Genomic DNA, 56,816 nt, shown 5'->3' with positions numbered 1-56,816 from the left:
CGCGCGCATCCGCGCCGAGCTCGGCACGCTGCTGGTGGGCCGGCCCGTCCGGGAGGGGCTGCAGCGCATCGCCGACCGCCTGGAGGCGCAGGCCCCGCAAGCCCCCGCCCACGAGCGCGCCACCGACGAGATCGTGCGTGCGGTCGCCGAGGAGCTCGAGGAGTTCCGCCAGGACAGGCTCGTGATGGCCGGCAGCGCCAATCTCGCGCGCAGCGAGTCGGACTTCCGCGGCAGCATCTATCCGCTCCTCGAGGCGATCGAGGAGCAGGTGACGCTGCTGCGGCTCATGGGCGAGATGGTGGCCGACGAGCAGGGGCTCGCCGCCAGCATCGGACGCGAGAACGAGCCGTTCGGCCTGGCCGAGGCATCCGTCGTCGCCAGCGATTACGATGCCACCGGCTCGCTCGCGCGTGTCGGCGTGCTCGGCCCCACCCGCATGGACTACCCCTCGAACCTCGCGGCGGTCCGTGCCGTCGCGCGCTACCTCACGCGCATGCTCGAGCAGGACGACAGCTCCCGCTGACGCGGACGCGTACCCACGATCCCGCGGCGCCGCCGCGGCAGGAAGGCGAAAGTGGCTGACCACTACGAGGTCCTCGGCGTTTCGCGCGAGGCCACCCCCGACGAGATCAAGAAGGCCTACCGCAAGCTCGCGCGCCAGCTCCACCCGGACGTGAACCCCGGCGAGGACGCGGCCGAGAGGTTCAAGCTCGTCACGCACGCCTACGACGTGCTCAGCGACCCCGAGCAGCGCGCCCGCTACGACATGGGCGGCGCCGATTCTCCGTTCGGCGGCGCCGGCGGGTTCGGCGGGTTCAACGACATCTTCGAGACCTTCTTCGGCGCGGCCGGGGGCACGCGCGGCGGCCGGCCGCGGTCGCGGCGCGAGCGCGGGCAGGACGCCCTCGTGCGCGTCACCCTGGAGCTCGGGGACGTGGTGTTCGGCGCCCACCGCGACATCGACGTCGACACCGCCGTGCTGTGCGAGACCTGCCAGGGGTCGTGCTGCCAGCCCGGCACCAGCCCCGTGACGTGCGACATCTGCCACGGCACGGGCAACGTCCAGCGTCAGGTGCGGAGCCTGCTGGGCAACGTCGTGACGTCGCAGCCGTGCAACGTGTGCCAGGGCTACGGCACCACGATCCCGTACCCCTGCGCGACGTGCCAGGGGCAGGGGCGTGTGCGCGCGCGCCGCACCGTGTCCCTCGACATCCCCGCCGGCGTCGAGACCGGCCTGCGCCTGCAGCTGCCCGGCTCGGGCGAGGTCGGCCCCGCCGGCGGCCCGAACGGCGACCTGTACATCGAGGTGACGGTGTCGCCCCACGAGGTGTTCAGCCGTGACGGCGACGACCTGCTGGCGACCCTCGAGGTGTCGATGCCCGACGCGATCCTCGGCACGACCACGACGATCCAGTCGCTGGACGGCCCGGTCGAGCTCGAGGTGCGCCCCGGCGTGCAGGCCGGCGACATCCTGACGATCAAGGGGCGCGGCATCACCCCGCTGCGCGGCTCGCAGCGGGGCGATCTCAAGGTCGGCGTGCACGTGGTGACCCCGACACGGCTGGACCACAAGGAGCGCGCCCTGATCGAGGAGTTCGCCAAGCGCACGAAGGCCCCAGGTCCCCGGCTCGCGGAGTTCCACCAGGGACTGTTCGCCAAGCTGCGCGACCGCTTCCGGAACGGCTGAGCCATGCCGCTGCACTTCCTCGTCGACGACGCCGCTGGGCTCTCGCCCGGGAGGACCGTGACCTTGACCGGCCCCGAGGCGCATCACGCCGCCACCGTGCGCCGTGTCCGCGTCGGCGAGGGTGTCACCGTCGGCGACGGGAGGGGTGCGTGGCTGACCGGCGAGGTCGAGGCCGTCGCGCCGCGCGAGGTCGTCGTCCGGGTCCGCGAGCGGACGGATGCCCCCGCACCGCGACCACGGGTCGTGCTCGTGCAGGCGCTGGCCAAGGGAGACCGCGACGAGCTCGCCGTGCAGGCGGCGACCGAGTTGGGCGTGGACGAGATCGTGCCGTGGCAGGCCGCCCGGAGTGTGTCGCGCTGGGACGCGGCGAAGGCGTCGAAGGGGCGGGCGCGATGGGCCACGATCGTCCGCGAGGCCGCGAAGCAGGCTCACCGCGCGTGGCTCCCGGACGTCGCGGAGCTGACGACCACCGCTCAGCTGGCACGCCGGGCGGAGGCATCCGTCGTCCTGATCCTGGAGCCGACGGCGACGGAGCCCCTGAGCGCCCTGCGGGTGGGCGAGGGGGAGGAGCGCGACATCGTCCTCGTCGTCGGCCCCGAGGGCGGCATCGCCCCCGAGGAGCTGGACGTCCTCACCGCCGCGGGCGCCCGGGCCGTGCGCCTGGGCGACACCGTCCTGCGCACCTCCACCGCGGGCCCGGCCGCCCTGGCCGTCGTCAGCGCGGCGCTGGGACGGTGGTGAAGGGTGGGCCGTGCGCCGGGCCGGCATGGCGCACCGGTCGATCGGCGCCCGAGCCGGTGGCAGGGCCCCGTCGCTAGACTTGCCGCATGAGCGAACCCTCGATCTTCACGCGCATCCACAACGGGGAGATCCCGTCCGAGATCATCGCAGAGACCGAGAACGCGTTCGCGATCCGCGACATCCACCCGCAGGCGCCCGTGCACCTGCTGGTGATCCCCAAGAGCGAGGACTACCGGAACGTCGTCGAGCTCGCCGCCGGCGACCCCGACCTGATGGCGGAACTCGTGGGCCTGGCCAACAAGCTCGCCGCCGAACACGCGGACGGCGACTTCCGGCTGGTCTTCAACACCGGCCCCAACGCGGGCCAGACCGTCTTCCACGTGCACGCCCACGTGCTCGCGGGAGGCCTCGAAGAGAAGAGCGTAGGTGCCTGACCAACCTGCTGATCACGACGCGCGCGAGCGCGCCACCACCGTCGAACGCGTCTGGGCCGATGGCGTGGCCATGGTCCAGCTGCTCGGCCCGCAGGACCGCCTGCTCCGCGTGGTCGAGCGGGAGCACCCCGATGTCGACGTGCACGTGCGCGGCAACGAGATCACCCTGACCGGCGAGGCCGGAGCGGTCGCCGCGGCGCGCTCCCTCGTCGACGAGCTGCTCACGATGACCAAGGCCGGCCACGCGCTGGGCGAGGAGGACGTCGCTTCGTCGAACCGCATCCTGCGCACCGAGGGCGGGCCGCGTCCGTCGGAGGTGCTCGGAGAGGCGATCCTGTCGTCGCGCGGCAAGATCATCCGGCCCAAGACGCTCGGCCAGAAGGCCTACGTCGACGCGATCGACGAGCACACGATCGTGTTCGGCATCGGCCCCGCCGGCACCGGCAAGACGTATCTCGCCATGGCGAAGGCCGTCCAGGCTCTGCAGCGCAAAGAGGTGAGCCGCATCATCCTCACGCGCCCGGCCGTCGAGGCGGGGGAGCGCCTGGGATTCCTCCCGGGAACGCTGACCGACAAGATCGACCCCTACCTGCGCCCGCTGTACGACGCGCTCAACGAGATGATGGACCCCGAGCTGGTGCCCAAGCTCATGGCGACGGGCACGATCGAGGTCGCGCCGCTGGCGTACATGCGCGGCCGCACGCTGAACGACTCCTTCGTCGTGCTCGACGAGGCGCAGAACACCACGCCCGAGCAGATGAAGATGTTCCTGACCCGCCTCGGGTTCGGAACGCGCATGGTCGTCACCGGCGACATCACGCAGATCGACCTGCCGCAGGGCGCCTCCGGCCTGCGGCTGGTGACGCGGGTGCTGAACGAGGTGGACGACATCCACTTCTCGTACCTCACCAGCCAGGACGTGGTGCGTCACACGCTCGTCGGCCGCATCGTCGACGCCTACAGCGAGTACGACGAGCGCCGGCTCGCCGCGCGGAGGGAGCGCGACGAGGCATCCGAGTTCGCCAATCGCGCGGAGCGCCGGGCCGCGACGGTCCGCCACGGCGGACCGCGCGACCACCTTCCGAAGCGAGGACGCGCATGACCATCGAGATCGGCAACGAGTCCGGCATCGCCGTCGACGAGACCGTGCTGCTGCGGCTCATGGAGCACCACCTCGCGGAGCTGCACGTCAGCCCCGACGCCGACATCGCGATCCTCCTCGTGGACGAGGGTGCGATGGAGGCCCTGCACGTGCAGTGGATGGACGAGCCCGGCCCGACCGACGTGCTGAGCTTCCCGATGGACGAGCTGCGCCCCGGCACCGAGGACGCGCCCACGCCGCCGGGGCTCCTCGGCGACATCGTGCTCTGCCCGCAGGTCGCCGAGACGCAGGCCGTCGCGGCGAAGCACTCGACCCTCGACGAGCTCATCCTCCTCACCACGCACGGCCTGCTCCACCTCCTCGGCTTCGACCACGCCGAGCCGGAGGAGGAGCGCGAGATGTTCGGACTGCAGCGCGAGCTGATCGCGGCGTTCCAGGCGTCCGAGCGTCGACGACCGCGCACATGACCGCCGCCCTCCTCCTCGCCGCCGCGGTCCTGCTCCTCGGGTTCGGCGCGCTGATGGTCGCGATCGACGCCGCGCTCGGCGTGACCTCGCGCGCCGACCTCGCGGAGCTGGGCGCCGAGGGTCGCAACGCGGACGCCCTGCGGCGCATCGCCGCCGATCCGGACGCGCACGCGAACGCCGTCGTGTTCATCCGCGTCCTCGCCGAGACCACGGCCGCAGTCCTCGTGACGGTCGCCTTCATCCTGCTGTTCGACGACACCTGGTGGGCGATGCTCGCCGCGGCGCTGCTGATGACGGGCGTGTCCTACGTCGTGGTCGGGGCGAGCCCCCGCACCGTGGGCCGCCTTCACGCGAAGGGCCTGCTGCGCGGTGCGGCGCCGATCATCCGCGGCGTCCGCGTCATCCTCGGCCCCCTCGCCCATGGGCTGGTCGCCCTCGGCACGCGCATCACCCCCGGCGCCTCGCGCGGCTCGTCGTTCGCGTCGGAGGAGCAGCTGCTCAGCATCATCGACGAGGCGGCCGAGAACGAGCTCATCGAGCAGGACGACCGCGAGCTGATCCACTCGGTGTTCGACTTCACCGACACGTTCGTGCGCGCGGTGATGGTGCCACGGACCGACATGGTCACGGTGGATGCCTCGACCTCGACCCGCGAGGCCATGACGGTCTTCCTCGAGAAGGGCGTCTCGCGTGTGCCGATCGTGGACGACGAGGCCGACGACGTGGTCGGTGTGCTGTACCTCAAGGACCTGGTGCAGTTCGCCTTCCGCGACGAGGTGGGCTGGCGCGACGCCCCCATCAGCCGCATCGCCCGCCCCGCCGTGTTCGTGCCGGAGTCGATGAAGGCCGAGACGCTGCTGCAGCAGATGAAGCGCGACGCCGTGCACGTGTGCCTCGTCGTCGACGAGTACGGCGGCGTCTCGGGACTCGTGACGCTCGAGGACCTCATCGAGGAGCTCGTCGGCGACATAGCCGATGAGTACGACCCGCGCGCCACGGAGGTCACCGAGCTCGAGCCCGGTCACTACCGCGTCAGCGCACGGCTCGGGCTCGACGAGGTCGGCGACCTGTTCGGCATGGAGCTCGAGGACGAGGACGTCGACTCCATCGGCGGACTTCTCGGGAAGGCGCTCGGCCGCGTCCCCCAGCCGGGCGCGACCGCGGAGTACGCCGGCCTCGTGCTCACCGGCGGCGCCTCGCGCGGCCGCGGCCGCGGCATCTCGACGGTCTTCGTCGAGCGCGGCGAGACGCCGCCCGACTCCTCGCGTCAGCCGCGGACCGGCGAGAACCGCACGGTCGGCACGCGCACCGGCGAGATCCGCACCGTGAGCCCCCGCAGCGGAGAGGTCCGCCTGCCGAGGAAGGAAGACACGCCATGACCGATTCCGACACCGGCCGGGACCCCGAGGCCGCTTCGGCCACCGAACCCACGGCTTCTCCCGCGCCCGTCGACGGGCGCTCGGGCTTCGTGACCTTCGTCGGCCGCCCGAACGTCGGCAAGTCCACGCTCACCAACGCCCTCGTGGGCGAGAAGGTCGCCATCACGAGCGACAAGCCGCAGACGACGCGGCGCGCGATCCGCGGCATCCTCAACCGGCCCGGCGGCCAGCTGGTCATCGTGGACACCCCCGGGCTCCACAAGCCGCGCACGCTGCTGGGCCAGCGGCTCAACGACCTCGTCGAGCAGGTGCTCGGCGATGTCGACGTCATCGGCTTCTGCGTCCCGGCCACCGAGAAGGTCGGCCCCGGCGACCGCCGCATCGCGGAGTCGCTGGGCGGCTACGGCAGGGCGAAGAAGGTCGCGATCGTCACGAAGACCGACGCGGCGACTCGGGACCAGATCACCGAGCGTCTGATCGAGGTCGACCAGCTGCGCGAAGACTGGGCCGCCGTCATCCCGCTCTCGGCGCTCACCCGAGACCAGCTGGACGTGCTGAGCGACGAGCTCCTCTCGCTGATGCCCGAGGGGCCGGCGCTGTACCCCGACGACGTCGTGACCGACGAGTCCACCGAGGACCGGGTCGCCGAGATCATCCGCGAGGCTGCGCTGGACGGCGTGCGCGACGAGCTGCCGCACTCGATCGCCGTCGTCGTGCAGGAGATCGCGGCCCGCGAGGACTCCGACATCACCGACGTCTTCGCCGACATCGTCGTCGAACGCGACAGCCAGAAGGGCATCATCATCGGGCACAAGGGCTCCCGGCTGCGCGATGTCGGCGCCCGCGCACGCGCGCAGATCGAGCCGCTGCTGGGCACCAAGGTGTTCCTCAAGCTGCACGTGCGCATCGCGAAGGAGTGGCAGCGCGACCCCAAGCAGCTCGGTCGTCTCGGCTTCTGAGCCGCCCCTGACTCCGGAAGGATGCCGCGCCCCGGCCGTGCACTCGCCGCCGGGTCAGCCGCCGCTCTCGCGCAGCGCGGATCGGATGAGCACGACGTCCTCGCCGAACTCGCGGTCGGCGGCGTCCTGCCAGGTGCCGTCGTCCCAGACGACGTCGACCCAGAGCCGCCCGTCCTGGGGGTATGAGCTCAGATACGACGAGCCGAGGCGATCGGGCAGCTCCTCCTGGATGCGCGCGAGCGTCTGCTCGTCGCCCGCACCGGGCTCACCGCCGGTGGGGTCCTCGGGGGCCATCGGGTCGTAGAGGGCCAGCATGACGGGCGGCTGCGTGACGGTGAACGACTCGCCGTCGAAGGTGCCCTGCAGCGCGTACGCGCCCCACGTCACGTCACCCGACGACTCGGCACCCTCGACGCCCTCCCACGTCCAGTCCTCGAGCGGGATGCCGGAGCACTGCGGGGGGTACGACTCGGCCACCGGCCCGAGGCAGAGCTCCGCGACGCCGCCGGTGTCCAGCACCGTCCCCACCGCCGTCACCTCGCCCTCGGGCGGCACGGGCGTGACGGCGCCGAGCGACGGGGGAGAGGGCGTTCCTGACGACGCCGCACCCGCGCAGCCGGCGAGGGCGAGCGCGGTGACGGCGACGATGGCGAGGCGCAGCGGACGACGAAGACCTGTCATGTCCTCTTGGTGTCGCCCGCGCGCCGATCGTCTCAGAAGCGGATGCCGCGGCATCCGGCGGTCGTCACGCGTTCGCCCTGTCTCGCGACGGGGTGTAGCCTGGTGCCATGCGCTTCCGCGGGCTTCTCCTTCTTAGCCGCCGCGACGAGACCTCGATCTAGGGCCTTCCTCGTCGCGGAGCTTTCGTTGGCCCGCATCATCAGGCATCGAGCCGGTCCGATCCGGTGACCGCTCGAGAACAGACGGAAGCGACGAATCATGGAGAACACCCAGAAGCCCTCGGGCATGCCGATCCACAAGTATCGGCCCTTCCACGAGCAGATCCGGGTGGATCTGCCCGACCGCACCTGGCCCGACCAGCGGATCACCGCCGCGCCGCGGTGGTGCGCCGTGGACCTGCGCGACGGCAACCAGGCGCTCATCGACCCGATGAGCCCCGAGCGCAAGCGCATCATGTTCGAGCTCCTGGTGCGGATGGGGTACAAGGAGATCGAGGTCGGCTTCCCGTCGGCGAGCCAGACCGACTTCGACTTCGTGCGCCAGCTCATCGAAGAGGACCTCATCCCCGACGACGTGACGATCCAGGTCCTGACGCAGGCCCGCGAGCATCTGATCGAGCGCACCTACGAGTCGATCGCCGGCGCCAAGCAGGCCATCGTGCACCTGTACAACTCCACGAGTGTGCTGCAGCGCGAGGTCGTGTTCCGCACCGACCGCCAGGGCATCGTCGACATCGCCCTCGAAGGCGCACGGCTGTGCCGCGAGTTCGAGAAGCGCATCCCCGAGACCCAGGTGTTCTACGAGTACTCGCCCGAGAGCTACACCGGCACCGAGCTCGAGTTCGCACTCGACGTCTGCAACCGGGTCATCGAGATCTTCGAGCCGTCCCCGGAGCGCAAGGTCATCATCAACCTCCCCGCCACGGTCGAGATGGCCACGCCGAACGTCTACGCCGACTCGATCGAGTGGATGAGCCGGCGCCTGGCGCATCGCGAGAACGTGATCCTGTCGCTGCACCCGCACAACGACCGCGGCACCGCGATCGCCGCCGCCGAGCTCGGCTACATGGCCGGCGCGGATCGCATCGAGGGATGCCTGTTCGGCAACGGGGAGCGCACGGGGAACGTCGACCTGGTGGCGCTCGGCATCAACCTGCTCACGCAGGGCATCGACCCGCAGATCGACTTCAGCGACGTCGACCAGGTCAAGCGGACCGTCGAGTACTGCAACCAGCTGCCCGTCCACGAGCGCAGCCCGTGGGCCGGCGACCTCGTGTTCACCGCGTTCAGCGGTTCGCACCAGGACGCCATCAAGAAGGGCTTCGAGGCGATGGAGGCCCGCGCCGCGGCGGCCGGGGTGACTGTCGACGACATCGACTGGGCAGTTCCGTACCTGCCGATCGACCCCAAGGACCTGGGACGCTCGTACGAGGCGGTCATCCGGGTCAACTCGCAGTCGGGCAAGGGCGGCGTGGCCTACCTGCTGAAGACCGACCACTCGCTCGATCTGCCCCGCCGGCTGCAGATCGACTTCTCGGGCGTCGTGCAGGCCAAGACCGACGCCGAGGGCGGCGAGGTCACGAGCGAGCAGATCTGGAAGATCTTCACCGACGAGTACCTGCCTTCCGACAACGCCGACGAGCGCTGGGGCCGGTTCGAGCTGCTGGCGACGAGCACGCGCAGCGACCTGTCGGGCGATGTCTCGCTCGACATCACGCTGCGCGACGGCGACGAGCGGTTCGAGGCATCCGGGCGCGGCAACGGTCCCGTCGCGGCGTTCCTCGAGATCATCCGCGCGCAGGGATTCGACGTGACGCTCTACGACTACGTCGAGCACGCCCTGAGCGCAGGCGGCGACGCGCAGGCCGCCGCGTACATCGAACTGCAGGTCGATGGCGAGCGCCTGTGGGGCGTCGGCATCGACTCCGATATCTCGACCGCGTCGCTGAAGGCGATCGTGTCGGGCGTGAACCGCGCCATCCGCACGCGGCAGCGCTCCGGGGCCCTCGCGGGCGTCTGAGCGCGAACCGTCGACGGGCGTGCGCGGGTGATCCCCGCGCGCGCCCGTCGGTGTGTGGTGGGCGTCGTCAGGGCTTGACGATGGGGATCGTCGACGTCTCCACGGCCACCTTGCGGCGGTAGAGGGCTCGCTGCTCGGGCAGCGAGATGTCGAAGATCACCGCGAGAAGGCGGATCACCGCCGTGACGAGGATGCCGATCGCCGACGCCGCGACCACGTTCAGCCCGAGCTGCTGCGAGATCGCCAGCACGAGGCATCCGGCACCGGCGGCGACCGCGTAGAGCGAGCCGACGTGCATGATGGCGACCGGAAGCCCCATGATCATGTCGCGCAGGATGCCGCCCCCCACGGCGGCGCAGACGCCGACGAACACGGCGGGCACCACGGGGAGACCGAGGGCCAGCGCCTTGCTGGTGCCGAAAGCGCCGAACATGCCGATGACCACGGCGTCGAGGCCGACGATGAGGGCGTTGAGGCGCTGGAAGACGCCGGCGAGGAGCATCCCGAACAGCGCCGCGCCGGTCGCGGTCAGCAGGTACCAGTTGCTCTGCAGCGTGGTCGGCGCGACGTTCAGGAGCAGGTCGCGGATGAGGCCGCCGCCCATGCCCACCACGACGCCGATGATGGCGACGCCGAGCAGGTCGAGTCGGCGCTGGCCCCGGAAGCCGGAGGCGAACAGGGCGCCCTGCACCCCTCCGAGGGCCACGGCGGTGAGATCCGCCCACAGCGGGATGATGAAGACCGGCTCGTTCACAGGACCATTGTCGCGTCCGCGCGGCCCGGGCTGCGCAGCGCGCCCGCAGGAGGGCTCACGGGATGTGGGTGCGCACCGCCTGCAGGAAGCCGTCGACGTCGTCGGCCCAGAGCCGCACGGCGTCGATCTCGACGTCTCGATCCGACACGCGTGCGAGGACCGGTCGCTCGAGCACGACCAGGATGTTGGTCTCGTTGGCCATGCGCAGGGACAGCGTGCGGCCGTGCTGCTCGTCGCGCAGCTTCGGCGCCTTCTCGACGACGTCGTGCGATCTCTCGACCGATGCGACGACCTCCCACGGCAGGTCGATGTCGACGTCCGCGCCGGCACGTGCGCGGATGCCGGCGGCTCCGACGGCGTGCGGACGGGTGAGGTAGCTGAGCGCGAGACCGATCATCCAGGTCAGGCCCCAGATGCCCGCGACGAGCAGCGGGATGCGCACCCACGGCCAGGGATGCACGATCAGGTCGATGATCGGGATCTCGACCGCCGACAGCACGATGAACACCATGAGGATCGTCATGACGGGTGCGTGGTAGGCGAAGGCCGTCGCCCCGGCCGGAACGCGCGGCCGCCGGAAGATCCAGCGGTAGAGGCTCTGCCACACGCCGATCTCGGCGCGCCAGGCGAGCCGTGCGAGCCGCAGCACGCGGCCGCGCGCACGGACCTCGGTGCCGCTGTCCGTGGAGAGATTCATGCCGAGTCCGCCCGACGCTTCTCGCGCGCCTCGTGCTCGGCGACGAGTGACTGCAGCCTGGCGAGGACGTGCTCCAGCACCCGGCCCGCCGCCGTCACGGACTCCTCGTCGAGGCCCTCGACGAGGTCGGCGCCGAGCGCCTCGTGCTCGGCATCCATCCGCCGCATGGCGGACCGTCCGCGGTCGGTCAGCGTCACGAGCACGGCGCGGCGATCGGCGGGATGCGGCTGCCGGTGCGCGAACCCGGTCGCTTCGAGCGCGTCGACGAGCGTCGTGACATGACGCGGCGTCACACCGAGCGCTTCCGCGAGCTGGGCCTGCGTCGCCGGACCTCGGTGGTGCAGCAGCCACAGCAGATGGGTGCGGGGCTGGGTGAGACCGCGTCGCTCGAGCTCGCGGCGCTGGTCGTCCTCCAGCACGAGGGAGATCGCGAGGAGGGTGTCCAATATGTGAGTCCCCGACATAGTGAACAATGTACACGGTTATTCCGATGCGCTGGCCGCCCGCCCGCCGCGCCGCCGCCCGATCCCGCACGCGCACGGGGATAATCGAGGGGTGCCCACCTACCGCGACGAAGTCGTGGTCCTGCGCACCCACAAGCTGGGTGAGGCCGACAGGATCCTGACGATGCTCAGCCGCCGTCACGGCAAGCTGCGCGCGGTCGCGAAAGGCGTGCGGCGCACGTCGTCGCGCTTCGGCGCGCGGCTCGAGCCGTTCATGGTCGCCGACGTGCAGCTCTACCAGGGCCGCTCGCTCGACATCGTGCAGCAGGCCGAGTCGCTCGGCTCCTACGGCGCCGACATCGCCGCGCACTACGACCGCTACACCTCCGCGCACGCGATGGTGGAGGCGGCCGATCGCCTGAACGAGGCCGAGGCCACGCCCCAGCAGTACCTGCTCCTGGTGGGCGGGCTGCGCGCGCTGTCGCGCGGGGAGCACGCCTCGCGCAGCGTGCTGGACTCCTACCTGCTGCGGGCCATGGCGCTGTCGGGCTGGGCGCCCGGGCTCGGGGAGTGCGCCCGCTGCGGACGCATCGGGCCCCACGACACCTTCGTCGCCCAGCAGGGCGGGATCGTGTGCCGCGACTGCGCGCCCACGGGCGCGGCGCGCGTCGACCCCGCCACCGTCTCGCTGCTGCAGTCGCTCATGGCCGGCGAGTGGGACGTGGTGGATGCCGCGTCCCCTGGCGCGACCGCGGCCGCCTCGGGCCTCATCGCGGCCTATGCGCAGTGGCACCTCGAGCGCGGCATCCGCTCGCTCTCCCACGTCTCGTCACCCTCGCAGGAAGGCCGCCGGTGACCCCCAAGCCCTACACCCACCGCGACGCGGTTCCGTACCGGCCGCTCGACTGGACCGGAGTGCACCCGCCGGAGTACCCGAAGGGAGCGGTGCCGAACCACATCGCCATCGTCATGGACGGAAACGGGCGCTGGGCGAATCGTCGCGGGCTCACTCGGATCGAGGGACACAAAGCGGGGGAGGCGGCGCTGCTCGACGTCGTCGCGGGCGCGATCCAGGCAGGCGTCAAGCACCTGTCGGTGTACGCGTTCTCGACGGAGAACTGGTCGCGCTCGCCCGAGGAGGTGCGGTTCCTCATGGGCTACAACCGCGACGTGCTGCACCGCCGGCGCGACCAGCTGAACGAGTGGGGCGTGCGCATCCAGTGGGCGGGACGCAGGCCGCGACTGTGGTCGAGCGTCATCAAGGAGCTGCAGTTCGCCGAGCGGCTGACGGCGGGCAACGACGTGCTGACCCTCACGATGTGCGTCAACTACGGTGGCCGCATCGAGCTCGTCGACGCGATGCGCTCGATCGCCGACGACGTGGCCGCGGGACGCCTCCGGCCCTCGGCCGTGTCGGAGAAGCTGATCCAGCGGCGGCTCTACCGCCCGGACATGCCCGACGTCGACCTCTTCCTCCGCTCCAGCGGCGAGCAGCGCACGTCGAACTTCCTGCTCTGGGAGTCCGCCTACGCCGAGTTCGTCTTCCTCGACACGCTGTGGCCGGACTTCAGTCGCGCGGACCTGTGGCACGGCATCGACGTCTACCTCGGGCGCGATCGCCGCTTCGGCGGCGCGGTGGACGCGCCGGACGCGTCGACCGGCTGACCGGCCGCGCATCGGCCGGGGTATCCACGGCGCCCGCGCGCGCTCATCATTGACGTGAGCCGCATGCGCGGCCGGTCGGAGGTGCATCGTGGCGCTGTCGAGACCGAGGGCGGGTGCCACCGCCCTGTGCGTCGTCCTGCTGCTCGGCCTCGCCGGGTGCGGAACGCCCGTGAGCCCCGGCGACGCCGGGGCGACGACGAGCGCGAGCCCGTCACCCGACCGCTCGGACCACGGGACCGACGCCGACGGTGAGGACGATGGCGGGACCGACTCCGACGGGGGCGGCTCCGACGGGGGCGAGGATCCCGCACAGGACCGCGTGCGGACCGGACCCGTCGCGCAGTACGGGGGACCGGCGTACGGCGACCAGGGCGTCGCCGAGGTCATCGCGGCCGGTGTCTGGTGCAAGACCATCGCCGTCTTCTGGGGCGGCGGCGAGCCGATCCCCGAACGAGTCCGCTTCACGTTCGACGGCGCGGTGACCGATCGGCCGGGACTGCAGGTGGAGGGCGAGGCCTGCGGCTCCCGCGGGGCCGACCGCTCCTGCCTCGGGCTGACTGTCGCCGCCAACGAGTCGGGGATCTTCTGCGGTCTCCTCCTGCGCCCGTCCGCCGACTTCCAGGACGGCACGCTGATCTCGTTCGTCGGCACGCTCGAATGCCCGAGCGCGGAGATCTGCGACGCGGTCGCGGCCCGCGCGGTCGACCCCGGCCCGCCGATCGTCGTCACCGACCCCGAGGCGGACGGCGGCGACGCGCCGATCGACGGCGAGGAGGAATCCGACGAGCAGGCGCCGGGCGAACAGCAGCCGTCCGAAGACCCCGACCAGCCACCGGCCGACGAGCACCCCGGGAAGGAGCCGTGAGCGCGTGGCGGGTACGCCCGGCGGCGCCCGCGCCCGGGGCAGCACCGGCCGAGCAGGCCGCGGTCGACGCCGAGCCCGTCCCGAAGGGCGCCGTTCAGGTGGAACCAGGCCTCGGCTTCGAGAAGTGGATGGGGTTCCTCTCGTCCTTCGTCGCGCCCCTCACCCTGGTCACGGCGCTGCTGTTCTACTTCGGATACGTCTCGACGCGGGAGTTCTTCCGCTACTTCGGCGTCGACGTCGACATCATCGGACTCAGCACCCAGGAGTTCGTCATGCGCAGCCCGGGGGCCCTGTTCATCCCGGTCATGGTGCTCCTGCTCCTGGCGGCCGCGGGGATCGTGGGGCACCGCGCGCTGCGACGCCGGCTCGGCGACCGGCCCGATGCGGTGCGGCGCCGCGTGGTGGGCGTGATCGCCTGGACAGGGATCGCGTTCCTCCTGGCCGGCCTGGCGTGCGCGTTCCTCGTGCCGTTCTTCCCCGCCTGGGCGTGGGGGCAGCTGCTCACGCCGCTGTCGCTGGCGATCGGCGCAGGACTGGCCGCCTATGCCGCCTCCACCGCACGCGCCTTCGGAGGCGCGACCGTGAGCCGCGCGGTGGTGGTCCTCCTCGTCCTCGTCATGGTCGCGGGCACCTTCTGGTCGACCGCCACGATCGCCCAGTGGTGGGGACGCGGGCAGGCGCGCTCGCTCGCCGCCGACCTCACGACCCTTCCCGCCGTGGTGCTCGACACGACCGAGCGACTGTACCCGGGCAACGACGACATCGCGTTCCAGCAGCTCGGTGCGCAGGCGCCGGCCGACGGTGAGGGGCTCACGCCGCCGGCCTTCGCCTATCGCTACTTCGGGCTCCGGCTGCTCGCCCAGGGCGGTGGCAGGCTCTACCTCGTCCCTGATGCCTGGTCGCCGGACGCGTCCACGATCGTGGTGCCGTACGACGACGTCCGCGTGAGATTCCGGTTCGTGCCCGACGCCGATCCGCCGACCTCCTGACGGACGCGTCGCGCAGACCCATGCGACGGAATAGATGAGCATCCGCGCGCGGTTGTCCCTCAGCATGACGGAAGCGATCAAGATCGACGTGTGGAGTGACATCGCCTGCCCCTGGTGCTACATCGGCAAGCGCAACCTGGAGAACGGGCTGGCCGCGGCATCCGCCGACGAGGACGCGCCCGCTGTGGAGGTCACGTTCCACTCGTTCGAGCTGTCGCCGGATACCCCCGTCGACTTCGAGGGCGGAGAGGCGGACTACCTCGCCACCCACAAGGGCATCTCGTCGGCGCAGGCGCAGCAGATGCTCGAGCGCGTCACCGGCGTCGCCAACGAGGCGGGTCTGGCGTACCGGTTCGATCTGCTCAAGCACACCAACACCGTCAAGGCGCACGAGCTGCTGCACTTCGCGAAGGAGCACGGTCGTCAGCCCGAGCTCGCCGAACGCCTCATGTCGGCCTACTTCACCGAGGGACGGCACCTGGGCCGCGAGGACGAGCTGGTCTCGCTGGCGGCAGATGCCGGACTCGACGCCGAGGCGGCCCGTGAGGCGCTCGTCAGCGGCCGGTACCTCAGCGCGGTGCGCGCCGACCAGGCGCAGGCCGCCGCGTACGGCATCAACGGAGTGCCGTTCTTCGTGATCGACGGCAAGTACGGCGTCTCGGGCGCGCAGCCGGCCGAGGCGTTCGCGCAGATCGTGCGCCAGGTGTGGGCGGAGCACCACGAGCCCGCCGACGTCGACGCCTGACCCGCACCCGCCCAGGGCCCGTCGCGATCCGCGGCGGGCCCGTCCCGTGGCCGCGCCGCGCCACGCGGATCCACAGCCGAGACGGGCGTTCAGCCAAGGAACGGATTCCTGTACGAGAATGGAACGCGTGACCACCGCCCTCGCCCCGACCCGCGCGCTGCGCCTCGGGCCCATCGAACTCGACGCGCCCGTGGTGCTCGCGCCGATGGCGGGCATCACCAACACCGCGTTCCGCCGGCTCTGCCGCGAGTACGGCGCGGGGCTGTACGTCAGCGAGATGATCACGACGCGCGCACTCGTCGAGCGCAACGCGACGACGATGCGGCTCATCACCCACCACGAGTCCGAGACCCCGCGCTCCATCCAGCTCTACGGCGTCGATCCCGCGACGACGGAGGCGGCGGTGCGGCTCCTCGTAGAGGAGGACCGGGCCGATCACATCGACCTGAACTTCGGATGCCCCGTCCCCAAGGTCACGCGCAAGGGCGGCGGAGCGGCGCTGCCGTGGAAGCTCGGCCTGTTCCGTGAGATCGTGACGCGCGCGGCGCGTGCCGCCGGCGACATCCCCCTCACGGTGAAGATGCGCAAGGGCATCGATGCCGACCACCTGACGTACCTCGACGCCGGGCGGATCGCGGAGGACGCGGGCGTGGCCGCGGTCGCGCTCCACGCGCGCACGGCGTCGGAGTTCTACTCCGGCCAGGCCGACTGGTCGGCGATCGCCCGGCTCAAGGAGGCCGTGACCAGCGTCCCGGTACTCGGCAACGGCGACATCTGGTCGGCCGACGACGCGGCGCGGATGATGGCTGAGACCGGTTGCGACGGCGTCGTCGTCGGACGCGGATGCCTCGGCCGGCCGTGGCTGTTCGGAGACCTGGCGCGCGCCCTCGGCGGCCCGGGGGCGGCGCCCGCGCAGCCGGTCGACGCGACCCTCGGGTTCGTCGCTCGCGCGTTCCGGCGGCACGCCGAGCTCCTGGTCGAGTTCTTCGAGGACGAGGGCCGCGGCTGCCGAGACATCCGCAAGCACGTCGCCTGGTACTTCAAGGGCTACCCCGTCGGCGGCGAACTGCGCGCGAGCCTGGCGACGGCGTCCAGCCTCACCGAGATCGACGATCTGCTGGCGACCCTCGACGCCGACGCGCCGTACCCCGGCGCCGCCGCCGAGGGGCAGCGGGGCCGCGCGGGGACCCCCAAGCGTCCGGCGCTGCCCGACGGCTGGCTGAACTCGCGCGAGCTGAGCGCCGAGGCATCCACCGCCATCGCCGACGCGGAACTCGACCACAGTGGCGGCTGACGACTCCGCGGGCGCCGCCGACCGGCCCGCCGGCTACGACGACGCCGACGCCGCCCGCTTCCACGCCGAGCAGCACCGCTCCCAGCGCGACGACTTCGCCCGCGACCGCGCGCGCGTGCTCCACTCCGCCGCGCTGCGGCGCCTCGCGGCCAAGACCCAGGTGCTCAGTCCCGCGAGCCCCGCCGACTTCGCACGCAACCGTCTGACGCACTCGCTCGAGGTCGCCCAGGTCGGTCGCGAGCTCGCCACCGCGCTCGACCTCGCCGCGGACGTGGTCGACACCGCCTGTCTCAGTCACGACCTGGGGCATCCGCCGTTCGGCCACAACGGGGAGCGCGCGCTCAACGAGTGGGCCGAGGACTTCGGCGGCTTCGAGGGCAACGCGCAGACGCTGCGCATCCTCACCCGGCTCGAGCCGAAGGTCATCGACGCCGACGGGCGCAGCTTCGGCCTCAACCTCACGCGCGCGAGCCTGGACGCATCGTGCAAGTATCCCTGGACCGCCGACCACCCGCTTCCCGATCCCGGCGGACGGCTGAAGTTCGGCGTCTACCCCGAGGACGAGGACGTCTTCCGCTGGCTGCGTGCGGACGCGCCCGGACGTGTGCGGTGCATCGAGGCCGAGGTCATGGACCTGTCCGACGACATCGCCTACTCGGTGCACGACTTCGAGGACGCGATCGTCAACGGCTACCTGGATCCCGCGCGCCTGGCCGATCCCCGCGAGCACGAGTGGCTGCTGACCGCGATCCAGTCGTGGGTCGGCTTCGACTTCGCCCGCGACGAGCTCGAGGACGCCCTGTTCCGGCTCACGCGCATGCCCGAGTGGATCGACGCGTTCGACGGATCCCGCGCCGCGCTCGCGCGCTTGAAGAACCTGACCTCCGATCTGATCGGCCGCTTCGCCCGCGCCGCCACGACGGCCACCCGCGAGTCGTACGCGACCTCCGTCCTCACGCGCTACCGCGGTCACCTCGTGGTGCCGCGCGTCGTCGAGGCCGAGATGGCGGTCCTCAAGGGCATCATCGGGGCGGCCGTCGTCTCGATCGAGGGACGCAAGGATCTCTACAAGGAGCAGCGGCGGGTCCTCAAGCGCCTGGCGAGCGCGCTGTGGGAACGGCCGGAGGCGCTGGACCGCCTGCACGCGCAGGACTTCGCGTCGGCGCGGACGGATGCCGCGCGCCGGCGGGTCGTCGTGGATCAGGTCGCGAGCCTCACCGATCAGCTGGCGATCGCGTGGCACGGGTCCCTCGTCGGACAGCTGGATCCGGCCTCCGTCGGCGTCTGGGCTCCCGGCGCCCGCCCGATGGACGCACCGGCGGGCCCCGCGCCCGAGCGATCCGAGGTGCGCTGATGGCGGGGCGCATCCGGCAGGCCGACGTCGACGAGGTGAAGGCCCGCACGAACATCGCCGACATCATCGGCGAGCGCGTGGCCCTCAAGTCCGCCGGCGTGGGCTCGCTCAAAGGGCTGTGCCCCTTCCACGACGAGCGGAGCCCCAGCTTCAACGTGCGCCCGCAGGCCGGGTTCTACCACTGCTTCGGCTGCGGCGAGTCCGGGGACGTCTACTCGTTCCTGCGCGCGATGGACCACGTGACGTTCACCGAGGCCGTCGAGCGCCTCGCCGGGCGGATCGGCTACGCCCTGCACTACGAGGACGGCGGCGCAGCCCCCGAGCACACCGGGCGCGCGCGGCTGTACGCCGCCAACGCCGCCGCCGCCGAGTTCTTCCGCGCGCAGCTCATGACCGCCGAGGCCGACACGGCGCGGAGGTTCCTCGGCCAGCGCGGCTTCGACGCCGGGGCGGCTGCCCATTTCGGGGTGGGCTACGCCCCGAAGGGCTGGTCGGGGATGCACTCCGTCCTGCGCGCGCAGGGCTACACCGACGAGGAGCTGTCGTCCGCGGGGCTGGTGTCGCAGGGGCAGCGCGGGGTGTACGACCGCTTCCGCGGCCGCGTCGTGTGGCCGATCCGCGACGTCACCGGGCAGGTCATCGGCTTCGGCGCACGCAGGCTCTACGACGACGACCAGGGACCCAAGTACCTCAACACCCCCGAGACGACCATCTACAAGAAGGCCCAGGTGCTCTACGGCCTCGACCTCGCCAAACGCGAGATCTCGCGGGAGCACCGCGTCGTGGTCGTCGAGGGCTACACCGACGTCATGGCCTGTCACCTCGCCGGCATCACCACGGCTATCGCGACGTGCGGTACCGCTTTCGGCTCCGACCACATCTCGGTGCTGCGACGCGTGATGGGCGACGACTCCACGGCGGGCGAGGTGGTCTTCACCTTCGACCCCGATGCGGCCGGCCAGAAGGCGGCGCTGCGCGCCTTCGCCGACGCCAAGCGCTTCAACGCGCAGACCTACGTCGCGACCGGGCCCGAGGGGCTGGATCCGTGCGACCTGCGCCTCACCCGCGGCGACAGCGCGGTCCGCGGGCTTCTGGAGACGAAGGTCCCGATGGTGGAGTTCGTCCTGGACCAGCGCATCTCGGGCTACGACCTCGCGAGCGTGGAGGGGCGAGTCGGGGCGCTCCGCACCGCCGCCCCCGTGGTGGCCGAGCTTCGCGACCCGCTGCTGCAGCCGGAGTACGTGAGGGTGCTCGCACGCCGGCTCGGCATGGACACCGAGGACGTCCGGCGGGAGGTGGAGCGCGCCGGGCGCGGCGGGAGACGGGATGCCCCGGCCGCTGCGGAGCCGCCCGCACCCTCCTCCTCGGAGGACGGCGCCCTGCATGTCACGCTCGCCACGCTGCCGCGCACGCCGGAGGTGGGACTCGAGCGCGACGCCCTGATGGGCGTCCTGCAGTTCGGCCACCGCATGGAGCCCGCCCTCGTCGCACGGGCGCTGGAGCAACCGTTCCGCCACCCGGCGCTCGACGCCGTCCGCGCCGCGGTGGTCTCGGCCGCCGACATGCAGCGGCCCGGCTGGTCGGCTGCGGTCGTCGGCACCGTGCGGGAGCCCTACCGGTCGCTGGCGGCCGAGCTGCTTGCGGGCGACTTCCCGGCGCTGAACGACGAGGCGGCCGTCGCCTCGGCCGGTGACCTGGCGCGGCGGCTCGTGATGCGCGCCATCGATCGCGAGAAGGCCGAGCTGCTGGGCGCGATCCAGCGGGTGCCCGCCGATTCCGAACAGGGTCGCAGCATCCGCCTGCGCCTGCGCGAGCTCGACGCACGACGTCAGGCGATCGCCGACGAGTCCTCCTGACGGACTGCTCCGACTGGCGCGAGGGTCCGCTGCCGGGCAGGATGAGGAGATGGCTCGACGACGAACCGCGGATGCCGCGATCGACTGCTCCGACCTGTCGATCGCCCGCGCGGGTCGTGGCGGCCCGAGTCAGCGCGTCGTCGACGGCGTCACATTCCGCCTGGCGCATGGACGCAACCTCGCCGTGATGGGACCGACCGGATCCGGCAAGTCCTCGCTCGCCGCGGTCCTGGCCGGGGCCGACGAGCCCGGCCTCGCGGTCGTGGGCGGGGACGGCACGGTCGAGGGCGTCTCCGTGCGCCGGCCAGGGCGTGACCATCGCTTCCTCACCTACTACGCCGGATACCTGCCCCAGTCGGCGGGGGCGCGCCTTCCCGCCCGGCTCACCGTCGCCGAGGTCATCAGCGCACCCATCACCAGCCGCGACCGGCGGGTGAGCTCGCGCGCTCTCGCGGTGCGCGTCGCGTCACTGCTGGACGAGATGATGCTTCCGCTGGGCGCCTCGGCCAAGTACCCCTACGAGCTGAGCGCGGGCATGCGCCAGCGCGTCGCTCTGGCGCGCGCGCTCGTGCTCCAGCCGCGTGTCCTCATCGCCGACGAGCCCTACGCGAACATGGACGTCGAGGTGCGCAAAGCCGCGCGCGAGGCGATCCTCCGGCGGCAGCGCGACCTCGGCATGGCCGCGCTGGTGGTGACGAATCAGGCCGACGTCGTCGACGAGCTCGACGCCGACGTGCTGGTGCTGCGCGCCGGCCATGCCGTCGCATTCGGCCACGGAACACAGGACCTGCTGTGGACGCCGAGCGGCGAAGCGGATCGGAGACTCGTCGGGTCCTGAGGCCTGCCGTGGTCATGACCATGGGTGGAGCTTTGCTAATATGGACTGGTTGCCCGCGCGAGAGTGCGGAACATTCCTCCATAGCTCAATTGGCAGAGCAATCGGCTGTTAACCGATAGGTTCTTGGTTCGAGTCCAAGTGGGGGAGCGGATCGGCCCCGAGCTCCACCTCGGGGCCTTTCTTCGTCTTCAGACGCCCTGAGGACGCCGCGCGGCGGGTCGCGTCACGCGTCGAGGTCGTCGACGCCGGGGGTCCATGAGCTTCCCGGCCGGCCCCAGCCGCGCTTGCGGGCGATCTTCTGCACGGTCTTCCAGTCGCCGTCGTCGAGGCGGTCCACGTACAGCACGCCGTCGAGGTGGTCGAACTCGTGCTGCATGATGCGGGCGCGCCAGCCGTCGACCTGAATGCGCACGGGCTCGCCCTCGAGGTCGGTCCCGGTGACGAGCACCTCGTCGGAGCGCCGCAGCGGGAACCGCTCGCCCGGGAACGACAGGCACCCCTCGGATTCCTCGTCGGGGTCGGGCGCGCCGGGCTCGAGCGGCCGCATCCACAGCTCCGGGTTGACGATCACGCCGCGCCAGGGAGCGCCCTCGTCATCGGTGTACGAGTAGGTGTAGATCCGCAGCGGGACGCCGACCTGCGGGGCTGCCAGGCCCACGCCGGGGGCGGCATCCATCGTCTCGAACATGTCGGCGACGAGCGTGCGGACCTCGTCCGTGATCGCCTCGACACGGGATGCGGGGGAGTGCAGGACGGGATCGCCCATGATGCGAATCGGGAGAACAGCCACGCCTTGAGCCTATCGAGCGACGCCTGCGGCTAATGTCGATGTGTGCTGTGGACCGCGGTGGAGCTCGAGGACGTGGGAGACCAGCTGGTCGGCGCGTTCCAGAACCCTGGCCTGCTGTACGGCATCCCGCTCGCCCTGCTGGGCGCGGTCTTCATGTCGTTCGGGGCCCAGTATCAGCACCGCGGCGTGACCAAGGTCGAACGGATGAGCCGTTCGCAGCCGACTCAGGGCGGCCTCGATGCGAGCCACCTGCTCAAGCTGCTCTCGCGCCCTTCGTGGGTCATCGGCACGGTCATGCTCGCACTGGCCATCGTGTGTCAGCTCTCCGCCCTCGCCGTGGCGCCGCTCATCGTGGTGCAGCCGCTGGGTGCGATCGCGCTCGTCATCACGACCCTTCTGAACGCGCAGATCAGCGGGCACAAGCCCACGCGACGCTCGCTGATCGCGATCGCGGCGTGCGTGGGGGGCATCTTCGTCTTCGTGACCATCGCGGCCCTCTTCGCGACCGAGAAGCCGGTCTCCAGCGGACAGCTGATCACGATCCTGGTGCTGCTCGCCGTGGTGACGCTGGTCTTCGCGGGGTTGTGGGTGTGGCTGCGCAAGCGGATGGGCGCCCTCTTCTACATCACCGCCGCGGGGGTCATCTACGGCTTCGTCGCGACGCTCGCCAAGGTCGTCATCGAGCGCATCAAGGACAACGACTTCGACGGGCTCACCTTCCTGTGCCTCGCCGCCCTCATCGTCGGGGCGATCGTCGGCGCGTACTTCGTGCAGAGCGCCTACGCCTCCGGCCCGCCGGACCTCGTGGTCGCCGGCCTCACCGTCATCGACCCGATCGTCGCCATCCTCATCGGCCTGATCGTCCTGCAGGAGGTCGCGGGGGCGCCGCTGTGGGTGTACATCGCCTTCGCCGTGGTGGGCGCGGTCGCGGTATGGGGCGTGTTCCAGCTCGCGCGCCATCACCCGCAGGTGCTCAGCGAGAGCCAGGAGCTCCCGATCCAGCGGGGGAGCACCGGAACGGCACCGGACGACGCGCACCCCTCCACCGCGTCGATCAAGGTCACCGAGGCGGTGGCGAAGGTGTGGCCGGAGCCGCCCGTGAAGGACCCGGCCGACAAGCCCGACACCCGCTGACGCCGCGGATCGCTCCGGCGGGCGGGTAGGCTTCTTCGCGCACCCGATGTGCGGGGGGCGGTGGCCAAGCTGGTCAAGGCAGCGGGCTCATAACCCGACGATCGTGGGTTCAAGTCCCACCCGCCCTACCGATGAGGACCGCCGCGGCATCCTGTCCGCGGCGGTCCTCTGCGCTCCCGGTCTGCGTGCGCGCCGCCGCCGCGCCCGATCGAGCCGGATTCGTTCACCATCCTTACTTTCGGAGGGAGTGGCACTGACGGCGATCGCCGATTGACGGTAGCGTCATCGTCACAACCCATTCCTGGCCCCCCCTGGAGGAGAACAATGAAGTTCCTGCAGAGGCTCGGCAGATCGATCATGCTTCCGGTGGCAGTGCTGCCGGTCGCTGCGATCCTGTCCGGCATCTCGTACTGGATCAGCTCGGCAGCCGGTCCCAACGTCGTCTCGACATTCCTCGGCGCCGCCGGCGGCTCGCTGCTGGACAACATGGCGCTGCTGTTCGCCGTCGGCATCGCGCTGGGCATGGCGGAGAAGTCGGACGGCACCTCGGCGCTGGCGGGCCTGGTGTCGTGGCTCGTGGTCACGACGCTGCTCAAGCCCGAGACCGTCCTCCTCTTCACCGGCGTCGACAACGTCAATGAGGTCGACCCGGCGTTCCTGCGTGTGCAGAACGTCTTCGTCGGCATCATCTGCGGCCTCATCGGCGCCTACTGCTACAACAAGTTCAAGGACACGCGCCTGCCCGACGCGCTGTCGTTCTTCTCGGGCAAGCGCTCGGTGGCGATCGTCACGGCCGGCTTCTCGCTGGTCGTCGCCGTCGTCCTGTTCTTCGTCTGGCCGTTCGTGTACGGCGGCCTGGTCGGATTCGGCGAGTGGATCGTGACGCTCGGCGCGTTCGGCACGGGCATCTACGGGTTCCTCAACCGCCTGCTCATCCCGGTGGGGCTCCACCACGCCCTGAACTCGGTGTTCTGGTTCGATGTCGCGGGCATCAACGACCTCAACAACTTCCTCGCCGGCGAGGGCACGTACGGCGTGACCGGGCAGTACATGACGGGCTTCTTCCCGATCATGATGTTCGGCCTCCCCGGCGCCGCCCTCGCGATGTACCTCACGGCGAGGACCACCAGGAAGAAGCTCGCCTACGGCATCCTGTTCTCTGGCGCCATCGCCTCCTTCTTCGTGGGTGTGACCGAGCCCCTCGAGTTCGCCTTCATGTTCCTCGCGCCGGTGCTCTACCTCACGCATGCCGTGTTCACGGGCATCTCGATGGCGATCAGCCAGATCCTTCCGGTGCGCATGGGATTCGGCTTCTCCGGCGGCTTCATCGACCTCGTCCTCAACTGGATGAACCCGATGGCGCAGAACCCGTGGCTCATCCCCGTGATGGGCGTCTTCTGGTTCTTCATCTACTTCGTGGTGTTCTACTTCTTTATCAAGCGGTTCAACCTCAAGACGCCGGGACGCGAGGACGACGACATCCTCGGCGAGGGCACCGAGTACGACACCCACACGGCCGACGACAAGTACCTCGTCACGGGAGGACGGTTCATCGACGCCCTCGGCGGCAAGGACAAAATCCTCGAGCTGGAGAACTGCGCCACCCGCCTGCGCATGGAGATCGACGACGTGAGCAAGGTCGACGACGCCGCGCTCAAGCGCGCCGGTGCGGCGGGAACCATGAAGCCCGGCGGCAAGTCCGTGCAGGTGGTCTACGGAACGAACGTGCAGTTCGTGAAGGACGCCATGGAGGCGATCCTCGCGGGCCGCGCATCGGCTCCCGCCGGCGCGACGGCCGAGCCGACACCCACGCCGGCCGCGGGTGGGACCGCCGTGCTGACCGATGCTCCCGCGACGACCACGATCCGGCTGCGCCAGCCGCTGGCGGGCCGCGTCGTGCCGCTCTCGGAGGTGCCCGATCCGACCTTCGCCGAGGGCGTCATGGGCCCGGGCGTCGCGATCGAGCCGACCGGCGACACGGTGGTCGCTCCCGCTGACGGCACCATCGGCGCCACGTTCGACAGCAGCCACGCCGTGGCCCTCGTGCTGGAGGACGGCACCGAGCTGCTCATCCACGTCGGCATCGACACGGTCGGCATGAAGGGCGACGGATTCGAGACCCTCGTCCAGAAGGGGCAGAAGGTGACGGCAGGCACTCCGCTGCTGCGCTTCGACCTGGCGAGGATCCGCGCCGCCGGCCACCCCGCGGTGACCCCGGTCATCGTCCTCAACAACGAGAACGCGGCCGTCTCGTTCGAGTGACGCCGGCAGGACCCCGATGACGGGTGGGACGGATGCCTCGGCGCGAGGCATCCGTCCCGCCCGTCACATCGCCTCGCCGATGTAGGAGTACTTGACGAAGACCTCGGGGGCCATGCCCGCCTCCTCGAGGACGCCCTGCACGGCGCTCAGCATGTAGCTGGAGTCCCACCCCATGTAGAGCGAGTGATGGTCGTCGAGTCGATCCCACTGACCGTTCCAGGACTGCGCGGTGTAGACCGGGCCGCCGCGGCGGGCGCTGTACGACACGACCGCCGCACGCGCATCAGCCCACAGCCGCTTGAAGACGCGGTTGAAGAGGTGCTTGACGTCGTAGACCTCCCAGTGCTCGCCGCAGTACTCGACGTACGACCACTCGCGGTGCCAGCCGGGGGGCCATCCCCGCCGGCGGACCGCGTCGAGGATCGGGGTGAGGCCGTCGTCGTCGATGGCGGGCCCACCGGGGCGCTTCCACACCTGCACGAAGCGCTCGGTCAGGTGCCGGGAGCGCTCGGCGATGGCGGCGGTGCCCCACGCCGGCACCTCGGCGAGCTCGGCGGTCGTCACGATCGCGCTCCGGGCGTAGAGGGCCTTCTTCTCGGGGAACGAGCGGTCGAAGGCTCGGAACGCGAGGTCCTCCTCGAGCACGGCCAGGTTGCCGATGGTCTGGGCGAGCGCGCGATGACTGTTCTGCTCGTCCTCGCTGTACGCGGCCCACTCCCGCACGCCGTCGCCCGACCAGGCATCGCCGGGGGCAAGGGGGAAGATGTGCTCGATGTCGACCTCGGCGGCGGGGTCGAGTCCGGCGATGCGCCCGAGCGCATATCGCGCGTGCGGCAGCTCGGAGTACTTGAGCGCCACGGCGATGCGCTCGTCGGACGGCGTGATGCGTGAGATCGCCGCGACGAGGGCCTCCCATCCCGCTTCTCGGGCGCGGCACAGGCGCGCGACGAGGCGCTGCGTGCCCGTCCCGACGACCGACCGGCGCATCAACAGCGCCTGGATCATCTCCAGGGTCTCGATGAACGCCTCGCGGGCGAGCGCACCGGTCTCGACGTCCCGGTATGCGCGCATGACGAGCGGGTACATCGCGGTGCCGAAGGTGTTGAGGTGACGGAGCTGCTGTGCGATCTCGGCATCCGGCGCCTCGTCCGGCCGCAGCAGCACCCGGTACACGCGTGACAGCGCGCGCCACTCCTCTGCCCGCGCGACGAGCTCGGGGAACGGGAGGCGGGGGAACTCGTGACGGAAGGCGTCGTAGACACCGCGTCCGCCGACCACGGTGACCTCGCGGCCGGTCCGCATCACGAGGTACTGCCGCCAGAAGTCGGCGATCGCGTCGCCCGTGTTCGCCTCGATCGGCCGCCAGAAGTCCGCCTCGACCTCGCGCTGCTCGGCGTGCGTGAGCCCCATCAGGACGTAGTTGTGGATCAGCTCGTGGTCGCGCAGCGGCTCGCCCGTCGAGTTGAGGCTCTCGAAGATCTGCTGGGCGTTCGCGCCCGCACCCAGCGTGATCGCGACGTGCTCGAGCTTCTGCAGCCCCCGCCAGATGTGCGGCGCCTCCTCCACGCTGATCTGGCTGCGGAAGAACGCGTAGTTGTCGTCGAAGCGGGAGTCGCGGTGCTCACCGGGCGGCAGCGGGAGGTCGAGCACGACGCGCTCGAACACGCCGGCCCACGCGCGGTGCGGTCGCAGCTTCGTGCGGGTGACGTCGTGGGAGTGGACCAGGACGCGCTGCAGCTCGTCGGCGAGGTCGGGCCGGGCCTCCCGCACCGTGTGGTGCAGGGCCGCGACGAGGAGCATCAGTGTGGTGGTGCGCTGCTGCCCGTCGATGAGCACGAGCTCCGCGCCCTCGCCCTCGCCGCTCGCGGAGGACAGGATCGAGCCGATGAAGTGCATGTGCCGGTCGTCGAGGTCCGCGACGGCGCGGATGTCGGCCAGCAGCTGCTCGCATCCGCCGATGTCCCACCGGTACTGCCGCTGGTAGACGGGGACGACGATGGTCCAGTCCGCGGCGGAGAGCCACCCGATCGTGTTGACAGCAGTCGCATCGACGTTCGTGGCAGTGACCATGGCTCCTTCAGTCTATTCGGGGCCCCCGGCGCGGAATCGGCGGGCCGCCGGGGCGCCGGTTATTCACGGCTCGGTCACGGGGGCGCCCGAGGGGTGCGAGGTAGGCTTGCCTAAGTTGAGCCTGTTAAAACGTGCTGGCTCACTGACCGAAAGGCATGATTCGTCATGGGTTACATCAAGTCCGCCGCTCTCGATGAGACCGGCTTCGTGGTGCTCGACTCCTACGGGGAGGAGATCGATCCCCAGGAGTGGCTCTCGATCGAGTACGTCGACTGGAAGTCTTCCGGCGACACCCGGTTCGCACCGCTCGCCTCCGCCAAGGGCGAGATCGAGTGCAACGGGTTCTGGAACCACACGCCGCCGCGCACCGACAAGGACGGCGTCTGGATCCCCGAGCAGACCGAGAAGGCGCCGACCCTGACGCGTCGCGCGCAGGAGCCGGGCTCCAACGTGGGGCGCTGCCGCATCATCGAACTGCAGCCGAACACGTACGCCGACGCGCTGTACAACCTGCACCAGGACGACAACAACCGCCTCAACCCCGACGGCACCGGCTGGGTGGTCCGCGGCTTCTTCAACCTGACGGACGACAAGAACAGCTACTTCGTCCTGCGCGAGAACCGCACCGACCCGAGCATCGAGTACCGCGTGGCGCTCCCTGCCGGCGCGCAGCTCATCGTCGACACGCAGCGACTGTGGCACGCGGTGCACCACGACGGCGACGCGCCGCGCTACTGCCTCATCACGTCGTGGGAGTCCGGCCCCGAGCTCGACGCCTACATCGAGAAGTACCACGGCAAGCCCACGACGGACCAGTTCGAGGTCCCCCAGGACGTCCTGGACGCCGGGCAGGCAGAGCAGGCGCGCCGCGACGCCGCCCGCGCGGCCTACTACGCGGCCAAGGGCAAGGCCGCGGTCCAGGCCATGAGCGAGGCCTGACCCGCATCTCATCAGGGGGCGGTGGAATCACACACTTGTGATTCCACCGCCCCCTCGGCGATAATGGCGACAGCACAACCGAACAGCACGCTGTGACACCGTCTCAGGTCGTAGGGGAAGACGCACCTGACGAACGGAGAGATCATGGCGACACACAAGGCGCGTGGGGTGATCTTCATCCACTCCGCGCCACGAGCGTTGTGCCCGCACCTCGAGTGGGCGGTCGGTCGGGCCCTCGGCCGCGCCGTCAGCTTCGACTGGGCGGAACAGCCGGTGCTGGCAGGAAGCCGCCGCGCCGAGTTCTACTGGGAGGGCGCGGCAGGCACCGGCTCGGCCCTCGCGACGGCGATCCGCGGCTGGGAGCACCTGAGGTTCGAGGTGACCGAGGACCCGACCCCGCGCAGCGACGGCGGCCGCTGGCTGCACACCCCGGGACTCGGCATCCACTACGCCCAGACCGATTCCGCGGGCAACGTCGTGATCGGCGAGGACCGCATCCGGTATGCGATGGAGATCGCCGGCGGCGACGCCTCGGAGCTGCACCGGGAGCTGCAGGTCGCCCTCGGTGCGGCGTGGGACGAAGAGCTCGAGCCGTTCCGGCACGCGAGCGACGAGGCGCCGGTCGTCTGGCTCCACAAGGTCGGCTGATCTCCGGCCGGGCGCGGCCCGGCCGCCGCCACGTCGGCGTGACACAACTTCACAGACCCGGGCGGTGCGAGGCGCCACTACCGAGGCTCGGAGGCCGATGATCCCGGGCAGCGGGACCGCGAACCACCGCCTGTCACCACAGACGCCCCGATCTCCCTCTCGCCGAGGGGATCGGGGCGTCTTCGACGTGCGTGCGACTCAGACCGATGCGAAGGCCGCTACCGCGTTGTGCCCGCCGAAGCCGAAGGAGTTGCTGATCGCGAACTGCGGCCCGTCGCCGAGCGGGGTCGGCGACCCGGAGATGCGGAAGGGCACCGCCGGATCCTGCGTCGTCAGGTTGATGGTCGGGGGCGCCACGCGGTCGCGCAGCGCCAGCACCGTGAAGATCGCCTCGAGCGCTCCGGTGCCGCCGAGCAGGTGACCGGTCGAGGCCTTCGTCGCCGACACCGGGATCTCGTCGATGCGCGGGCCGAAGACGGCCCGGAGCGCCTGGTACTCGTTCGGGTCGCCGACCGGGGTCGAGGTGGCGTGCGCGTTGATGTGCGTGACGTCGTCGGCCGAGGCATCCGCCATCTCCAGCGCGAGGTTCACCGCCCGGGCCGCTCCGAGTCCCTCGGGGTCGTTCGCCGTGATGTGGTACGAGTCCGCCGTCACGCCGCCGCCGGCGACGACGGCGTAGATCTTGGCGCCGCGCGCGCGGGCGTGCTCCTCCGTCTCGAGGATGAGAGCTCCGGCGCCCTCGCCCATGACGAAGCCGTCGCGGTCGATGCTGCACGGCCGCGAGGCGGTCGCCGGGTCGTCGTTGCGCCGGGACAGCGCCTGCATCGACGAGAACGCGGCGATCGTGACGGGGTGGATGACCGACTCGGTGCCTCCCGCGATCACGACGTCGGCGAGCCCCGAGCGGATGTGCTCGATGGCGTTGACGATCGACTCGGTGCTCGACGCGCAGGCGCTCGCGACGGTGCGCGCGTAGGCCCGGGCGTTGAAGTGCAGCGACAGGTTGCCCGCCGCGGCGTTGGGCATGAGCATGGGCACCGTCATCGGCAGGACCCGACGCGGGCCCTTTTCGCGCAGCGTGTCCCAGCCGTCGAGGAGGGTGTGCAGACCGCCGATACCGGTCGCGAAGTCCACGCCCAGGCGCTCCGGCTCCACCTCGGGGCTTCCGGCGTCCGCCCAGGCCTCCATGGCCGCGACGAGAGCGAACTGAGACGACGGGTCGAGACGCTTGGCTACGGGGCGCTCGAGCACGGTGTCGGGACGCACCTTCGCCTCCGCGGCGAAGGTCACCGGCAGCTGGTACTGCTCGACCCACTCGTGCTCGAGGGACCGCGTGCCGGACACGCCGTCCAGAAGGGCCGACCAGCTCTCGGGTGCCGTGCCGCCCAGGGGCGATGACGCGCCGATGCCGGTGACGACGATGCGGGAGTTGCTCATGACGGTGAAAGTCCTCGTGGGTGTGCCGGTGGGGGCCGCAGCCCCCACCGGAAGGGGTTACGCCTGGTTGGACGTGATGTAGCTGACGGCGTCGCCGACGGTCTTCAGGTTCTTGACCTCGTCGTCGGGGATGGTGACGCCGAACTTCTCCTCGGCGTTGACGACGATCGTCATCATCGAGATCGAGTCGATGTCGAGGTCGTCGGTGAACGACTTCTCGAGAGCGACCTCGTCGGACGAGATGCCCGTCTCGTCGGTGATGAGCTCGGCGAGTCCGGCGAGGACCTCGTCGCTGGTGAATGCCATGGGATTCTCCTGTTTCTTGGGGGTACGCGGACCCGGGGGCGGGCCGGGTCTCAGTCTATGGTCGGGGCTCGCGGCCTCAGGGAAGCACGACCACCTGTGCGCCGAAGACCAGCCCGGCGCCGAAGCCGATCTGCAGCGCCAGGCCGCCGGAGAGCTCGGGGTGCTCCTCGAGCAGCCGGTGCGTCGCGAGCGGGATCGAGGCCGCCGAGGTGTTGCCGGTCGTCTCGATGTCGCGGCCGATCAGCACCGTGTCGGGGAGGCCGAGCTGCTTGGCGAACTCGTCGATGATGCGCATGTTCGCCTGGTGGGGGACGAAGGCGGCGAGATCCGCTGCCTCCACACCGGCGGCCTCCAGGGCCTGGCGGGCGACCTTGACCATCTCCCACACGGCCCAGCGGAAGACGGTCGGCCCTTCCTGGCGCAGCGTGGGCCAGGGCGCCGCGCCCTCGCGGAACTCGATGAGGGTGTGGTTCATCCCGACCGCGTCGGCCTTCGAGCCGTCCGAGCCCCACACGGTGGGTCCGATGCCGGCGCTGTCGCTGGGGCCGATGACGGCCGCGCCCGCTCCGTCGCCGAGCAGGAACGAGATGCTGCGGTCGGTCGGGTCGACGATGTCGCTGAGCTTCTCGGTGCCGATGACGAGCGCGTAGTGCGCGGCGCCGGCGCGGATGAGGGCGTCCGCCTGCGCGACGCCGTACGCGAAGCCCGCGCACGCGGCGTTGAGGTCGTACGCGGCGGCGGGGTTCGCACCGACGCGGTCGGCGACGATGGCCGACACCGACGGGGTCTGCTTGGGGTTCGAGATCGTCGCGACGATGACGGCGTCGATCTGCGACGCCTCGACGCCCGAGCGCTCGATCGCCTCGCGCGCGGCATCCGTCGCCAGATCGATCGCATCGGTGCCGGCCGACGCGCGCATGCGGGTCACGATCCCGGTGCGCTGACGGATCCACTCGTCGCTGGAGTCGATGGGGCCGACGAGGTCGTCGTTCGGCACGGCGTTCTCGCCGCGTGCGGCGCCGTACGCGTAGATGCGCGTGTGCGCGGCGCCGGTGGGCTGGATGAGGCTGGCGGTCATTCGGGTACTCCGGTCAGGCATCGGCGGCCGGCAGTGCGCCGGCGGCCTCCAGGTCGGCGGGTGTCTTGACGGCGACGGCCGGGACCCCGCGCAGCGCGCGCTTGGCGAGCCCGACGAGCGTGCCCGCCGGCGACAGTTCGACGATGCCCGACACGCCGCTGTCGGCGAAAGAGGCCATGCACAGGTCCCAGCGCACCGGCGAGGCGACCTGCTCGACCAGAAGGTCGACGAAGGCGCGTCCGGAGGCGACAGCGGAACCATCGCGGTTGGTCCACAGCGTCACGCCCGGGTCTGACACCTCATGGTCGGCCGCGGCTGCCCGCAGCGTCTCGACCGCTGGGGACATGTACTGCGTGTGGAACGCGCCGGCGACCTGCAGCGGGATCACGCGCGTGCCCGCGACGGGCTCGGCGGCGAGGGCCTGGAGGGCGGGAAGCGCGCCTGCCACGACGAGCTGGCCGCCGCCGTTGTAGTTCGCGGGGGCGAGCCCCAGCTCGTCCAGGCGGGCGAGGACGGATGCCTCGTCTCCGCCGATCACGGCGCTCATCCCGGTCTCGGCCGCCGCTGCCGCCTCCGCCATGGCTCGGCCGCGGATGCCGACGAGCGTCAGCGCCGCCTCTTCGCTCAGGACGCCTGCGGCCGCCGCGGCGGCGAACTCGCCGACGGAGTGACCGGCGACGCCCCCGATGGCGGCTCGGTCGGGGAGGGCGTTCCACGACAGCAGGCTCGCCGCCACGATGAGCGGCTGGGCGACCTGGGTGTCGCGGATGCGGTCGGCATCCCACTGGGTCCCGGCGGCGACGAGGTCGACCCCCGACCACTCCGAGTAGCGGGCGAGCCGCTCCGCGGCGCCGTCCTCGTCGAGCCACGGAGCCAGGAAGCCGGGGGTCTGGGAGCCCTGCCCGGGGAAGACGGCGATTATCACCGTTCCATCCTGTCAAGGATCATCCGGCGGGTTCTGGCGATACGGTCAAAGAATGCCGGCATGCTTTGTGCGTGGTGCACACCGGGCGCCGTCGCGATCAGGCTGGTGCCCGTCGCTGGGAGGGCGCACGCCGGCGCGCGGCATCCGTCCCGATGGAGCCCAGGATCAGCGCCGTCTGGAGGATGAGCGCCTCCCGCGGGCCCGTCGCATCCCAGCCGATGACCTCCGATACGCGCTTGAGGCGGTAGCGGACGGTGTTCGGATGCACGAAGAGCTCGCGCGCGGTCGCCTCGAGCGACCGGCCGTTGTCGAGGTACGCCCACAGCGTCGACACCAGGTCGGCGCTGTGTGCCTGCAGTGGTCGGTAGATGCGCTCCACCAGCGTGACCTTGGCCAGCGGGTCTCCGGCGAGGGCGCGCTCGGGAAGCAGGTCGTCGGCCTCCACCGGACGCGGCGCGTGGCGCCACGCCCGTGCGACGGCGAAGCCCGCCAGCGCCGCGCGGGCGCTCTGACTCGCGTCCACGAGCGCCGGGACGGTGGGACCGAGCACGAGATACCCGGTGCCGAAGCCCGGCTCCAGCCGGCGCGCGATCTCCGCGAAGGGGAGATCGGTCGCGGCGTCGTCCGCGCGCGAGCCGGGGTCCGCGCGGCCGACCACGAGCACGAGGCGGGAGCCCTGCACGCCGATCAGCACGTCGACGCCCAGCTTGCGGGCGGTCCGGCGCAGCTGGTCGACGTCGAACTGCGGCGGAGTCGTGCCTACGAGCACCGCGACCTCGCCGTGGCCGTGCCACCCGAGGGCGGCGATGCGGCTGGGCAGCTCCTCGTCGGCCTCGCCCGTGAGGATCGAGTCCACGACGAGGGCCTCGAGGCGGGCGTCCCACAGTCCGCGGGCCTCGGCTGCCCGCGCGTAGACGTCCGCCGCCGCGAACGCGACCTCACGCGAGTACAGCAGGATCGCCTCGCGAAGGTGCTCGCCCTTGCCCGCGACGCGCTCCTCGGTCACCTCCACGGTGACCCGGATGAGCTGGAGGGTCTGCTGCAGGCTGACGCTGCGCAGCAGCTCGCGGGGGGCGACGGCGAAGATGTCCGCCGCGATCCACGGGGTGGAGGCGGGATCCTCGTACCAGGAGATGAACGAGGTGATGCCCGCTTGTGCCACCAGCCCGACGGCGGAGCGTCGGGCCGGCGGCATCTCGGCATACCAGGGCAGCGTCTCTTCGAGGCGCTTGATCGTGACGGTGGCGAGATCGCCCGAGATGCGTCGCAGCCAGGCGAGCGTCTCGGGCTTGTCCATCACCTCGGCGGACTTGCCCATTCGCGGATCAGCTCTCGCCGCCCGCGTTTCCGCTCGTTCCGGCCGTGACGTCGTGCAGGCGGTACTTCTGGATGGCCTGCGCGGCGAGGCTGCGGTCCACGGCGCCTTCGGCGGCGAGGGCCTGGAGCGTGCGGACCGCGACCGAGGGGCCGTCGATCTTGAAGAACCGGCGAGCCGCTGCGCGGGTGTCGGAGAAGCCGAATCCGTCGGCGCCCAGCGTGGCGAAGTTGTGCTGCACCCAGGGGCGGATCTGGTCCTGCACCGCGTGCATGAAGTCGCTGACCGCGACGACCGGCCCGGGCGCTCCCGCGAGCTTCTCGGTGATGTACGCCGTACGGGGCTCCTCGTCCGGGTGCAGGAAGTTGTGCTCGTCCGCCGCGAGACCGTCGCGGCGCAGCTCGCTCCACGACGTCACCGACCACACGTCGGCCTGCACGCCCCAGTCGTCGCGCAGCAGCTGCTGCGCCTCGAGCGCCCACGGCACGCCCACGCCCGAGGCGAGGATCTGCGCGCGGGGCCCTTCGCCTTCGAGCGACGAGATGCGGTGGATGCCGCGCACGATGCCGTCGACGTCCACGCCCTCGGGCTCGGCCGGCTGCACGAGCGGCTCGTTGTACACCGTGAGGTAGTACATGACGTTGGGGTCGGGGTGGTTGCCGCCGTACATCCGCTCGAGCCCCGAGCGGACGATGTGCGCGATCTCGTAGCCGTAGGCCGGGTCGTACGAGACGGTCGCCGGGTTCGTCGATGCCAGCAGCGGCGAGTGGCCGTCGGCGTGCTGCAGGCCTTCGCCGGTGAGCGTGGTGCGGCCGGCGGTGGCGCCGATGATGAAGCCGCGCGCCATCTGGTCGCCCGCCGCCCACTGGGCGTCGCCGGTGCGCTGGAAGCCGAACATCGAGTAGAAGACGTACACCGGGATCAGCGGCTCGCCGTGCGTCGAGTACGACGTGCCGGTCGCGGTGAAGGCCGCGACGGCACCGGCCTCGTTGATGCCGACGTGCATGATCTGGCCCTGCGGGCTCTCTTTGTACGCCAGGAGCAGCTCGCGGTCGACCGACGTGTAGTTCTGACCGTGCGGGTTGTAGATCTTCGCGGTCGGGAAGTACGCGTCCATGCCGAACGTGCGGGCCTCGTCCGGGATGATCGGCACGATCCGGTGGCCGAAGTCCTTCGCGCGCAGCAGATCCTTCAGCAGGCGGACGAACGCCATGGTCGTGGCGATCTCCTGCGTGCCGGAGCCCTTCTTGGGCAGCGCGTAGGCCTCGTCGCCCGGAAGCTGGAGGCCGACGTGGTGCGAGCGGCGCTCGGGGAGGAACCCGCCCAGGGCCTTGCGGCGCTCCAGCATGTACTGGATGGTCTCGTCCTGTGCGCCGGGGTTGAAGTACGGCGGCAGGTAGGGGTTCTCGTCCAGCTGCGCGTCCGAGATCGGGATGCGCATCGAGTCGCGGAAGTACTTCAGGTCCTGAAGGGTCATCTTCTTCATCTGGTGGGTCGCGTTGCGGCCCTCGAAGTGGTGACCCAGGCCGTAGCCCTTGATGGTCTTGGCCAGGATCACGGTGGGCTGGCCCTTGTGCTCGGTCGCGGCCTTGTAGGCGGCGTAGACCTTGCGGTAGTCCAGGCCGCCGCGACGCAGCTTGCCCCAGATGTCGTCGTCCGACCAGTCCTTCACCAGAGCGGCGGTGCGCTCGTCGCGCCCGAAGAAGTGCTCGCGGATGAAGGCGCCGTCCTCGGCGCGGTACGTCTGGAAGTCGCCGTCGGGCGTGGTGTTCATGAGGTGCACCAGCGCGCCGTCGACGTCCTTCGAGAGCAGCTCGTCCCAGCCCGACCCCCACACGACCTTGATGACGTTCCAGCCGGCGCCGCGGAAGAAGCTCTCCAGCTCCTGGATGATCTTGCCGTTTCCGCGGACAGGGCCGTCCAGGCGCTGCAGGTTGCAGTTGACGACGAACGTCAGGTTGTCCAGGCCCTCGTTGGCGGCGACCTGGAGCTGGCCGCGGCTCTCGACCTCGTCCATCTCGCCGTCGCCGAGGAAGGCCCACACGCGTGAGTTCGAGAGGTCCTTGATGCCCCGGTTCGTCAGGTACTTGTTCGTCATCGCCTGGTAGATGGCGTTGATCGGGCCGAGACCCATCGAGACGGTCGGGAACTGCCAGTACTCCGGCATGAGACGCGGGTGCGGATAGGACGGGATGCCGTCGGGGAACTTCGACTTCTCCTGGCGGAAGCCGTCGAGCTGCGCTTCGTCGAGGCGCCCCTCGAGGAAGGACCGCGCATAGATGCCGGGGGAGGCGTGACCCTGGATGAAGACCTGGTCGCCGCCGGAGGGGTCGTCGAGGCCGCGGAAGAAGTGGTTGAAGCCGACCTCGTAGAGGGACGCGGAGGAGGCATAGGTCGAGATGTGACCGCCCACGCCGATGCCGGGGCGCTGCGCGCGGTGCACCGTGATCGCGGCGTTCCAGCGGATCCACCGGCGGTAGCGGCGCTCGAGCTCCTCGTCACCGGGGAACTCGGGCTCGTTGTCGGGGGCGATCGTGTTGATGTAGTCCGTCGTGGGAACCTGCGGCACGTTCAGCTGCAGCTCGTGGGAGGTCTGCAGCAGGCTCAGCATGATCTCGCGGCCACGGCCGTGGCCCTTCGCCTGCACGAGCTGCTGGAGGGACTCCTGCCACTCGGAGGTCTCATCGGGATCGCTGTCGAGGGGTTCCTGCGAGTACGGATCCTGATCGTTGACAGTCACAGAAGACCTTTCGTCGTCTGGCAGATCGTGCCAGGGAATCTCTACCGGAGCGGCGCAGGCTTTGTCTGCCGTGCACAACGCACCAGCTGCCAGCCTAGCGAGTTCACGACGATCCGGACGCACCTCGTAGACTGACCGCGCGGGCCTTTAGCTCAGCTGGTAGAGCGCCACGTTTACACCGTGGATGTCGTCGGTTCGACCCCGGCAGGGCCCACTTCGCCGTTACGTTCAACGGCGCGGATCGCCGTCGCTGTCGTCGCGCGTGTGCGAGACGACATGCGGCAGGGCGAACTCCTCGTAGCCCGGCTGACCGACCTTCGAGTGCCGGTGCGAGTAGGCGAAGTAGATGACGAAGCCGATCGCGAGCCACACCAGGAATCGCAGCCACGTCTCGACGGTGAGGTTGAGCATCAGGTAGACGCAGACCGCCGCCGACAGTCCTGGCAGCCAGGGGCTGAAAGGCACGCGGAAGGTGCGCCTGAGATCGGGCCGCTTGCGGCGCAGCACGATGACCCCGACCGACACGAGCACGAAGGCCGACAGCGTACCGATGTTGACCATCTCCTCGAGGAGGCCGATCGGCGTGAGACCCGCCACGACCGCGACGATGACGGTCACGATGATCGAGATGAGCCACGGCGTGCGGTACCTCGGGTGCACCTTGGCCAGGCCCGCGGGAAGCAGCGCGTCGCGCGACATCGCGAAGATGATGCGGGTCGCGCCGATCAGCAGCGTCAGCACCACCGTCGTGAGGCCGGCGACCGCGCCGGCGGAGATCAGCGTCGCCATCCACGCCTGCCCGTGGTAGGCGAAGGCGTTCGCCAGCGCCGCGGCGGGGTCGAGCTCCTCGTACGAGACCATTCCCGTGACCACCAGGGCGACCGCGCAGTAGAGGACCGTGCAGATCGCCAGCGAGGCGATGATGCCGATCGGCATGTCCCGCTGCGGATTCCTGGTCTCCTCGGCCGTGGTGGCCACGACGTCGAACCCGATGTATGCGAAGAACACCAGCGCCGCACCGGCGAAGATGCCGCCGACGCCGAATGCCATCGGCTCGATGCCCGACAGGAACTGCAGCAGCGGCTGGCCGAGGCCGGTCGCGGTCTCGCGGGGCGCGGCCTCCGGCACGAAGGGCGACCAGTTGGCGGGGTTCACGAACAGGATGCCGGCGATGATGACGAACAGCACGATGAAGATCTTCACCGCCACCAGGACGAGGTTGACCCGGAGGGACTCCTTGATGCCGAAGGTCATCAGCCCGCCCAGCACCAGCACCAGCAGGATCGCCATGAGGTCGACCGTGCCGCCGTAGCCGATCTCCGCGGGGATCGGCGCACCGAGCTGCTCCATGAGGGTTCCGAGGTACGCGCTCCAGCCCTGTGCGACCACGCTGGCGCCGAGGAACATCTCGAGGATGAGATCCCACCCGATGATCCACGCGAAGAGCTCGCCCAGCGACGAGTACGAGAAGGTGTAGGCCGATCCGGACACCGGCACGGTGGAGGCGAACTCGGCGTAGCACAGCGCCGCGAGCGCGCAGGCGATCGCCGCGACGACGAAGCTGATCACGATCGCGGGGCCGGCGACCTCGTGCGCCGCCCGGCCGGTGAGGGTGAAGATGCCGGCGCCGATGACGACGCCGATGCCGAAGACGGTGAGGTCCAGCGCCGACAGCGACTTCTTGAGCCGGTACTCCGGTTCGTCGGTGTCGGCGATGGATCGCTCGACGGACTTGGTGCGGAGAACGCCCATTGTTCGCGCCTTTCGTCATCGGAGAGCCGATCGTCGAATGCTAGTCCCCGCCGCTCCTGGCGTCGACGGCTCGCGGGGTAGGTTGGTGACGTGAAAGCCACCGCCGCAGACCAGCGCCGCCTCGTCGAGGTGGCCCAGCTCGACGCCCGCATCCGCCAGGCGGACCACGCCCGCCGGAACCCGCCGCAGGCCGCGAGGGTGCAGGAGCTCCTCGGGCGCCGGCAGGAGCTCTCGGCGGAGCTGTCGAACCGCCTGGGCGCGCGCGACGATCTGCGCACCGAGCTGTCGCGCATCGAGTCCGACGTCGCGGTCGTGGACGCCCGGGCGGCGCGCGACGCGCAGCGGCTCGCCTCCTCGAGCAACGCCAAGGAGGCCCAGGGGCTCGAGAGCGAGCTGGCCGCGCTGGCGCGTCGCAAGAGCGACCTCGAGGACGCCGAGCTGTCCGTCATGGAGCGACTGGAGTTCGCCGATGCGGCCGTCGCCGAGCAGGAGGGCTTCATCGCGGCGACGAACGCCGAGGGCGCCGAGCTCAGCGCCGAAGGCAAGCGTGCCGTGGCCGAGGCAGGAGCCGCCTTCGATGCCGCCACCCGCGACCGCGCGGCGATCGCAGGCGGGCTCCCCGGCGAGCTGATGGCGCTGTACGAGCGCGTGGCCGCCCGCAGCGCCGGCGCGGCCCTGCTCCGGCGCCGCACGTGCGAAGGATGCCGCATGGTGCTCGCCGGCACCGACCTGCAGGTGCTGCGCCAGGCGCCCGAGGACGAGGTGGTGACGTGCCCGGAATGCGGCTGCATCCTGGTGCGCGACGACGAGTCCGGTCTGTGACCCGACGCCCGCTGTGCCGCGATGGCCGGCGTTGAAGCGGCCGCGTGGATCGTCCTCGGACGCACCGACGGCGGCGCGATCGGCGTCCCGCTCGGCTCGACGGGTGAGGAGCTCGGCCGTCACCGGATCCCTGACGCCGATCTGAGCTCGTGGGTCGCGGCGCAGGAGTCCTCCCTCGCGCCGCGCTGGGTCTGGAACGACGCGCCCCAGTGGTACCCGCGACTGCTCTCCGACGGCGTGCGCGTCGCGCGGTGTCACGACCTGCGACTGTGCCACGCCATCCTGCGCGACTCGGTGCTGGTGGACGGCTCCGCCGCCGTCCGGGGTGCTCACGAGTGGGATGCGGCCCCATACGACGACGACGCCGCGCCGCCGGCGCTGTTCGAGCTCGACGGCACCGCGCGCCCCTCCGGACCGCCGTCCGACGTGGACAGCGCGCTGTCGGAGTTCGCGCGACAGCGCGACGCGATGGCCGGCGGCCGCGAGCCGGGCCGCCTGCGCCTGCTCACGGCGGCGGAATCCGCGGGCGCGCTCATCGCCTGCGAGCTGCGGGCCGCCGGACTGCCGTGGGACGCCGCGGCGCACGACCGGATCCTGGTGAGGATGCTGGGGGAGCGGCCCGCGGGCGGAGGCCCGCCCGCGAAGCTCGCGGAGGCGGCCGCCCGCGTCCGCGCAGCCCTCGGTGATCCGACCGCGAGTCTCGACTCGCAGCCGAAGCTGCTGCGGTCGCTGCACCGCGCCGGAGTGCTCGTCCAGTCCACGAGCCGGTGGGAGCTCGCCGAGCAGCGGCATCCCGTGATCGAGCCGCTGCTGGAGTACAAGAAGCTCTCGCGTCTGCTCTCGGCGAATGGGTGGACGTGGCTGGCGGACTGGGTCGAGGACGGACGATTTCGGCCGGTGTACGTCCCCGGCGGCGTGGTGACCGGTCGCTGGGCGTCGTCGGGCGGCGGCGCGCTCCAGCTGCCGCGGCAGCTGCGAGAGGCGGTGCGGGCCGATCCCGGCTGGCGCCTCGTCGTCGCCGATGTGGCGCAGCTCGAGCCGCGGGTCCTCGCCGCGATGTCACGCGACACGGCGCTGGCCGCGGCGGCGCGGGGGCGCGACCTCTATGCCGGCATCGTCGACAGCGGGGCGGTGGCGACGCGGCAGGAGGCGAAGATCGCGCTGCTGGGCGCGATGTACGGCGCCACGACCGGCGAGTCGGGGCGCCTCGTCCCACGGCTGCGGCGGGCCTACCCCCGCGCGATGGGGCTCGTCGACGACGCGGCGCGCACCGGCGAGGACGGCGGGGTCGTCTCGACGTGGCTGGGCCGCACGTCCCCGCCGCCGTCGCCGTCGTGGGCGGCCGCGCAGTCGCGGGCGACCGAGGCCGAGGCATCCGGTATCGACGAGACGCGGGCGCGGCGATGGGCGCGCGATCGCGGCCGGTTCACCCGCAACTTCGTCGTCCAGGGCACCGCCGCCGAGTGGGCGCTGGCGTGGCTGGCCGACCTCCGCACGCGTCTGGCCGCGATTGCGCCGGTGGCGGTCGCCGACGCGGCGCCGCGCTCGGGTCCGGCGTTCGCGAGACAGCCGCACCTGGCTCTCTTCCTCCACGACGAGGTGATCGTCCACACGCCCGACGAGCACGCCGAGGAGGTCGCTCAGGCGGTGACGGATGCCGCGGCCGCCGCCGGCCGCCTGCTGTTCGGAGACTTCCCGCTCGACTTCCCGCTCGACGTGCGCGTGGGCGACACCGCGCTGAAGGACTGACGCCGAGGCGGGCCACGGACCGCGGCGGTAGACTGCCAGACGCGAATGGGTCGGCTGGACGGTCGCGTCGCGGGCGGATCTCCGTTCCGCGCCGAGGAACGTCCGGGCTCCACAGGGCAGGGCGGTGGGTAACACCCACCCGGAGCGATCCGCGAGACAGTGCCACAGAGAGCAGACCGCCCGGCTACGGCCGGGTAAGGGTGAAAGGGCGGTGTAAGAGACCACCGGGGTCGTGGTGACACGGCCCGCACGGCAAACCTCGCCCGGAGCAAGGCCAGACAGGGGATGACGACGCGGCCCGCCGAGTCCCCGGGTAGGCCGCTGGAGCGGCACGGCAACGTGTCGCCGAGAGAGATGACCGTCCACGGGGCTTCGGCCCCCGGACAGAACCCGGCGTACAGGCCGGCCCATTCGCCTCCGAAGAGCTCGTCCGTGGGATCCGCTCGACCGGACGACCCGACCGCACCGGGCGCGGGTGCGGCGAATCGGGTCAGCCGCGCGCGAGCGCGGCCGCTCCGATGATCCCGGCGTTGTTGCGGTGCACGGCGGGCACGATCGGGGTCTTCAGCTGCAGGAGGTGCAGGAACTTGGCGGCGTGCTTGCTCACGCCGCCGCCCACGACGAACAGGTCGGGGCTGAAGAGGAACTCGATGTAGCTGTAGTACCACTGCAGCCGCTCGGCCCACTGCTCCCACGACAGCTCGTCGCGCTCCATCGCGGAGTACGCGGCGTACGCCTCGGCGTCCTTGCCGTGCTCCGCCCGCTGGACGTGGCCGAGCTCGGAGTTCGGGATGAGCACGCCGTCGTACAGCAGTGCCGAGCCGATCCCCGTGCCGAGCGTGGTGAGGATCGTCAGACCCGGCTGATCCTTGGCCGCGCCGTAGCGCACCTCGGCGATCCCGGCGACATCCGCGTCGTTGGCGAAGTGGATGTCGCGACCGAGTCCGTCCTCGAAGAACTTCTCGGCCTCGAAGTCGATCCACCGCTCGGAGACGTTGGCCGCCGACAGGGTGCGCCCGTGCTTGACGATGGCGGGGAATGCCACGCCGAGTGCGACCGAGGGGTCGTCGGCGACGCCGAGCGTGGAGAGCACCTCGGTCACCGCGGCCAGGACATCCGGCGGATGCGCTCCCTCCGGGGTCGCGACCTTCACGCGGTCGCTGATCAGTTCGCCACGCTCGAGGTCGACGATCCCCGCCTTGATGCCGGTGCCGCCGATGTCCACGCCGACGGCGCGTGCCGCGTCAGATGCCATGCCGTCAGCCTACCGATCGTGATCCCGGACGATGACGCGCCCCGTCAGTAGGATCGACCTGACGGCGAACTGCCCGCGATCCAGAGGAGCGCACGATGACGAACGGCAGCGAGAAGTACTGGTACAACCTCCGCACCGGCGAGGTCGAGAAGGGCTTCGAGTCACCCTCGGTGGACCGGGCCGGTCCCTTCGACACTCCGGAGGAGGCCGCCGAGGCTCCCGAGGTCATGCGCCGGCGCTCGCGTGCGTGGGCGGAGGAGGAGGCCCGCGAGGATTCCTGGGGTGGCACGGGCGTGTCAGGAGAGCCCGCCGACGACCAGTAGTCTGGCTTCGACCGCGGTCTTGCCGACGGTTCGGGCACCGGAGAGGACGCGATGGACAAGCAGCGTGACTTCGTTCTGAGGACCATCGAGGAGCGGGGCGTCAAGTTCGTCCGGCTCTGGTTCACCGACGTGATCGGCACACTGAAGTCCGTCGCGATCGCCCCCGCCGAGGTGGAGGGCGCCTTCAGCGAGGGGCTCGGCTTCGACGGCTCCGCCATCGAGGGCCTGACGCGCTCCTACGAGTCCGACCTGCTCGCGCATCCCGACCCGACCACGTTCCAGACCCTGCCGTGGCGCGGCGAGATCGACCCCACTGCGCGCATGTTCTGCGACATCACCACCCCCGACGGGCAGCCGGCCGTGGCCGACCCGCGCCACGTGCTCAAGCGCACGCTCGCGAAGGCGGCCGATGCCGGATTCACCTTCTACACACACCCCGAGATCGAGTTCTACCTCCTGAAGTCGTCGGCGTTCGGCGCCGAGGGGCCCGAGCCGGTGGACTCCGCCGGCTACTTCGACAACGTGCCGGGCGGGACCGCCCACGACTTCCGGCGTCGCTCGGTGCGGATGCTCGAGGACCTCGGCATCTCGGTCGAGTTCAGCCACCACGAGGGCGGCCCGGGACAGAACGAGATCGACCTGCGCTACGCCGACGCTCTCACGACCGCCGACAACATCATGACCTTCCGCACGGTCATCAAGGAGGTCGCGATCGAGCAGGGCGTCTACGCGACGTTCATGCCCAAGCCGATGACCGGCAAGCCCGGCAGCGGCATGCACACGCACATGTCGCTCTTCGAGGGCGACGTCAACGCGTTCTACGAAGAGGGCGCGCAGTACCAGCTGTCGAAGGTCGGCCGCCAGTTCATCGCCGGGCTGCTGCGCCATGCGAACGAGATCTCGGCGGTCACCAACCAGTTCGTGAACTCCTACAAGAGGCTGTGGGGCGGCGACGAGGCCCCGAGCTTCATCTGCTGGGGCCACAACAACCGCTCGGCGCTGGTGCGCGTGCCGCTGTACAAGCCCAACAAGGGGCAGTCGTCGCGCGTGGAGTACCGCGCCCTCGACTCGGCCGCGAATCCGTACCTGTCCTTCGCGCTCATGCTCGCCGCGGGCCTCAAGGGCATCGAGGGCGAGTACGAGCTTCCCGCCGAGGCGGAGGACAACGTCTGGTCGCTGACGGATGCCGAGCGACGGGCGCTGGGCTATGCGCCGCTGCCGGCGAGCCTGGACCACGCGCTGGAGTACATGGAGGAGTCGGAGCTCGTCGCCGAGACGCTGGGCGAGCAGGTGTTCAACTACGTGCTGCTGAACAAGCGGCGCGAGTGGCAGGAGTACCGCTCCCAGGTGACCCCCTTCGAGCTCAAGAGCAACCTCGAGATGCTCTGAGGCCGGTCGAGGCATGTCCGCGAGCGAACGTCCGGCATCCCTCACCCCTCTCGCGCGATTGGGTTTCAGCCGGCTCACCGAGGCCGAGGCGCTGCTCGAGGAGCTGACCGAGCTCATCGGCGCGCCGCGCAGCGACGTCCTCGACGCCGCTTCGCACGCAGCCGACCCCGATGAGGCGCTGTTCGGGGTGACCCGCCTGGCACGCCGCGACTCCGACCCCGTCCGGCGCGCCCGCGAGCATCCGGCCGCCTGGCGCGCCCTGTGGGCGCTCCTGGGCGCATCGACGGGCTTCGGCGAGTTCTTCCTGCGTCATCCCGCGGAGGTCGACGAGCTCGCCGCCGCGGGCGAACGCCTTCCCACCGGCGCAGAGCTGCGCGAGACGCTGCTGGAGTCGGTGGGAGCGGTGGAGGGCTTCGCCGCAGAGGGCGGCGAAAGCGCCTGGGTGGCGCTGCGCGTGCGCTATCGGCGGATGCTGGCACGCATCGCGGCATACGACCTGCTCAGTCCTGCACCCGTCGACGAGATCGCCAACGTGTCGGCGCGGCTGGCGGATGCCGCAGGCGCCGCGCTGGAGGCATCCCTCGCCGTCGCCCGCACGCGGGTGTCCGGCGGCGCGGTGGGGGCGGGGCTCTTTCCGCGCGACCAGGTGGCGCGCACCGAGCTCGCGATCATCGGCATGGGCAAGACCGGTGCCCGCGAGCTGAACTACGTCAGCGACGTCGACGTGATCTTCGTCGCCGGCGGTGATGACGAGGCCGTCCAGGAACTGGGGGAGAGCAGGATCGTCGACATCGCCACGCGACTGGCCGTGCAGACGATGCGCGGCATCAGCGGGGTCGAGATCGAGCCGCCGCTGTGGGAGGTCGACGCCAACCTGCGCCCGGAGGGCAAGCAGGGAGCGCTGGTGCGGACGCTGGACTCCCATCTGGCGTACTACGACCGCTGGGCCAAGAGCTGGGAGTTCCAGGCGCTGCTCAAGGCGCGACCCATCGCCGGCGACGAGGCGCTCGGGCGCGCGTACACCGAGGCCGTCCAGCCCAAGGTGTGGACCAGCGCGGCGCGCGAGAACTTCGTCGACAGCGTGCAGCGGATGCGGGAACGCGTCACCGAGCACATCCCCGCCGCGGATGTGCCGTACCAGCTCAAGCTCGGTCCCGGCGGCATCCGCGACATCGAGTTCACCGTGCAGCTCCTGCAGCTCGTCCACGGGCTGACGGACGACCGCATCCGCCAGCGCGGCACCCTCGACGCCCTCGCCGCACTGGTGACCGAGGGCTACATCGGCCGGGCCGAGGCATCCGCGTTCTCCCGGGACTATCGTGTGCTGCGACTCCTCGAGCACCGTGTGCAGCTGCGGCAGCTGCGCCGCACGCACCTCATGCCGCAGCGCCCCGAGGACCTTCGCGTGCTCGCGCGGGCCAGCGGGCTCGCCGACAGCGGCAACGGCGTCTGGTCGCTGTGGGAGTCCGTCAAGCGCGAGGTGCGCGACATCCACGTCCGGCTGTTCTACCGTCCGCTGCTGTCCGCGGTGGCCGCGCTGCCCGCCGACGAGCGCGCGCTCTCCACGGAGCAGGCGCACGACCGGCTCGCGGCGATCGGCTTCACCGATCCCGCCGGCGCGCTGCGCCACATCGCCGCCCTGACCAGCGGCCTCAGCCGCAAGGCGACGATCCAGCGACACCTCATGCCCGTCATGATCCGATGGTTCGCCGACGGCGCGGATCCGGACTACGGACTGCTCGCATTCCGCCGGCTGAGTGAGCGGCTCGGCGACACCCACTGGTTCCTGCGGATGCTGCGGGACTCGTCGGGGGCCGCTGAGAGCCTCTCGCGCGTCCTCTCGGGGTCCCGTTACGTGGGCGAGCTGATCGAGTGGATCCCGGAATCCGCAGCCTGGCTCGACGATCCCGAGCTGCTGCGCCCTCGGTCGGGCGCGGTGCTGCAGCAGGAGGCGCGCGCGATCCAGACGCGCCACGCCACCACGCTCGACGCGATGCGCGCGGTGCGCGCGCTGCGGCGGCGGGAGCAGCTGCGCGTGGCGATGGGCGCCATTCTCGGAACGATGACGATCGAGGAGCTGGCCGAGGCGCTCACCACGATCACCGAGGTGACGATCCAGGCGACCCTGCGCGCGGTGCGCCGCGAGGTGGTGCCGCCGGAGGACGAGGCGCTCGACTTCTCCGTGATCGCCATGGGCCGCTTCGGCGGAGCCGAACTCGGCTTCGGCTCGGACGCGGACGTCATGTACGTCTACCGGGCGAACGGCGTCGACCCCCAGCGGGCGCACGAGCTCGCGCTGGAGCTCGTCGCGGCGCTGCGGACGCACTCGGAGGACCACCGTGTTCCGCTCGAGCTGGACGCCGACCTGCGTCCGGAGGGACGCAACGGACCGCTCGCGCGCTCGCTCGAGGCGTACGCCGAGTACTACCGGCGCTGGGCGCTGCCGTGGGAGGCGCAGGCGCTGTTGCGGGCGCGCGGCGTCGCGGGGAGCGTCAAGCTGATCGCCGACTTCACGAGTCTCATCGACCAGGTACGCTACCCCGAGCGCATCGACGCGGCCGCGGTCCGCGAGATCAAGCGGATCAAGGCGCGGGTCGAGAGCGAGCGCCTCCCGCAGGGCGTCGATCCGTCGCGGCATCTGAAGCTGGGCCGCGGTTCGCTCAGCGATGTCGAGTGGCTGGTGCAGCTGCTCCAGCTGCAGCACGCGCACGCCGTCCCCGAGATGCGCACGACGTCCACGCTGCGCGCGCTCCGTGCGGCCGAGGCGGCGGGTCTCATCCCGACGAGCGCGGCCGACCGGCTCACCGAGGCCTGGCGCCTGTCCAGCCGGCTCCGCTCGGCGAACACCCTGCTGTCCGGGCAGACCAGCGACGTCCTCCCGGTCGACCGGAAGAAGCTCGACGGGATCGGCCGCCTCCTCGAGTACCCGCCGCGGTCGGCCACGCGGGTCGAAGAGGACTATCTCGGCACCACTCGTCGCGCACGCCGCGTCTTCGAGAAGCTCTTCTACGGATAGGGGCCGGGCCGCAGTCTGCGCCGGCCGCGAGCTTCAGGAGCCAGGACAGAGCGGGATGCCGTCGATGCGGTCGCCGTCCAGCGGAGCGCCGCCCAGGGCCGCCACCACGCGGACGGCGCGGTCCCAGTACCGCGCGTAGTGGTACGGGTCCTTGTTGACCTGGGTGCGGTGGGCGACGAGCGTCGGCTCCAGCGCTGCCCTGTCGGGGACGCGCGCGGCCATCGCCCGATAGAAGACGCCTGCTGCGGTGTACGGGTCGAGTCGGGCCTCGCGGGTCCCCCAGGAGTCCTGCTGCTGGAACAGGCCGATGGACGTGGTGCGCGAGCCGTCGGGGTTGGTCACTCCGCTGGTCTCCCAGTCGCCGTAGTCGATGTTGCGCAGCGACGATTCGCCCATCGCGGTCATCACGGCGATCGTCTGGTCGCGTCCGTCGAACCCGAGGTCCCGGCCGGCGGCGAGGATGGTGCACGCGTTGGCCAGCTGCTCGAGCCCGTAGCCGGCGACAGCGGGTTCGGCGATCGCGGCCGGCGGCCCGGGGAGGGCCGGTGCGCGGCCGTCGGCGGCGAAGGCCCTGCCGAACGCCCCGGCCAGCACGCCGCCGCCGAGCAGCACGGCTGCCGCGAGCACCACCGCGACCGTCACCGCGATCGCGACCGCGGCACCGGCTCGCCGCACGGACCGGCCTCGGCGGCGGGCACGCGCCGTGCGCCGCCGCGCCGACGCCTTCGAGGTCTTCGCCTTCGGCCGGCGCGCGCGACGTCGTCGCGTCGGTGTGGGGCGGCCGGTCGGCATCGGAGATTCGCTTTCGTCACGAGGCGCGGGTGCGCCCGTTCAGCATAAGCACGCGCGCCGGGTCGCGGCATCCGTCAGCCACGCGAAAGAGCCCCGGTCTCCCGGGGCTCTCTCGCGTGCTGGAACGTCAGACGCCGAAGTACAGCTCGTACTCGAACGGGTGCGGACGCGCGTTGAGCGGCTGGATCTCGTTCTCGATCTTGTACTCGATCCACGTCTCGATGAGCTCGGGCGTGAACACGCCGCCCTTCAGCAGGAACTCGTGGTCGGCGCGCAGCGCCTCGAGCGAGTCGAGCAGCGAGTTCGGGACCTGCGGGATGTTCTTGGCCTCCTCGGGGGGAAGCTCGTACAGGTCCTTGTCGACGGGCTCGTGCGGCTCGATGCGGTTCTGGATGCCGTCCAGGCCCGCCATGAGCTGCGCCGCGAAGGCGAGGTAGGGGTTGCCCGACGCGTCCGGCGCGCGGAACTCGATCCGCTTGGCCTTCGGGTTCGAGCCGGTGATCGGGATGCGGATGGCCGCCGAGCGGTTTCCGGCCGAGTACACCAGGTTGACCGGTGCCTCGTAGCCCTTCACCAGACGCTTGTAGGAGTTCAGCGTCGGGTTGGTGAACGCCAGCAGCGCGGGCGCGTGGGCCAGGATGCCGCCGATGTACCAGCGGGCGGTGTCGGAGAGCTGTGCGTAGCCCTTCTCGTCGTAGAAGAGAGGCTTGCCCTCGAGCCACAGCGACTGGTGGGTGTGCATGCCCGAGCCGTTGTCGCCGAAGAGCGGCTTGGGCATGAAGGTCGCGACCTTGCCCCACTCGTTGGCCACGTTCTTGACGATGTACTTGAACTTCAGGATGTCGTCGGCCGCGTGCACCATGGTGTCGAAGCGGTAGTTGATCTCCTGCTGGCCACCGGTGCCGACCTCGTGGTGGGCACGCTCGAGGTGCAGGCCCGACTCGATGAGGCGGAGGCTGATGTCGTCGCGCAGGTCGGCGGTCTTGTCGACCGGCGAGACGGGGAAGTAGCCGCCCTTGTACGGGGTCTTGTTCGCGAGGTTGCCGCCGTCCTCGACGCGGCCGGTGTTCCAGGCGCCCTCCTCGGAGTCCACCGAGTAGAAGCTGGAGTTCTGCTTCACCTCGTAGCGGACGTCGTCGAAGATGTAGAACTCGGCCTCGGGGGCGAAGAACGCGGTGTCGGCGATCCCGGTCGACGCGAGGTACTTCTCGGCCTTCTTGGCGACCTGGCGCGGGTCCTTGGCGTAGATCTCGCCGTTGCGCGGGTTGTAGATGTCGAAGACCATGACGAGCGTCTTCGCCTCGCGGAACGGGTCGAGGTACGCCGTCGACACGTCGGGGATGAGCTGCATGTCAGATTCGTGGATGTTCGCGAATCCCCGGATGGAGGAGCCGTCGAACAGCTGGCCGACCGTGAAGAACTCTTCGTCGACGGTGGAGGCCGGGATGTTGAAGTGCTGCTGCACGCCAGGAAGGTCCGTGAAACGGATGTCGAGGAACTTGACGTCCTCATCCTTGATGTACTTCAGCACCTCGGATGAATCTTTGAACATGAAGACTCCAGAGGTAGGGCATTCGGAACCGCCCGTGCGGGTCGGGCTTGCAGGCAAGCTACCCAAAGGGGATTGCCCGGCAGTATCACTCGTGTTTCCGGCATGTTACGGGGACCTGGATACGCTTGTCCCGTGACGCAGAGCACGCAGGATTACCCCGGAGAACGGCTCGGACTGCCCCGCGAGGGCACGGGATCCATCGGCCGGCTCGGCCGACGGGTGGGTGCGCTGTTCATCGACTACGGCGCCGCGTACCTGATCTCGGGCTTCTTCGGCTGGGATCCGCTGGCGATCTTGGCGCTGTTCGCCGCGATCCAGCTCGTCTTCCTGCCGACCCTGCAGGGGAGCCCGGGTCACCGGCTCTTCGGCATGCGACTGGTGCGGCTGGACGGCGCGTGGGTGGGCCTGTGGCGGCCCGTCGTGCGCACGGCGCTGCTGATCGTCGTCATCCCGGCCGTCATCTGGGACGCCGACCAGCGAGGACTCCACGACAAGGCCGCCGGGACGGTCCTCGTCCGCGCCTGACCGCGGCCCCGCGCGGTCAGCGCGGGCGCGGCGCGCGCACCTTCGTCGGATCGATCCCCTTCGGGATGGGCAGCGACGACAGCGACTGCGAGACCGAGTCGATGCGCTTGATGACGGCGGCCATGGTGGCGCGGTCGATCTTCTTCGGCAGAGCCTTGATGGCGGGGGCGAGCTTCGCGATGGGGACCTCGCCGTCACCGTGGCCGACGTAGAAGACGGTCACCGGCACTCCGGCGGCCACGCGCTGGACCTTCGAGCGCTCGTCGTTGACGAGGCGGGTCAGCCGGCCGCGGGCCCCCTCGCCGACGATGACCACGCCACCGCGTCCGACCGCGCGGTACACGGCCTCCTGCGTCTTGGGGTTGATGCCCACCGGCATCTCGCTCGCCGACCACTTGCGGCCGAGCGAGCTGGACAGGACGTGGCCGGTGGCGCCCGGCATCCCGTCGATCTTCTTGTACATCGCCTGGGTCGACAGGCGCGTCATCGTCATCATGGACGCCAGCACGCCGAGCATCAGGCCGGTGAGACCCCAGAGGATCACGCTCCAGATCGCGACCGGCGGGATGAGGAACCCGATCGCCACACCCACCGCGATGCCGAGGAGCAGGATGCCGATCAGCAGGAACGGCAGCCAGCGGAACTCCTTCTGCGTGAAGGTGTACAGGGTGCGGACCTGGGAGAAGAATCCAGGGCGTTTCTCGGGGGCGGAACTGCGCGCGGCCATGCCCTCCAGCCTACCTTTTCGCGCGTGCCTTCTCGGCTCCTCCCCACACCCGCGCTGAAGGCGTTCGTCCACAGAGGCGTCCGCTCGCAGCGCGTCACTCCGCGCGCACGACCACGCTGGGATGGTGGACACCGATGACGCGCCGCTGGGCCGGGCCTACCGCGCCGTACGCGCCGTGCGCGCGCACGAGGACGGCCCATGGCCCGGAACCCTGGTCCGCACAGACGACGGCGCCTCCCGCATCCTGGTCGATGCCGCGGTCCTCGGAACCGACTGGGCCGGATGGGAGGCGGATCCGGAAGGTCACGTGCTCGCCGCGCTCGACGTCACCCGGCGCGCGGGCGGGCACGATGCGGTCCTCCCGGTGTGCCTCGAGCGACTGGACGACTTCGTCCGCCGCCGTCAGGAGCGGATGCCGCTCAGCCCCGGCGAGGCGGTGACGCTCGGTGTCAGCGTGCTGCGCGGCTGCGCTCAGCTGGCGGGCGTGGCCGAGACGGGCGGCCAGTGGTGGCTCGACGACGCCGGTCGCCCGGTGCTGGCCACGGATGCCTCCGACCCCCGTGCGCTCGACGCATCGGTGGCGGTCCTCGAACGGGTCACCCCACCCCCCGTCATGCAGCGGACGTGGGACACCGCGGTGCGCACCCTCGGGGCGGACCGGGTATCGGTCGCCGAGCTCGCCGCGGCCGAGGACGCCCTGTTCGCGCTCTCACCAGCGGAGCCCCTCGTCACGGTGAGCCTGAGCCCGCGCAGAGCGTCGGAGGGCATGGCGCGCAGCAGCGCCGCGGGTGAGCGCCCACGCGTCGTGCATGAGCCGCCGCCGCGCTCGATGTGGCAATCGCTGCTCCGCGGCGTCGACGAGGAGCTCGCCGACACCGTCTCGCGCGCGACCACGGCCGTATGGCGGCGGGTGAGGCCGGGGGATCGGCCGGCTCGGGCCACCTCCCGCCGGGCGCCGTGGCTGGTGGCCGGTGCCGTCGCGGCCGCCGTGCTGGCGGGTGGTGCCCTGTGGCCATCCGCCGACGTCGTGGCCACCGGCGGACCGGCCGCGTCGACGCCGGCTGCGACGGCGGGCGCCGGGACGCAGGTCGCCGCCCCCGCCGCCGGGCCGGATGCGGACTCGGTCGAGGACGTCGGCGCCTCGCCGGGCACCGACGCGGAGGCGCCGGCCGCGCCGGCCGCGGCGCCGGCCGACCTCGCCGCGATCGCGGGTGGACTGCTCGACGCCAGGCTGGCCTGCGGAGCCGATGCGGAGTGCCTGCGCAGGGTCGTCGTCGATGGCGCTGCGATCGCCGACGGCGCCATCGACCTGCCGGCGGACGAGCGCACGGTCACGATGCTCGACGACTTCGGAGACCTCGCGGTCGTGCGAGTGGACCCGGACGAGGGCGGCATCCCGTCGCAGCGCGTGGTGATCCTGCGCCACGAGGAGAAATGGCTGCTGCGCGACGTCCGTGACGTCGCGCAGCAGCCGTAGACCCTGGGGGCGCGGGATCAGATGCCGAGCTGGCCCTCGAACTGCGCGGCCTCCAGGCGAGACTTCACGGCGCCGAGGAAGCGCGCCGCGTCGGCGCCGTCGATCACGCGGTGGTCGTACGAGAGCGCCAGGTACACGTAGGAGCGCACCGAGATGGCGTCCTTGCCGTCGACCGTCACCACGCCGGGCCGCTTGACGACGACACCGGTGCCGAGGATGGCCGTCTGCGGAAGGAACACGACCGGCGTGTCGAAGAGCGCGCCGCGCGAACCGGTGTTCGTCAGCGTGAACGTGCCGCCGGCGAGCTCGTCGGGCTTGAGCTTGTTCTCACGCGTGCGAGCCGCGAGGTCGGCGATCTCGCGAGCGATCTGGGCGAGGTTCTTGGTCGCCGCGTCGCGCAGCACCGGCGTGAGCAGGCCCCGCTCGGTGTCGACGGCGATCGAGAGGTTCTCGGTCGCGGGGTAGACGATCTGGTCGCCGTCCACGGTCGAGTTGACGACCGGGTAGGCCTGGAGGGCCTCCGCGGCGGCCAGCGCGAAGAACGGCAGGAACGACAGCTTGTCGCCGGTCTTGGCCTGGAAGTCGCCCTTCACCTTGTCGCGGAACGTCGCGAGCTTGGTGACGTCGACCTCCACGACGGACGTGAGCTGAGCGGTCGACTGCATCGACTCGACGGCGCGCTGCGCGAGAACCTTGCGCAGACGCGACATGGGCTGCGTGGTGCCCCGCAGCGGCGACACCTCCAGCGGCGCGGGGGCAGCCGGCGCGGCGGGCGCCGCGGCAGCCGGAGCCGACGCGGCCTCCGCGGCCTTCAGGACGTCCTCCTTGCGGATGCGGCCGCCGACGCCCGTGCCCTTGACGGACGCCAGGTCGACGCCCTGCTGCTGTGCGAGGCGGCGCACCAACGGCGTGACGTAGGTGATGCTGTCCTCGTCGGCCGAGAGAGACGGAGCCGATGCCGCGGGCGCCGCAGCCGGAGCCGGCGCGGCAGCGGGAGCCGGCGCAGCGGCCGGAGCCGGGGCAGGCGCCTCGGCCGGGGCGGCCTGTGCCGGCGCGGGAGCCGGAGCGGCGGGCGCCTCGGCCTGTGCCGGTGCGGGAGCCTCGGCCTGTGCCGGCGCGGGAGCCTCGGCCTGTGCCGGCGCGGGAGCCTCGGCCTGTGCAAGCGCGGGAGCCTCGGCGGCCGGAGCCGGCGCGGCACCCGCCTCGCCGATGCGCGCCAGCGGCGATCCGACGGCGACCGTCTCGTCCTCCTGCACGAGGATCTCCTGCAGCGTGCCGGCGAACGGCGAAGGGATCTCGGTGTCGACCTTGTCGGTCGAGATCTCGAGGAGCGGCTCGTCGACCGCGACCTCGTCGCCGACCTGCTTGAGCCAGCGCGTGACGGTCCCTTCGGTGACGCTCTCACCGAGCTCGGGGAGGACGACGTCCTTGCCGCCGCCCGCGGGCGCCGGGGCAGCCTCGGCCGCAGGTGCGGGCGCCTCAGCGGCAGGTGCGGGAGCCTCAGCCGCGGGCGCCGGAGCGGGTGCGGGGGCCTCCGCCGGGGCGGGGGCGGAAGCCTGAGCCGGAGCGGCGTCTGCGGCAGCAGCCTCGGGAGCGGGTGCCGCCTCTGCGCTGCCGGAGCCGTCGCCGATCTTCGCCAGCACCGCGCCGACCTCGACGGTCTCGTCTTCCTGAACGAGGATCTCCTCGATGACGCCGCTGACCGGTGAGGGGATCTCGGTGTCCACCTTGTCCGTGGAGATCTCGAGCAGGCCCTCATCGGCCTGAACGGTGTCGCCGACGTTCTTGAGCCAGCGGGTGACCGTTCCCTCGGTCACGCTCTCGCCGAGAGCGGGGAGGACCACGGATGTGCTCATGAGGAAGTCTCCTTCTGAAGATATATCGGATCTAGCTTAGTGATGGGCGGCGGCGCGGAGGGTCACAGCGCGTGCAGCGGCTTGCCCGCCAGAGCGAGGAACGCCTCGCCGAGCGCCTCCGACTGCGTCGGGTGCGCGTGGACGAACGGGGCGATGTCCTCGGGGTGCGCTTCCCACCCGACGACGAGCTGGCCTTCGGTGATCAGCTCGCCGACGCGGTCGCCGATGAGGTGGACGCCGATGACCGGCCCATCCTTCGACCGCACCACCTTGACGACGCCCCCGGTGCCGAGGATCTCGCTCTTGCCGTTCCCGGCGAGGTTGTACTCGTACGTCACCACGGCGTCCGCGCCATGCGCGTCGATGGCCTGCGCCTCGGTCAGTCCGACGGAGGCGACCTCCGGGTGGCTGTAGGTGACGCGGGGGATCTGGGAGTCCGGGATGGCGACCGGCGAGAGTCCGGCGATCTCCTCCGCGACGAAGATGCCCTGCTGGAACCCGCGGTGCGCGAGCTGGAGCCCAGGGGTGATGTCGCCGACGGCCCACACGTGCGGCACGCCGGTGCGGAGGCGCTCGTCGACCGTGACGAAGCCCCGCTCGATGGATACGCCCGCCTCCTCGTAGCCGAGGCCCGCGGTCGCCGGCCCGCGGCCGACGGCGACCAGCAGGTGGTCGGCGGTGAGGCTCTTGCCGTCCTCGAGCGTCACGGTCACGGCATCCGGCGTCTGCGACGCGCTCTGGAACCGCACTCCGAGGGAGTACTGGATGCCGCGCCGGCGGAAGGCGCGCTCCAGGCCCTTGCTCAGCGCGACGTCCTCGTTGGGGACGAGGTGGTCGAGCGCCTCCACGATCGTGACCTCGGCGCCGAAGGAGCGCCACACACTCGCGAACTCCACGCCGATGACACCGCCGCCGAGGATGACGACGCTGCGGGGGATCTCGTCGAGCTCCAGCGCCTGCTCGCTGGTGAGGATCCGACCGGCGATCTCGAGTCCGGGCAGGGTCCGGCTGTAGGAGCCCGTCGCGAGCACGACGTCCGTGCCGCGGTAGAGGTCGTCGCCGACGCGCACCGCCGGCCCCGCCTCCAGCCGGCCCTCGCCGTTCACGACGGTGATGCCGCGCGCCTTCACCAGGCCCTCGAGCCCCTTGTACTTCTTGGCCACGATGCCTTCGCGGTACGCGCGCACGCCCGCCGGGTCGATGCCCTCGAGCGACGCGCGCACGCCCACCGACGCGGCATCCCGCGTCAGGTCCGCCACCTCGGCGGCGTGCAGCAGCGCCTTGGTGGGGATGCAGCCGCGGTGCAGGCAGGTGCCGCCGACCTTGTCCTTCTCGACGAGGGCGACGCTCCTGCCGAGCTCGGCGGCGCGCAGCGCGGCCGCATAGCCTCCGCTGCCACCCCCCAGTACGACGAGATCGAAGGTGTGGTCGGTCATCGTGCCTCCTCATCGAGGTCTGCCAGGACGAAGCGGACCAGACTGCGCACGGTGGCGGCCGTCGGCCCCTTGTCGGTGTAGCCGTACGGCGCGCCCTTGTGGGTCCCGCTGCCGGCGATGTCCAGATGCACCCAGGGGATCCGGGGAGCATCGGCGTCGTCGCCCGTGCGGCCGACGAAGTGACGCAGGAACAGCCCTGCGAAGAGCGATCCGCCCGCAGGGTCGCCGATCTTGGCGTTCTGCAGGTCGGCGATGGGGGAGTCGAGCTCCTCGACCATGTGGGCGGGGAGCGGCAGCTGCCACGCCGGCTCGCCCGTCTCCGCCGCGGCGGCGAGGTACGCCGCGACGGCGTCGTCATCGCCCATGACGCCTGTGTGCCGGGTGCCGAGGGCGATCAGGATCGCGCCGGTGAGCGTGGCGACGTCGACGATCACGTCGGGGCGCTCGCGGCTGGCGGCCGCGAGCCCGTCGGCGAGCACGAGGCGCCCCTCGGCGTCGGTGTTGAGCACCTCGACGGTCGTGCCGTCGAGCATCCTCAGCACGTCGCCGGGGCGGGTGGCGCGGCCCGAGGGCATGTTGTCGGCCAGGCACAGCCAGGCGGTCACCTTGACGGGGGCGGAGACGGATGCCACGGCCCGCAGCACGCCGAGCACCGTCGCGGCGCCCGCCATGTCGTACTTCATGCCCACCATCGAGGCGGCGGGCTTCAGCGACAGGCCGCCGGTGTCGAACGTGATGCCCTTGCCCACGAGCGCGATGTGGCGTCGCGCCCCGTCGGGGGAGTACTGCAGGCGGACGAGGCGCGGCGGGCGGTCCGACCCCTGCCCCACGCCCAGGATGCCGCCGAAGCCCTGATCGCGCAGCGCCTGCTCGTCGAGGACGTCGACCGTGACGGGAAGCTCCGCCACCGCCTGGGCCGCACGCTCGGCGACGTCGGCGGGCCCCAGCCACTCCGCGGGCATGTTCACGAGGTCCTTCACCAGCGCCACCGAGGTCGCGGTCTCGACCACGAGCCGCAGCGCGTCGTCGTCGGCATCCGCGGTGCCGTGCACGATGACCTTGGACGCCCGGGCCTTCGGCGCCTCCGACTTGTAGCCGTCGAACCGGTAGCCGCCCAGCGCGGCGCCTTCGGCCGCCGCGGTCCACAGCGCGGGATCCGCCAGCGGCGCGGCGACGGCGACCGTGGCGAAGCCGGTCAGCGAGCGGATCGCCGCGCCGACCGCGTCGCGCAGCGCCGCGGCATCCGGGTTCGCGCCGGTGCCCACGACGGCCAGCGGCATCGACGTGCTGTCGGGTGCGTACACCCGGACGAGCGCGCCGCACGACCCCGTGAAACCCACCGCGGACAGCGACTCTCGCAGACCCGGCCAGTCCGCGAGGTCGTTCGGGGCGTCGGCCTCGAGCGGGGGGAGTGCGAGGAGAAGAGCGTCGGCTTCGGACTCTCGGACGGGTGACGTGCGGTACTCGAGGTCGGGGAACGACATGCTGTCCATCCTAGGTTTCGATAGGTCCTCCTCCGTCGCACGACTCAA

49 protein-coding genes, 3 tRNA genes and 1 other RNA gene (1 of these 53 only partly in view) are annotated in these 56,816 nt (G+C 71.1%); 33 read left to right on the top strand and 20 right to left on the bottom strand.

Annotated features, from left to right (window positions below; all coding sequences use genetic code 11):
* The 8 genes from hrcA to era all read left to right on the top strand — a co-directional run.
* Positions 1-523 carry the 3' portion of a heat-inducible transcriptional repressor HrcA gene (hrcA, locus tag ACFRAL_RS06675; RefSeq protein WP_378881002.1) on the top strand. 518 nt of this gene lie to the left of the window's left edge, so the window shows 523 of its 1,041 coding nt (coding positions 519-1,041); its start codon lies off the left edge, out of view; its stop codon occupies positions 521-523.
* Positions 524-574: 51 nt separating this feature from the next.
* Positions 575-1,687 carry a molecular chaperone DnaJ gene (gene dnaJ, locus ACFRAL_RS06670; protein ID WP_336397078.1) on the top strand — a complete coding sequence of 371 codons (1,113 nt, stop codon included), beginning with the start codon at positions 575-577 and terminating at the stop codon, positions 1,685-1,687.
* 3 nt (positions 1,688-1,690) lie between these two features.
* Positions 1,691-2,428 carry a 16S rRNA (uracil(1498)-N(3))-methyltransferase gene (locus ACFRAL_RS06665; RefSeq protein WP_378880999.1) on the top strand — a complete coding sequence of 246 codons (738 nt, stop codon included), beginning with the start codon at positions 1,691-1,693 and terminating at the stop codon, positions 2,426-2,428.
* Positions 2,429-2,514: 86 nt separating this feature from the next.
* Entirely contained in the window at positions 2,515-2,862 is a 348-nt protein-coding gene (locus ACFRAL_RS06660; RefSeq protein ID WP_336397080.1) for an HIT domain-containing protein, read from the top strand.
* Positions 2,863-2,932: 70 nt separating this feature from the next.
* Positions 2,933-3,964 carry a PhoH family protein gene (locus ACFRAL_RS06655; protein WP_336397138.1) on the top strand — a complete coding sequence of 344 codons (1,032 nt, stop codon included), beginning with the start codon at positions 2,933-2,935 and terminating at the stop codon, positions 3,962-3,964.
* The gene (ybeY, locus tag ACFRAL_RS06650) at positions 3,961-4,431 is read left to right on the top strand and encodes an rRNA maturation RNase YbeY (protein WP_336397081.1); all 471 of its coding nucleotides are present in this window, start codon (positions 3,961-3,963) and stop codon (positions 4,429-4,431) included. The genes ACFRAL_RS06655 and ybeY overlap by 4 nt, the downstream gene beginning before the upstream one ends.
* A complete protein-coding gene (locus ACFRAL_RS06645; protein WP_336397082.1) occupies positions 4,428-5,810 on the top strand; it encodes a hemolysin family protein in 1,383 nt (460 codons plus the stop codon). Before ybeY ends, ACFRAL_RS06645 begins: the two co-directional genes overlap by 4 nt.
* Positions 5,807-6,769, top strand: a complete 963-nt coding sequence (gene era, locus ACFRAL_RS06640; RefSeq protein WP_378880993.1) for a GTPase Era — start codon at positions 5,807-5,809, stop codon at positions 6,767-6,769. Before ACFRAL_RS06645 ends, era begins: the two co-directional genes overlap by 4 nt.
* 54 nt (positions 6,770-6,823) lie before the next feature.
* On the opposite strand, the gene ACFRAL_RS06635 is transcribed toward era, so the two are convergent.
* A complete protein-coding gene (locus tag ACFRAL_RS06635) occupies positions 6,824-7,450 on the bottom strand; it encodes a hypothetical protein (RefSeq protein ID WP_378880990.1) in 627 nt (208 codons plus the stop codon).
* Positions 7,451-7,708: 258 nt separating this feature from the next.
* Here ACFRAL_RS06635 and leuA point away from each other — a divergent pair, with 258 nt between their 5' ends.
* Positions 7,709-9,469: a 2-isopropylmalate synthase gene (leuA, locus tag ACFRAL_RS06630; RefSeq protein ID WP_378880987.1), complete on the top strand. Its 1,761-nt coding sequence runs from the start codon at positions 7,709-7,711 to the stop codon at positions 9,467-9,469.
* Positions 9,470-9,536: 67 nt separating this feature from the next.
* Here the strand turns inward: leuA and ACFRAL_RS06625 are convergent, their stop codons facing one another.
* From ACFRAL_RS06625 to ACFRAL_RS06615, 3 genes are read right to left on the bottom strand one after another with little or no spacing between them, the layout of a single operon-like run.
* Entirely contained in the window at positions 9,537-10,223 is a 687-nt protein-coding gene (locus tag ACFRAL_RS06625) for a trimeric intracellular cation channel family protein (RefSeq protein ID WP_378880985.1), read from the bottom strand.
* 55 nt (positions 10,224-10,278) lie between these two features.
* On the bottom strand, positions 10,279-10,920 hold the full coding sequence (locus ACFRAL_RS06620; RefSeq protein WP_336397087.1) for a hypothetical protein: 642 nt from the start codon (positions 10,918-10,920) through the stop codon (positions 10,279-10,281).
* Positions 10,917-11,384, bottom strand: coding sequence for a MarR family winged helix-turn-helix transcriptional regulator (locus ACFRAL_RS06615; RefSeq protein WP_378880982.1), 468 nt, complete (start codon positions 11,382-11,384; stop codon positions 10,917-10,919). Before ACFRAL_RS06615 ends, ACFRAL_RS06620 begins: the two co-directional genes overlap by 4 nt.
* A gap of 91 nt (positions 11,385-11,475) precedes the next feature.
* Here ACFRAL_RS06615 and recO point away from each other — a divergent pair, with 91 nt between their 5' ends.
* The 10 genes from recO (at position 11,476) to ACFRAL_RS06565 (ending at position 21,116) form a co-directional block, all read left to right on the top strand.
* Positions 11,476-12,219 carry a DNA repair protein RecO gene (recO, locus tag ACFRAL_RS06610; protein WP_336397089.1) on the top strand — a complete coding sequence of 248 codons (744 nt, stop codon included), beginning with the start codon at positions 11,476-11,478 and terminating at the stop codon, positions 12,217-12,219.
* The gene (locus tag ACFRAL_RS06605) at positions 12,216-13,028 is read left to right on the top strand and encodes an isoprenyl transferase (protein ID WP_378880978.1); all 813 of its coding nucleotides are present in this window, start codon (positions 12,216-12,218) and stop codon (positions 13,026-13,028) included. Before recO ends, ACFRAL_RS06605 begins: the two co-directional genes overlap by 4 nt.
* Positions 13,029-13,116: 88 nt before the next feature.
* A complete protein-coding gene (locus ACFRAL_RS06600) occupies positions 13,117-13,893 on the top strand; it encodes a hypothetical protein (RefSeq protein WP_378880975.1) in 777 nt (258 codons plus the stop codon).
* A complete protein-coding gene (locus ACFRAL_RS06595; RefSeq protein ID WP_378880973.1) occupies positions 13,890-14,882 on the top strand; it encodes a hypothetical protein in 993 nt (330 codons plus the stop codon). The genes ACFRAL_RS06600 and ACFRAL_RS06595 overlap by 4 nt, the downstream gene beginning before the upstream one ends.
* A gap of 64 nt (positions 14,883-14,946) precedes the next feature.
* On the top strand, positions 14,947-15,627 hold the full coding sequence (locus tag ACFRAL_RS06590) for a DsbA family oxidoreductase (protein WP_336397093.1): 681 nt from the start codon (positions 14,947-14,949) through the stop codon (positions 15,625-15,627).
* A gap of 118 nt (positions 15,628-15,745) precedes the next feature.
* Positions 15,746-16,921 (top strand): tRNA dihydrouridine synthase DusB, encoded by a 1,176-nt coding sequence (dusB, locus tag ACFRAL_RS06585; protein WP_336397094.1) that lies wholly within the window; start codon positions 15,746-15,748, stop codon positions 16,919-16,921.
* Complete coding sequence (locus ACFRAL_RS06580) at positions 16,911-18,275, top strand: deoxyguanosinetriphosphate triphosphohydrolase (protein ID WP_378880969.1); 1,365 nt, start codon at positions 16,911-16,913, stop codon at positions 18,273-18,275. Before dusB ends, ACFRAL_RS06580 begins: the two co-directional genes overlap by 11 nt.
* Positions 18,275-20,131 carry a DNA primase gene (dnaG, locus tag ACFRAL_RS06575; RefSeq protein ID WP_378880966.1) on the top strand — a complete coding sequence of 619 codons (1,857 nt, stop codon included), beginning with the start codon at positions 18,275-18,277 and terminating at the stop codon, positions 20,129-20,131. Before ACFRAL_RS06580 ends, dnaG begins: the two co-directional genes overlap by 1 nt.
* Positions 20,132-20,180: 49 nt before the next feature.
* A complete protein-coding gene (locus ACFRAL_RS06570; RefSeq protein ID WP_336397097.1) occupies positions 20,181-20,969 on the top strand; it encodes an ATP-binding cassette domain-containing protein in 789 nt (262 codons plus the stop codon).
* 74 nt (positions 20,970-21,043) lie between these two features.
* Positions 21,044-21,116, top strand: a tRNA-Asn gene (locus tag ACFRAL_RS06565).
* Positions 21,117-21,192: 76 nt separating this feature from the next.
* On the opposite strand, the gene def is transcribed toward ACFRAL_RS06565, so the two are convergent.
* Positions 21,193-21,759, bottom strand: coding sequence for a peptide deformylase (gene def / locus ACFRAL_RS06560; protein WP_336397098.1), 567 nt, complete (start codon positions 21,757-21,759; stop codon positions 21,193-21,195).
* 42 nt (positions 21,760-21,801) lie between these two features.
* Here def and ACFRAL_RS06555 point away from each other — a divergent pair, with 42 nt between their 5' ends.
* The 3 genes from ACFRAL_RS06555 to nagE all read left to right on the top strand — a co-directional run bounded on the left by ACFRAL_RS06555 (position 21,802) and on the right by nagE (position 25,155).
* The gene (locus ACFRAL_RS06555) at positions 21,802-22,893 is read left to right on the top strand and encodes a DMT family transporter (protein WP_336397099.1); all 1,092 of its coding nucleotides are present in this window, start codon (positions 21,802-21,804) and stop codon (positions 22,891-22,893) included.
* 54 nt (positions 22,894-22,947) lie between these two features.
* Positions 22,948-23,021: transfer RNA gene (locus tag ACFRAL_RS06550), tRNA-Ile, on the top strand.
* A 196-nt stretch (positions 23,022-23,217) separates the two neighbouring features.
* Entirely contained in the window at positions 23,218-25,155 is a 1,938-nt protein-coding gene (nagE, locus tag ACFRAL_RS06545; protein ID WP_378880962.1) for an N-acetylglucosamine-specific PTS transporter subunit IIBC, read from the top strand.
* Positions 25,156-25,218: 63 nt separating this feature from the next.
* Here the strand turns inward: nagE and ACFRAL_RS06540 are convergent, their stop codons facing one another.
* Positions 25,219-27,225, bottom strand: a complete 2,007-nt coding sequence (locus tag ACFRAL_RS06540) for a DUF262 domain-containing protein (RefSeq protein WP_336397101.1) — start codon at positions 27,223-27,225, stop codon at positions 25,219-25,221.
* Between the two features lie 165 nt (positions 27,226-27,390).
* Here ACFRAL_RS06540 and ACFRAL_RS06535 point away from each other — a divergent pair, with 165 nt between their 5' ends.
* A complete protein-coding gene (locus ACFRAL_RS06535; protein ID WP_336397102.1) occupies positions 27,391-28,164 on the top strand; it encodes a hypothetical protein in 774 nt (257 codons plus the stop codon).
* Between the two features lie 144 nt (positions 28,165-28,308).
* Positions 28,309-28,812 carry a DUF3145 domain-containing protein gene (locus ACFRAL_RS06530; protein ID WP_336397103.1) on the top strand — a complete coding sequence of 168 codons (504 nt, stop codon included), beginning with the start codon at positions 28,309-28,311 and terminating at the stop codon, positions 28,810-28,812.
* A gap of 198 nt (positions 28,813-29,010) precedes the next feature.
* Here ACFRAL_RS06530 and ACFRAL_RS06525 read toward each other — a convergent pair whose 3' ends face one another.
* The 6 genes from ACFRAL_RS06525 to aceE form a co-directional block, all read right to left on the bottom strand.
* Positions 29,011-30,249, bottom strand: a complete 1,239-nt coding sequence (locus tag ACFRAL_RS06525; protein WP_336397104.1) for a beta-ketoacyl-[acyl-carrier-protein] synthase family protein — start codon at positions 30,247-30,249, stop codon at positions 29,011-29,013.
* A 57-nt stretch (positions 30,250-30,306) separates the two neighbouring features.
* Positions 30,307-30,555: an acyl carrier protein gene (locus ACFRAL_RS06520; protein WP_336397105.1), complete on the bottom strand. Its 249-nt coding sequence runs from the start codon at positions 30,553-30,555 to the stop codon at positions 30,307-30,309.
* Between the two features lie 76 nt (positions 30,556-30,631).
* Complete coding sequence (locus ACFRAL_RS06515; protein WP_336397106.1) at positions 30,632-31,633, bottom strand: beta-ketoacyl-ACP synthase III; 1,002 nt, start codon at positions 31,631-31,633, stop codon at positions 30,632-30,634.
* Positions 31,634-31,646: 13 nt separating this feature from the next.
* Positions 31,647-32,558 carry an ACP S-malonyltransferase gene (locus tag ACFRAL_RS06510; protein ID WP_336397107.1) on the bottom strand — a complete coding sequence of 304 codons (912 nt, stop codon included), beginning with the start codon at positions 32,556-32,558 and terminating at the stop codon, positions 31,647-31,649.
* Between the two features lie 97 nt (positions 32,559-32,655).
* Complete coding sequence (locus ACFRAL_RS06505) at positions 32,656-33,876, bottom strand: PucR family transcriptional regulator (protein WP_378880954.1); 1,221 nt, start codon at positions 33,874-33,876, stop codon at positions 32,656-32,658.
* Positions 33,877-33,883: 7 nt separating this feature from the next.
* Positions 33,884-36,613: a pyruvate dehydrogenase (acetyl-transferring), homodimeric type gene (aceE, locus tag ACFRAL_RS06500; RefSeq protein ID WP_336397108.1), complete on the bottom strand. Its 2,730-nt coding sequence runs from the start codon at positions 36,611-36,613 to the stop codon at positions 33,884-33,886.
* A 141-nt stretch (positions 36,614-36,754) separates the two neighbouring features.
* On the opposite strand from aceE, the gene ACFRAL_RS06495 reads away from it, so the two are divergent.
* Positions 36,755-36,827: transfer RNA gene (locus ACFRAL_RS06495), tRNA-Val, on the top strand.
* A 14-nt stretch (positions 36,828-36,841) separates the two neighbouring features.
* On the opposite strand, the gene ACFRAL_RS06490 is transcribed toward ACFRAL_RS06495, so the two are convergent.
* On the bottom strand, positions 36,842-38,365 hold the full coding sequence (locus tag ACFRAL_RS06490; RefSeq protein ID WP_378880951.1) for an amino acid permease: 1,524 nt from the start codon (positions 38,363-38,365) through the stop codon (positions 36,842-36,844).
* A gap of 90 nt (positions 38,366-38,455) precedes the next feature.
* On the opposite strand from ACFRAL_RS06490, the gene ACFRAL_RS06485 reads away from it, so the two are divergent.
* From ACFRAL_RS06485 to rnpB, 3 genes are all read left to right on the top strand, one after another.
* Positions 38,456-39,187 carry a zinc ribbon domain-containing protein gene (locus ACFRAL_RS06485; protein ID WP_378880948.1) on the top strand — a complete coding sequence of 244 codons (732 nt, stop codon included), beginning with the start codon at positions 38,456-38,458 and terminating at the stop codon, positions 39,185-39,187.
* 21 nt (positions 39,188-39,208) lie between these two features.
* Complete coding sequence (locus ACFRAL_RS06480) at positions 39,209-40,936, top strand: bifunctional 3'-5' exonuclease/DNA polymerase (protein WP_336397111.1); 1,728 nt, start codon at positions 39,209-39,211, stop codon at positions 40,934-40,936.
* A 46-nt stretch (positions 40,937-40,982) separates the two neighbouring features.
* Positions 40,983-41,350: RNase P RNA component class A (rnpB, locus tag ACFRAL_RS06475), an RNA gene on the top strand.
* 76 nt (positions 41,351-41,426) lie between these two features.
* Here rnpB and ppgK read toward each other — a convergent pair.
* On the bottom strand, positions 41,427-42,191 hold the full coding sequence (ppgK, locus tag ACFRAL_RS06470; protein WP_336397112.1) for a polyphosphate--glucose phosphotransferase: 765 nt from the start codon (positions 42,189-42,191) through the stop codon (positions 41,427-41,429).
* A 95-nt stretch (positions 42,192-42,286) separates the two neighbouring features.
* Here ppgK and ACFRAL_RS06465 point away from each other — a divergent pair, with 95 nt between their 5' ends.
* Genes ACFRAL_RS06465 through ACFRAL_RS06455 form a run of 3 tightly spaced genes read left to right on the top strand, consistent with a single transcriptional unit; the run spans position 42,287 to position 46,919 of the window.
* Entirely contained in the window at positions 42,287-42,514 is a 228-nt protein-coding gene (locus tag ACFRAL_RS06465) for an SPOR domain-containing protein (protein WP_336397113.1), read from the top strand.
* 51 nt (positions 42,515-42,565) lie between these two features.
* Positions 42,566-43,903 carry a type I glutamate--ammonia ligase gene (glnA, locus tag ACFRAL_RS06460; protein ID WP_378880943.1) on the top strand — a complete coding sequence of 446 codons (1,338 nt, stop codon included), beginning with the start codon at positions 42,566-42,568 and terminating at the stop codon, positions 43,901-43,903.
* A 13-nt stretch (positions 43,904-43,916) separates the two neighbouring features.
* Positions 43,917-46,919 (top strand): bifunctional [glutamine synthetase] adenylyltransferase/[glutamine synthetase]-adenylyl-L-tyrosine phosphorylase, encoded by a 3,003-nt coding sequence (locus ACFRAL_RS06455; RefSeq protein ID WP_378880940.1) that lies wholly within the window; start codon positions 43,917-43,919, stop codon positions 46,917-46,919.
* 33 nt (positions 46,920-46,952) lie between these two features.
* On the opposite strand, the gene ACFRAL_RS06450 is transcribed toward ACFRAL_RS06455, so the two are convergent.
* Together ACFRAL_RS06450 and glnA (ACFRAL_RS06445) are read right to left on the bottom strand one after the other, a co-directional pair.
* Entirely contained in the window at positions 46,953-47,594 is a 642-nt protein-coding gene (locus tag ACFRAL_RS06450; RefSeq protein WP_378880937.1) for a peptidase M23, read from the bottom strand.
* A 244-nt stretch (positions 47,595-47,838) separates the two neighbouring features.
* Positions 47,839-49,263 (bottom strand): type I glutamate--ammonia ligase, encoded by a 1,425-nt coding sequence (gene glnA, locus ACFRAL_RS06445; protein ID WP_336397117.1) that lies wholly within the window; start codon positions 49,261-49,263, stop codon positions 47,839-47,841.
* Between the two features lie 132 nt (positions 49,264-49,395).
* On the opposite strand from glnA (ACFRAL_RS06445), the gene ACFRAL_RS06440 reads away from it, so the two are divergent.
* A complete protein-coding gene (locus ACFRAL_RS06440) occupies positions 49,396-49,788 on the top strand; it encodes an RDD family protein (protein ID WP_378880934.1) in 393 nt (130 codons plus the stop codon).
* Positions 49,789-49,804: 16 nt separating this feature from the next.
* Here ACFRAL_RS06440 and ACFRAL_RS06435 read toward each other — a convergent pair whose 3' ends face one another.
* Entirely contained in the window at positions 49,805-50,515 is a 711-nt protein-coding gene (locus ACFRAL_RS06435) for a DUF4191 family protein (RefSeq protein ID WP_336397119.1), read from the bottom strand.
* A gap of 121 nt (positions 50,516-50,636) precedes the next feature.
* On the opposite strand from ACFRAL_RS06435, the gene ACFRAL_RS06430 reads away from it, so the two are divergent.
* Positions 50,637-51,992: a hypothetical protein gene (locus ACFRAL_RS06430; protein WP_378880930.1), complete on the top strand. Its 1,356-nt coding sequence runs from the start codon at positions 50,637-50,639 to the stop codon at positions 51,990-51,992.
* 17 nt (positions 51,993-52,009) lie between these two features.
* Here ACFRAL_RS06430 and sucB read toward each other — a convergent pair whose 3' ends face one another.
* The 3 genes from sucB to ACFRAL_RS06415 form a co-directional block, all read right to left on the bottom strand.
* Positions 52,010-53,848, bottom strand: coding sequence for a 2-oxoglutarate dehydrogenase, E2 component, dihydrolipoamide succinyltransferase (gene sucB, locus ACFRAL_RS06425; RefSeq protein ID WP_378880927.1), 1,839 nt, complete (start codon positions 53,846-53,848; stop codon positions 52,010-52,012).
* Positions 53,849-53,910: 62 nt separating this feature from the next.
* Complete coding sequence (gene lpdA, locus ACFRAL_RS06420) at positions 53,911-55,284, bottom strand: dihydrolipoyl dehydrogenase (protein WP_378880924.1); 1,374 nt, start codon at positions 55,282-55,284, stop codon at positions 53,911-53,913.
* The gene (locus ACFRAL_RS06415; RefSeq protein WP_378880921.1) at positions 55,281-56,768 is read right to left on the bottom strand and encodes a leucyl aminopeptidase; all 1,488 of its coding nucleotides are present in this window, start codon (positions 56,766-56,768) and stop codon (positions 55,281-55,283) included. The genes lpdA and ACFRAL_RS06415 overlap by 4 nt, the downstream gene beginning before the upstream one ends.
* Between the last annotated feature and the right edge of the window lie 48 nt (positions 56,769-56,816).

It is taken from the genome of Microbacterium sp. NPDC056736, from assembly GCF_042790415.1.
Taxonomy (GTDB): domain Bacteria; phylum Actinomycetota; class Actinomycetes; order Actinomycetales; family Microbacteriaceae; genus Microbacterium.
This window is presented reverse-complemented; position numbering and strand designations above follow the sequence as displayed.

Excerpts from the sequence above, each read along its gene's own strand:
- ACFRAL_RS06665 (WP_378880999.1), top strand. The coding sequence starts at position 1,691 with ATGCCGCTGCACTTCCTCGTCGACGACGCCGCTGGGCTCTCGCCCGGG.
- ACFRAL_RS06660 (WP_336397080.1), top strand. The coding sequence starts at position 2,515 with ATGAGCGAACCCTCGATCTTCACGCGCATCCACAACGGGGAGATCCCG.
- ACFRAL_RS06655 (WP_336397138.1), top strand. The coding sequence starts at position 2,933 with ATGGTCCAGCTGCTCGGCCCGCAGGACCGCCTGCTCCGCGTGGTCGAG.
- ybeY (WP_336397081.1), top strand. The coding sequence starts at position 3,961 with ATGACCATCGAGATCGGCAACGAGTCCGGCATCGCCGTCGACGAGACC.
- ACFRAL_RS06645 (WP_336397082.1), top strand. The coding sequence starts at position 4,428 with ATGACCGCCGCCCTCCTCCTCGCCGCCGCGGTCCTGCTCCTCGGGTTC.
- era (WP_378880993.1), top strand. The coding sequence starts at position 5,807 with ATGACCGATTCCGACACCGGCCGGGACCCCGAGGCCGCTTCGGCCACC.
- ACFRAL_RS06635 (WP_378880990.1), bottom strand. The coding sequence starts at position 7,450 with ATGACAGGTCTTCGTCGTCCGCTGCGCCTCGCCATCGTCGCCGTCACC.
- leuA (WP_378880987.1), top strand. The coding sequence starts at position 7,709 with ATGGAGAACACCCAGAAGCCCTCGGGCATGCCGATCCACAAGTATCGG.
- ACFRAL_RS06620 (WP_336397087.1), bottom strand. The coding sequence starts at position 10,920 with ATGAATCTCTCCACGGACAGCGGCACCGAGGTCCGTGCGCGCGGCCGC.
- ACFRAL_RS06615 (WP_378880982.1), bottom strand. The coding sequence starts at position 11,384 with ATGTCGGGGACTCACATATTGGACACCCTCCTCGCGATCTCCCTCGTG.
- ACFRAL_RS06590 (WP_336397093.1), top strand. The coding sequence starts at position 14,947 with ATGACGGAAGCGATCAAGATCGACGTGTGGAGTGACATCGCCTGCCCC.
- dusB (WP_336397094.1), top strand. The coding sequence starts at position 15,746 with ATGGAACGCGTGACCACCGCCCTCGCCCCGACCCGCGCGCTGCGCCTC.
- dnaG (WP_378880966.1), top strand. The coding sequence starts at position 18,275 with ATGGCGGGGCGCATCCGGCAGGCCGACGTCGACGAGGTGAAGGCCCGC.
- ACFRAL_RS06570 (WP_336397097.1), top strand. The coding sequence starts at position 20,181 with ATGGCTCGACGACGAACCGCGGATGCCGCGATCGACTGCTCCGACCTG.
- nagE (WP_378880962.1), top strand. The coding sequence starts at position 23,218 with ATGAAGTTCCTGCAGAGGCTCGGCAGATCGATCATGCTTCCGGTGGCA.
- ACFRAL_RS06540 (WP_336397101.1), bottom strand. The coding sequence starts at position 27,225 with ATGGTCACTGCCACGAACGTCGATGCGACTGCTGTCAACACGATCGGG.
- ACFRAL_RS06535 (WP_336397102.1), top strand. The coding sequence starts at position 27,391 with ATGGGTTACATCAAGTCCGCCGCTCTCGATGAGACCGGCTTCGTGGTG.
- ACFRAL_RS06530 (WP_336397103.1), top strand. The coding sequence starts at position 28,309 with ATGGCGACACACAAGGCGCGTGGGGTGATCTTCATCCACTCCGCGCCA.
- ACFRAL_RS06525 (WP_336397104.1), bottom strand. The coding sequence starts at position 30,249 with ATGAGCAACTCCCGCATCGTCGTCACCGGCATCGGCGCGTCATCGCCC.
- ACFRAL_RS06520 (WP_336397105.1), bottom strand. The coding sequence starts at position 30,555 with ATGGCATTCACCAGCGACGAGGTCCTCGCCGGACTCGCCGAGCTCATC.
- ACFRAL_RS06515 (WP_336397106.1), bottom strand. The coding sequence starts at position 31,633 with ATGACCGCCAGCCTCATCCAGCCCACCGGCGCCGCGCACACGCGCATC.
- ACFRAL_RS06505 (WP_378880954.1), bottom strand. The coding sequence starts at position 33,876 with ATGGGCAAGTCCGCCGAGGTGATGGACAAGCCCGAGACGCTCGCCTGG.
- ACFRAL_RS06490 (WP_378880951.1), bottom strand. The coding sequence starts at position 38,365 with ATGGGCGTTCTCCGCACCAAGTCCGTCGAGCGATCCATCGCCGACACC.
- ACFRAL_RS06480 (WP_336397111.1), top strand. The coding sequence starts at position 39,209 with ATGGCCGGCGTTGAAGCGGCCGCGTGGATCGTCCTCGGACGCACCGAC.
- ppgK (WP_336397112.1), bottom strand. The coding sequence starts at position 42,191 with ATGGCATCTGACGCGGCACGCGCCGTCGGCGTGGACATCGGCGGCACC.
- ACFRAL_RS06465 (WP_336397113.1), top strand. The coding sequence starts at position 42,287 with ATGACGAACGGCAGCGAGAAGTACTGGTACAACCTCCGCACCGGCGAG.
- glnA (WP_378880943.1), top strand. The coding sequence starts at position 42,566 with ATGGACAAGCAGCGTGACTTCGTTCTGAGGACCATCGAGGAGCGGGGC.
- ACFRAL_RS06455 (WP_378880940.1), top strand. The coding sequence starts at position 43,917 with ATGTCCGCGAGCGAACGTCCGGCATCCCTCACCCCTCTCGCGCGATTG.
- glnA (WP_336397117.1), bottom strand. The coding sequence starts at position 49,263 with ATGTTCAAAGATTCATCCGAGGTGCTGAAGTACATCAAGGATGAGGAC.
- ACFRAL_RS06435 (WP_336397119.1), bottom strand. The coding sequence starts at position 50,515 with ATGGCCGCGCGCAGTTCCGCCCCCGAGAAACGCCCTGGATTCTTCTCC.
- ACFRAL_RS06430 (WP_378880930.1), top strand. The coding sequence starts at position 50,637 with ATGGTGGACACCGATGACGCGCCGCTGGGCCGGGCCTACCGCGCCGTA.
- sucB (WP_378880927.1), bottom strand. The coding sequence starts at position 53,848 with ATGAGCACATCCGTGGTCCTCCCCGCTCTCGGCGAGAGCGTGACCGAG.
- lpdA (WP_378880924.1), bottom strand. The coding sequence starts at position 55,284 with ATGACCGACCACACCTTCGATCTCGTCGTACTGGGGGGTGGCAGCGGA.
- ACFRAL_RS06415 (WP_378880921.1), bottom strand. The coding sequence starts at position 56,768 with ATGTCGTTCCCCGACCTCGAGTACCGCACGTCACCCGTCCGAGAGTCC.